General features: G+C 39.0%; 59 protein-coding genes (2 of these 59 cut by a window edge). 23 read left to right on the forward strand and 36 right to left on the reverse strand.

Annotated features, from left to right (window positions below; translation table 11 throughout):
- From BVH02_RS15095 to BVH02_RS15120, 6 genes are all read right to left on the reverse strand, one after another.
- A protein-coding gene (locus BVH02_RS15095; RefSeq protein ID WP_086502389.1) for a helix-turn-helix domain-containing protein crosses the window boundary here: on the reverse strand, positions 1-282 show its 5' portion. Its footprint begins 45 nt before the window's first position; the window shows 282 of its 327 coding nt (coding positions 1-282); the start codon lies at positions 280-282; its stop codon lies off the left edge, out of view.
- A gap of 16 nt (positions 283-298) precedes the next feature.
- Positions 299-637 carry a type II toxin-antitoxin system RelE/ParE family toxin gene (locus BVH02_RS15100; RefSeq protein WP_086502302.1) on the reverse strand — a complete coding sequence of 113 codons (339 nt, stop codon included), beginning with the start codon at positions 635-637 and terminating at the stop codon, positions 299-301.
- Between the two features lie 90 nt (positions 638-727).
- Positions 728-1780: a serine hydrolase domain-containing protein gene (locus BVH02_RS15105; RefSeq protein ID WP_086502303.1), complete on the reverse strand. Its 1053-nt coding sequence runs from the start codon at positions 1778-1780 to the stop codon at positions 728-730.
- 114 nt (positions 1781-1894) lie between these two features.
- Positions 1895-2347, reverse strand: coding sequence for a hypothetical protein (locus BVH02_RS15110; RefSeq protein WP_086502304.1), 453 nt, complete (start codon positions 2345-2347; stop codon positions 1895-1897).
- 222 nt (positions 2348-2569) lie between these two features.
- A complete protein-coding gene (locus BVH02_RS15115; RefSeq protein ID WP_086502305.1) occupies positions 2570-3598 on the reverse strand; it encodes a hypothetical protein in 1029 nt (342 codons plus the stop codon).
- A gap of 135 nt (positions 3599-3733) precedes the next feature.
- Entirely contained in the window at positions 3734-4939 is a 1206-nt protein-coding gene (locus tag BVH02_RS15120) for an acyl-CoA dehydrogenase family protein (RefSeq protein ID WP_086502306.1), read from the reverse strand.
- Positions 4940-5057: 118 nt separating this feature from the next.
- Here BVH02_RS15120 and BVH02_RS15125 point away from each other — a divergent pair, with 118 nt between their 5' ends.
- On the forward strand, positions 5058-6017 hold the full coding sequence (locus BVH02_RS15125) for a tryptophan 2,3-dioxygenase family protein (protein WP_086502307.1): 960 nt from the start codon (positions 5058-5060) through the stop codon (positions 6015-6017).
- 668 nt (positions 6018-6685) lie between these two features.
- Here the strand turns inward: BVH02_RS15125 and BVH02_RS15130 are convergent.
- Complete coding sequence (locus BVH02_RS15130; RefSeq protein ID WP_143244223.1) at positions 6686-8296, reverse strand: amidohydrolase family protein; 1611 nt, start codon at positions 8294-8296, stop codon at positions 6686-6688.
- Positions 8297-8504: 208 nt separating this feature from the next.
- Here BVH02_RS15130 and BVH02_RS15135 point away from each other — a divergent pair, with 208 nt between their 5' ends.
- The 5 genes from BVH02_RS15135 to BVH02_RS21985 all read left to right on the forward strand — a co-directional run bounded on the left by BVH02_RS15135 (position 8505) and on the right by BVH02_RS21985 (position 13143).
- Positions 8505-9893 carry an MATE family efflux transporter gene (locus BVH02_RS15135; protein ID WP_086502309.1) on the forward strand — a complete coding sequence of 463 codons (1389 nt, stop codon included), beginning with the start codon at positions 8505-8507 and terminating at the stop codon, positions 9891-9893.
- 156 nt (positions 9894-10049) lie between these two features.
- On the forward strand, positions 10050-10760 hold the full coding sequence (locus BVH02_RS15140) for a 6-phosphogluconolactonase (RefSeq protein ID WP_086502310.1): 711 nt from the start codon (positions 10050-10052) through the stop codon (positions 10758-10760).
- 140 nt (positions 10761-10900) lie between these two features.
- Positions 10901-12280, forward strand: coding sequence for an MATE family efflux transporter (locus BVH02_RS15145; RefSeq protein ID WP_086502311.1), 1380 nt, complete (start codon positions 10901-10903; stop codon positions 12278-12280).
- Between the two features lie 61 nt (positions 12281-12341).
- Positions 12342-12632: a hypothetical protein gene (locus tag BVH02_RS15150; protein ID WP_086502312.1), complete on the forward strand. Its 291-nt coding sequence runs from the start codon at positions 12342-12344 to the stop codon at positions 12630-12632.
- Positions 12633-12867: 235 nt separating this feature from the next.
- A complete protein-coding gene (locus BVH02_RS21985) occupies positions 12868-13143 on the forward strand; it encodes a VOC family protein (RefSeq protein WP_317045438.1) in 276 nt (91 codons plus the stop codon).
- 63 nt (positions 13144-13206) lie between these two features.
- On the opposite strand, the gene BVH02_RS15160 is transcribed toward BVH02_RS21985, so the two are convergent.
- A complete protein-coding gene (locus BVH02_RS15160; RefSeq protein ID WP_086502313.1) occupies positions 13207-13752 on the reverse strand; it encodes a fasciclin domain-containing protein in 546 nt (181 codons plus the stop codon).
- 173 nt (positions 13753-13925) lie between these two features.
- Here BVH02_RS15160 and BVH02_RS15165 point away from each other — a divergent pair, with 173 nt between their 5' ends.
- A complete protein-coding gene (locus BVH02_RS15165) occupies positions 13926-14408 on the forward strand; it encodes a YehS family protein (RefSeq protein WP_086502314.1) in 483 nt (160 codons plus the stop codon).
- Here the strand turns inward: BVH02_RS15165 and BVH02_RS15170 are convergent.
- The 6 genes from BVH02_RS15170 to BVH02_RS21285 form a co-directional block, all read right to left on the reverse strand.
- Positions 14398-15096, reverse strand: a complete 699-nt coding sequence (locus tag BVH02_RS15170) for an SCO family protein (RefSeq protein ID WP_086502315.1) — start codon at positions 15094-15096, stop codon at positions 14398-14400. The two genes, BVH02_RS15165 and BVH02_RS15170, sit on opposite strands and share 11 nt — an antisense overlap.
- 4 nt (positions 15097-15100) lie before the next feature.
- Positions 15101-15865, reverse strand: coding sequence for a formylglycine-generating enzyme family protein (locus BVH02_RS15175; protein ID WP_223271874.1), 765 nt, complete (start codon positions 15863-15865; stop codon positions 15101-15103).
- 14 nt (positions 15866-15879) lie between these two features.
- Positions 15880-17334, reverse strand: coding sequence for a copper-containing nitrite reductase (gene nirK / locus BVH02_RS15180; protein WP_086502316.1), 1455 nt, complete (start codon positions 17332-17334; stop codon positions 15880-15882).
- A 220-nt stretch (positions 17335-17554) separates the two neighbouring features.
- A complete protein-coding gene (locus BVH02_RS15185) occupies positions 17555-17767 on the reverse strand; it encodes a YwbE family protein (RefSeq protein ID WP_086502317.1) in 213 nt (70 codons plus the stop codon).
- Between the two features lie 228 nt (positions 17768-17995).
- Complete coding sequence (locus tag BVH02_RS15190) at positions 17996-18244, reverse strand: acyl carrier protein (RefSeq protein ID WP_086502318.1); 249 nt, start codon at positions 18242-18244, stop codon at positions 17996-17998.
- Between the two features lie 484 nt (positions 18245-18728).
- The gene (locus BVH02_RS21285; protein ID WP_143244224.1) at positions 18729-18935 is read right to left on the reverse strand and encodes a hypothetical protein; all 207 of its coding nucleotides are present in this window, start codon (positions 18933-18935) and stop codon (positions 18729-18731) included.
- Between the two features lie 605 nt (positions 18936-19540).
- Between BVH02_RS21285 and BVH02_RS15195 the strand changes: the two genes are divergently transcribed.
- On the forward strand, positions 19541-20104 hold the full coding sequence (locus BVH02_RS15195; protein ID WP_086502319.1) for a hypothetical protein: 564 nt from the start codon (positions 19541-19543) through the stop codon (positions 20102-20104).
- A 767-nt stretch (positions 20105-20871) separates the two neighbouring features.
- Positions 20872-21165 (forward strand): DUF6992 family protein, encoded by a 294-nt coding sequence (locus BVH02_RS15205; RefSeq protein WP_086502321.1) that lies wholly within the window; start codon positions 20872-20874, stop codon positions 21163-21165.
- A gap of 397 nt (positions 21166-21562) precedes the next feature.
- Here the strand turns inward: BVH02_RS15205 and BVH02_RS15210 are convergent, their stop codons facing one another.
- The 4 genes from BVH02_RS15210 to BVH02_RS15225 all read right to left on the reverse strand — a co-directional run bounded on the left by BVH02_RS15210 (position 21563) and on the right by BVH02_RS15225 (position 25284).
- Positions 21563-22057, reverse strand: coding sequence for a hypothetical protein (locus tag BVH02_RS15210; protein ID WP_086502322.1), 495 nt, complete (start codon positions 22055-22057; stop codon positions 21563-21565).
- A gap of 67 nt (positions 22058-22124) precedes the next feature.
- On the reverse strand, positions 22125-22463 hold the full coding sequence (locus BVH02_RS15215) for a hypothetical protein (RefSeq protein WP_086502323.1): 339 nt from the start codon (positions 22461-22463) through the stop codon (positions 22125-22127).
- A gap of 63 nt (positions 22464-22526) precedes the next feature.
- Positions 22527-24014 (reverse strand): glycoside hydrolase family 32 protein, encoded by a 1488-nt coding sequence (locus tag BVH02_RS15220; protein ID WP_086502324.1) that lies wholly within the window; start codon positions 24012-24014, stop codon positions 22527-22529.
- 1 nt (position 24015) lies between these two features.
- Complete coding sequence (locus BVH02_RS15225) at positions 24016-25284, reverse strand: glycosyltransferase (protein WP_086502325.1); 1269 nt, start codon at positions 25282-25284, stop codon at positions 24016-24018.
- 284 nt (positions 25285-25568) lie between these two features.
- On the opposite strand from BVH02_RS15225, the gene rfbA reads away from it, so the two are divergent.
- Positions 25569-26429 (forward strand): glucose-1-phosphate thymidylyltransferase RfbA, encoded by an 861-nt coding sequence (gene rfbA / locus BVH02_RS15230; RefSeq protein WP_086502326.1) that lies wholly within the window; start codon positions 25569-25571, stop codon positions 26427-26429.
- Positions 26430-26435: 6 nt separating this feature from the next.
- Here rfbA and BVH02_RS15235 read toward each other — a convergent pair whose 3' ends face one another.
- From BVH02_RS15235 to BVH02_RS15255, 5 genes are all read right to left on the reverse strand, one after another.
- Positions 26436-27458, reverse strand: a complete 1023-nt coding sequence (locus BVH02_RS15235; protein WP_086502327.1) for a hypothetical protein — start codon at positions 27456-27458, stop codon at positions 26436-26438.
- A gap of 2 nt (positions 27459-27460) precedes the next feature.
- The gene (locus BVH02_RS15240; RefSeq protein WP_086502328.1) at positions 27461-27778 is read right to left on the reverse strand and encodes a DUF3817 domain-containing protein; all 318 of its coding nucleotides are present in this window, start codon (positions 27776-27778) and stop codon (positions 27461-27463) included.
- Positions 27779-27780: 2 nt separating this feature from the next.
- Positions 27781-28344 carry a hypothetical protein gene (locus BVH02_RS15245; RefSeq protein ID WP_143244225.1) on the reverse strand — a complete coding sequence of 188 codons (564 nt, stop codon included), beginning with the start codon at positions 28342-28344 and terminating at the stop codon, positions 27781-27783.
- Positions 28345-28590: 246 nt separating this feature from the next.
- Complete coding sequence (locus tag BVH02_RS15250; protein ID WP_086502330.1) at positions 28591-29109, reverse strand: acyl-CoA thioesterase; 519 nt, start codon at positions 29107-29109, stop codon at positions 28591-28593.
- Positions 29110-29227: 118 nt separating this feature from the next.
- Positions 29228-29890 (reverse strand): protein-L-isoaspartate(D-aspartate) O-methyltransferase, encoded by a 663-nt coding sequence (locus BVH02_RS15255; protein ID WP_086502331.1) that lies wholly within the window; start codon positions 29888-29890, stop codon positions 29228-29230.
- A 111-nt stretch (positions 29891-30001) separates the two neighbouring features.
- On the opposite strand from BVH02_RS15255, the gene BVH02_RS15260 reads away from it, so the two are divergent.
- The gene (locus tag BVH02_RS15260; protein WP_086502332.1) at positions 30002-30598 is read left to right on the forward strand and encodes a riboflavin synthase; all 597 of its coding nucleotides are present in this window, start codon (positions 30002-30004) and stop codon (positions 30596-30598) included.
- Between the two features lie 266 nt (positions 30599-30864).
- On the opposite strand, the gene BVH02_RS15265 is transcribed toward BVH02_RS15260, so the two are convergent.
- The 4 genes from BVH02_RS15265 to BVH02_RS15280 form a co-directional block, all read right to left on the reverse strand.
- A complete protein-coding gene (locus BVH02_RS15265; protein ID WP_086502333.1) occupies positions 30865-31962 on the reverse strand; it encodes a formylglycine-generating enzyme family protein in 1098 nt (365 codons plus the stop codon).
- Between the two features lie 73 nt (positions 31963-32035).
- Entirely contained in the window at positions 32036-33046 is a 1011-nt protein-coding gene (locus tag BVH02_RS15270) for a hypothetical protein (RefSeq protein WP_086502334.1), read from the reverse strand.
- Between the two features lie 202 nt (positions 33047-33248).
- Complete coding sequence (locus BVH02_RS15275) at positions 33249-33791, reverse strand: ferritin (RefSeq protein ID WP_086502335.1); 543 nt, start codon at positions 33789-33791, stop codon at positions 33249-33251.
- A 99-nt stretch (positions 33792-33890) separates the two neighbouring features.
- The gene (locus BVH02_RS15280; RefSeq protein WP_086502336.1) at positions 33891-35237 is read right to left on the reverse strand and encodes a M20/M25/M40 family metallo-hydrolase; all 1347 of its coding nucleotides are present in this window, start codon (positions 35235-35237) and stop codon (positions 33891-33893) included.
- Between the two features lie 68 nt (positions 35238-35305).
- Here BVH02_RS15280 and BVH02_RS15285 point away from each other — a divergent pair, with 68 nt between their 5' ends.
- The 3 genes from BVH02_RS15285 to BVH02_RS15295 all read left to right on the forward strand — a co-directional run bounded on the left by BVH02_RS15285 (position 35306) and on the right by BVH02_RS15295 (position 38222).
- Positions 35306-35821, forward strand: coding sequence for a DinB family protein (locus BVH02_RS15285; protein ID WP_086502337.1), 516 nt, complete (start codon positions 35306-35308; stop codon positions 35819-35821).
- Positions 35822-35953: 132 nt separating this feature from the next.
- A complete protein-coding gene (locus tag BVH02_RS15290) occupies positions 35954-36655 on the forward strand; it encodes a potassium channel family protein (RefSeq protein ID WP_086502338.1) in 702 nt (233 codons plus the stop codon).
- Positions 36656-36740: 85 nt separating this feature from the next.
- Positions 36741-38222, forward strand: coding sequence for a S10 family peptidase (locus BVH02_RS15295; RefSeq protein WP_086502339.1), 1482 nt, complete (start codon positions 36741-36743; stop codon positions 38220-38222).
- 174 nt (positions 38223-38396) lie between these two features.
- On the opposite strand, the gene BVH02_RS15300 is transcribed toward BVH02_RS15295, so the two are convergent.
- Complete coding sequence (locus BVH02_RS15300) at positions 38397-39275, reverse strand: glutamate--tRNA ligase family protein (protein WP_086502340.1); 879 nt, start codon at positions 39273-39275, stop codon at positions 38397-38399.
- 36 nt (positions 39276-39311) lie between these two features.
- Here BVH02_RS15300 and BVH02_RS15305 point away from each other — a divergent pair, with 36 nt between their 5' ends.
- The 3 genes from BVH02_RS15305 (at position 39312) to BVH02_RS15315 (ending at position 43376) form a co-directional block, all read left to right on the forward strand.
- On the forward strand, positions 39312-39989 hold the full coding sequence (locus BVH02_RS15305) for a DUF6503 family protein (protein WP_143244226.1): 678 nt from the start codon (positions 39312-39314) through the stop codon (positions 39987-39989).
- A gap of 79 nt (positions 39990-40068) precedes the next feature.
- On the forward strand, positions 40069-40806 hold the full coding sequence (locus BVH02_RS15310; protein ID WP_111357156.1) for a carboxypeptidase-like regulatory domain-containing protein: 738 nt from the start codon (positions 40069-40071) through the stop codon (positions 40804-40806).
- 164 nt (positions 40807-40970) lie between these two features.
- Positions 40971-43376 carry an outer membrane beta-barrel family protein gene (locus BVH02_RS15315; RefSeq protein WP_086502343.1) on the forward strand — a complete coding sequence of 802 codons (2406 nt, stop codon included), beginning with the start codon at positions 40971-40973 and terminating at the stop codon, positions 43374-43376.
- A 6-nt stretch (positions 43377-43382) separates the two neighbouring features.
- Here the strand turns inward: BVH02_RS15315 and BVH02_RS15320 are convergent, their stop codons facing one another.
- Positions 43383-43889 (reverse strand): DUF4442 domain-containing protein, encoded by a 507-nt coding sequence (locus BVH02_RS15320; protein ID WP_086502344.1) that lies wholly within the window; start codon positions 43887-43889, stop codon positions 43383-43385.
- An 80-nt stretch (positions 43890-43969) separates the two neighbouring features.
- Here BVH02_RS15320 and BVH02_RS15325 point away from each other — a divergent pair, with 80 nt between their 5' ends.
- Positions 43970-44764: a M48 family metallopeptidase gene (locus tag BVH02_RS15325; RefSeq protein WP_086502345.1), complete on the forward strand. Its 795-nt coding sequence runs from the start codon at positions 43970-43972 to the stop codon at positions 44762-44764.
- 162 nt (positions 44765-44926) lie between these two features.
- Here the strand turns inward: BVH02_RS15325 and BVH02_RS15330 are convergent, their stop codons facing one another.
- The 4 genes from BVH02_RS15330 to BVH02_RS15345 form a co-directional block, all read right to left on the reverse strand.
- On the reverse strand, positions 44927-45802 hold the full coding sequence (locus BVH02_RS15330) for a glycerophosphodiester phosphodiesterase family protein (protein WP_086502346.1): 876 nt from the start codon (positions 45800-45802) through the stop codon (positions 44927-44929).
- Entirely contained in the window at positions 45799-47112 is a 1314-nt protein-coding gene (locus BVH02_RS15335; RefSeq protein ID WP_158093900.1) for a purple acid phosphatase family protein, read from the reverse strand. The genes BVH02_RS15330 and BVH02_RS15335 overlap by 4 nt, the downstream gene beginning before the upstream one ends.
- A gap of 321 nt (positions 47113-47433) precedes the next feature.
- Positions 47434-48237 carry a 3'-5' exonuclease gene (locus tag BVH02_RS15340; protein ID WP_086502348.1) on the reverse strand — a complete coding sequence of 268 codons (804 nt, stop codon included), beginning with the start codon at positions 48235-48237 and terminating at the stop codon, positions 47434-47436.
- Between the two features lie 2 nt (positions 48238-48239).
- Positions 48240-49595, reverse strand: coding sequence for a UDP-N-acetylmuramate--L-alanine ligase (locus BVH02_RS15345; protein ID WP_086502349.1), 1356 nt, complete (start codon positions 49593-49595; stop codon positions 48240-48242).
- A gap of 335 nt (positions 49596-49930) precedes the next feature.
- On the opposite strand from BVH02_RS15345, the gene dnaB reads away from it, so the two are divergent.
- Positions 49931-51511: a replicative DNA helicase gene (dnaB, locus tag BVH02_RS15350; RefSeq protein WP_086502350.1), complete on the forward strand. Its 1581-nt coding sequence runs from the start codon at positions 49931-49933 to the stop codon at positions 51509-51511.
- Between the two features lie 233 nt (positions 51512-51744).
- Positions 51745-52743: a zinc-binding dehydrogenase gene (locus tag BVH02_RS15355; protein ID WP_086502351.1), complete on the forward strand. Its 999-nt coding sequence runs from the start codon at positions 51745-51747 to the stop codon at positions 52741-52743.
- Here the strand turns inward: BVH02_RS15355 and BVH02_RS15360 are convergent.
- The 3 genes from BVH02_RS15360 to BVH02_RS15370 form a co-directional block, all read right to left on the reverse strand.
- Positions 52740-53225, reverse strand: coding sequence for a hypothetical protein (locus BVH02_RS15360; RefSeq protein ID WP_086502352.1), 486 nt, complete (start codon positions 53223-53225; stop codon positions 52740-52742). The genes BVH02_RS15355 and BVH02_RS15360 overlap by 4 nt on opposite strands.
- Positions 53226-53353: 128 nt before the next feature.
- Positions 53354-54487 carry a hypothetical protein gene (locus BVH02_RS15365; protein ID WP_086502353.1) on the reverse strand — a complete coding sequence of 378 codons (1134 nt, stop codon included), beginning with the start codon at positions 54485-54487 and terminating at the stop codon, positions 53354-53356.
- Positions 54488-54671: 184 nt separating this feature from the next.
- On the reverse strand, positions 54672-55004 hold the full coding sequence (locus tag BVH02_RS15370; protein WP_086502354.1) for a tetratricopeptide repeat protein: 333 nt from the start codon (positions 55002-55004) through the stop codon (positions 54672-54674).
- Between the two features lie 74 nt (positions 55005-55078).
- Here BVH02_RS15370 and BVH02_RS15375 point away from each other — a divergent pair, with 74 nt between their 5' ends.
- The 3 genes in view from BVH02_RS15375 to BVH02_RS15385 are tightly spaced (at most 34 nt apart) and all read left to right on the forward strand, a layout consistent with a single transcriptional unit that may run on beyond the window.
- The gene (locus tag BVH02_RS15375) at positions 55079-55816 is read left to right on the forward strand and encodes an electron transfer flavoprotein subunit beta/FixA family protein (protein WP_086502355.1); all 738 of its coding nucleotides are present in this window, start codon (positions 55079-55081) and stop codon (positions 55814-55816) included.
- 34 nt (positions 55817-55850) lie between these two features.
- On the forward strand, positions 55851-56819 hold the full coding sequence (locus BVH02_RS15380) for an electron transfer flavoprotein subunit alpha/FixB family protein (protein ID WP_086502356.1): 969 nt from the start codon (positions 55851-55853) through the stop codon (positions 56817-56819).
- A gap of 6 nt (positions 56820-56825) precedes the next feature.
- Positions 56826-57268: the 5' portion of a bifunctional nuclease family protein gene (locus tag BVH02_RS15385; protein WP_086502357.1), read on the forward strand. The gene runs 154 nt beyond the window's last position; only the first 443 of its 597 coding nucleotides appear in the window; its start codon is at positions 56826-56828; the stop codon falls past the right edge of the window.

A 57268-nucleotide genomic window follows, 5' to 3' on the forward strand; every position in this document is an offset into this window, starting at 1 on the left:
GATATCTGCTTTAAGAGCTTTAAACACTTTCAAAATTGTGTCAATAGTTGCGCTATTAGCACTGCTTTCGAGTTTAGATATTTGGGCTTTCTGAACACCAACTAGCCTCCCTAGTTCTTCTTGCGTCAACTTTCTTTCCTGTCTTGCAGATTTAATCATCTTGCCCAGAACGTCCATACTTAATTCATATTCGTATTCATCACGAACTGTTGTTCCATCTTTTCCAATATACTTGTCTTTCATTTCGGAAAGTGAATATGTCTTTACTTCTTTAGTTTTCATCTGCATACTTATTTTATTAATTATTGAACTCTGCCAGATAATTCTCTCTAAGTCTTACTGCTCGGTTTATTTCATTTGATGGGATTTTGTCAACTTTCTTAATGAAACCGTGGGTAGCAATAACCAAGGTTTTTTTATTGTCTCTCTTATCCCAAAAAGCTAGAAGTCGGATCTGAAGTCCAGCGAATTTTGTTCGGAACTCCCAAATGTCATGTTGAAGTTTCTTAAATAGTTTTGGGTCATTAGTTTGCTCAGCGAGGTCAATATTATATATGATTTTCTTAACGGTTTTAGGATCGAGTTTCGAAATGAATTCGTCTGCTTCTTCCAGAAATTTAGTTTCAAAATATCTCATATAATATTGTCATACCAAACGTTGCAACAATATGAAAGTTTCTAAATATAGAAACTATATTCTTAACCTCAAAAAATATACTTTGCTTTCTTATTCCTCTCTACCACGCTTTACAATTTTCACTACACGACTATAAATGATTTCCGCCAAACTCCAGTCATACCCATCAAAATTGGTGGTATTATTAAACTGAATAATGACGGTATCGATGTCTTTGTGATATTTGGCAATACTCTGATAGCCTGGAAGCAAACCTGTGTGTTCGTACACGTAAATGGCCGAATAGATTTCCTGTTCGCCTTCCTTGAATACAGAGCCATCGTTTAAGGCCCTCAGGAAAATGCCCACATCTTCTGCCGAAGCCACCATGGATCCGGCTGGGTTGATGAAATCATTATTCTTCATGTCCTCGTCATAACCCACGTAATACCCGCTCATCACTGCATCTATATCCACTTCACTTAGCAAACTGTAGGTATTGTTCAGCTTAAGTGGGATCAAAATCTCATCCTTGATATAACGGTGATGACTATATCCCAGCGTTTTATCAAGGATCTCGCCGATCAATAGGTAATTCGTGTTGGAATAACCATAGCTTTCATCAGGTGCAAAGTCAGCAAGCATGTCGAGTACCAAGTCAAGGTTATCCCTAGAGGCTTGTGGTGGATTCACCCAGTAGCTAGGTGTGCGGGTGAAATCGGGAATACCAGATCTATGCTGCACCAGCATTCTTAGGGTGATTTTATCCGCATTTTCTATTCTCCCAGCCAATTCAGGCAAGTACTCAGCTACTTTACTGTCCAAAGACAAGCGTCCTTCTTTAACCAATTTAGCAACTGCAACAGCGACATATAATTTACTGATACTGGCAATCTTAAATAAGGCTTGTGGGTAAGCAGGTATTTTCTTTATTCTGTCATGCCAGCCAGCAGTATAAAACTCCGGAGCCTTCCCGCCTTTATCCACGTAAACAATCATTCCATCAAACCCATCTGCAATGCCTTCTTCCAACTGTTCCTGAACCGTATTTGGAAGCGGTAAAATCCAAGCCTTCACCAATATCCAGGGAACAAAATACAGCGAACCTATGCTTGCAAGAATAAATAGGATTCGGAGAGTTTGTTTAGTTTTGGGGTTGGGCATGGGGTTTTAGAGATATGCGTGTCAGTAACCGTTTACTAGATCAGCCAGGTGGTGCGAGAAGTGCACCGTGGGCTTATGGCTCACGACCGTCTATTTGATTGGGAGCTGGCCATTTTACTCTGTCTTCATTCCTCGTCCCAATTGAAATGTTTCAAAGTGTGCAATATAAATAATCCAGTCCCAAGTCTCATTAATTACAATCAGGTCGTCCAATGACGGATAAAAGAAATCGTCCCAATTGTCTGTAAATGTTTTCCAGTCGGTTATAAGGGTATGTTGTGCTGAAAACCAAGTCAACACAATGTTATCGTTTGAATTGGGCAATTCTTTCAATCTGTTTGTCACAGAGTCATAATTATCTGCAAACTCTATTGTTTCAAAAATCTCAAACTTGTCCTTGTTAAGTTCATAGCCCGCTAAGAAATTATCGGCCTTAAGTCTTTCCCAAATAAAATTCTCAGTCTGTTTGTCAACAACTTTGAGTTTTTTCAAAACTTCGTCGTCATCAAAACGCCAATGAATGTCCGGCTTGTCTAGGGTTATATGTTTCTCTAAATCTTTAATCATTGTCTGTCCCAAATAGCTTGCGCCGAACGTTTAGTATATGGCAATTAGGGCAGCAGAAAGTAATATACTTGCAAGTTTTCTCTGAGCCAAATCGTTGTATTTTGTTTTTAATTTATGCATTCTTAGAAGCCAAATCAACGATTTGGCGGTGTTTGTAAATAGCACTGAACTAACGCAAACCACCTAAGGCTCTATTTGCTATATACAGTGGTAATATCTTTTTCAGTTAAAGTATTTTATTACGTCATTATTCCATACAAAAAAATTAACAGCTAAATCGCAGAATTCACTTTGTCCGGGTTCAATATCATTATTGTCTTTACTGTCAAACTGAAATATTTTAACTCTTTTTCCTACTTTTCTTGCTTCTGGGTCTTTCACCTGGAATTGAACACGATTTGCCAATTCATCATCTGTGTAAAATCTAATTGCTCCATCACAATGATTTATTTTTCCTGAGTTTTTATTAAATATTGCGTGAAAATACCTGCTGGATTGAATGCCATTATATTCAAGTTTAGGTACTTCTTCACATGTAAAGTGTATAGTATTATCTTTTTTAGGTGACCACACATAGTCGGTAAACCCAGCTTTCTCGTAATCTTTTTCGTTGAACCATTGTCCGAAATCGTCAAACCTTAGATTTTTAAGTTTCTCCCAATTCAATGGTTTTCCAAGTACGTGCATTTTGTACATCATTGGATTGTATTGGTCTTTATGAATTTCTTTTAAAGGATCTAAACGAATTTTAAAATTTATGTTCTTCTCGATTTGCTGTTTAAAGATGGCTTGTGATAACCAATAGCTAGAGTTTGATCCTTCAGTTACAGGACATATCATATAAACCATTTCATTTAACATAAGATTGTGATGAGATAGGTTAAACATGTCCATTTTTACCAATTGATTATCGTTTATTTCGACTTCAATCAAGTTGGAAGAATCGTAAGGAGCTTGCCTTTTGGTTATTTCAGTAAGCTTGCTTCTGCGTAGTTTATTTATTTCATTTTTTAGTAAATGGACTAAAAAATGAGCTCTCTCAGCAATTTCTTTATCTTCTTGCGAGTTAATCATTTCATTTATGAGGTACTTGTCTACAAATTCCTCTAAAGCATCAGGTTCAATTGATTTAATATCACTTAATACATTTTGATATTCTTGATGAGCATTATTGTCTAAAATCTCAAAAACCTCATAAAAAGGATCTATTAATGCACCACAGAAAAATTTTAATGATTTAAGGTCTCTCATATATTAGACTGGTAAAATGTTATTTCCACAATTATTGTTATTGCTCATTTTTCATTTTGATTCTATCTTTAATCCTTCCCACTTCGCGCCCTTCGCGTTTCCCTCCGTGTCCTCTGCTGTTAAAAAACCAACAACTCACTTAAAAGCCGGAATCCCAGTAATCTCCTGACCTAAAATCAGCAGGTGAATATCATGTGTTCCTTCATAGGTAATTACTGATTCCAAGTTCATCATATGACGCATAATTGGATATTCTCCTGTGATGCCCATTCCCCCATGGATTTGTCTTGCTTCGCGGGCGATGTTTAGCGCCATTTCCACGTTGTTTCGTTTTGCCATGGAGATATGGACAGTTTTGGCTTTTCCCTCATTCATCATCTTGCCGACTTTCCAGGCTAGAAGTTGGGCTTTGGTGATTTCGGTAAGCATTTCAGAAAGTTTCTTTTGGGTCAGCTGAAATCCTGCTATGGGTTTACCGAATTGGATGCGCTCAGCGGCATACTTTCTGGCAGACTCGTAACAGTCCATGGCCGCGCCGATCACGCCCCAGGCGATTCCAAATCGTGCTGAATCCAGACACATCAACGGAGCACCCAAACCAGATTTATTAGGAAGAAGATTTTCCTTTGGGACTTTCACATTATCAAAAACCAGTTCTCCGGTGCAGGAAGCTCGAAGCGACCACTTGCCGTGAGTTTCTGGTGTGGTGAAACCTTCCATGCCCCGCTCTACGATCAAGCCATGAATTCTACCAGATTCATCCTTTGCCCAGACCACTGCAATATCAGCCTGAGGGGAATTTGAAATCCACATCTTGGCACCATTCAGCAAGTAATGGTCGCCCATATCTTTGAAATTGGTGACCATACCACTTGGGTTAGAACCGTGATCTGGTTCAGTGAGACCGAAGCAGCCCAGCATTTCTCCTGAAGCCAGTTTTGGCAAGTATTTGTTTCGCTGTTCTTCGGAACCGAATTTATAGATGGGATACATCACCAGCGAGCCTTGCACAGATGCAGTAGATCTCATTCCCGAGTCACCCCGCTCGATCTCCTGCATGATCAATCCGTAAGAAATATAGTCCATACCGCCTCCGCCGTACTGTTCGGGAATTTGTGGTCCAAAAGCTCCCACATCCCCGAATTTCTTAACGATTTCTGTTGGGAAATAAGCCTTCTGGCTCCAATCTTCTATATAGGGAGATATCTCTTTTTTGACGAAGTCACGAATGGATGTTCTGATTAATTTATGCTCATCGGTGAGCAAATCATCCAGGTCTAAAAAATCAACTCCTTCAAAGGTATCTTGCTTCAATGACTTTCGGATTTCAACTGACTCCATGTTATTCTTGGTTTATAAATATGAATCTGTGATTTTTGCTGAGAATTTAATCTTACTCTTGGGTTCTAAATAACCAGAAAAGGGGGTAAAAAACTATCAATTCCATTAAAATAATCTCATGGAAGAATCTCGATTTGATCCGAAGATATTGGACAAAATTGAACAGCTACAGCTGAAATTTAAAGCTTCAGGTCAGGATATGCTTTCTTACTTGGAAGGTTTGCAATATGCCGATTATCTGACCTATTGGGATTACATCAATCTCGATGTATTGCTTTCTTTGCAGCAACCAAAAACATCTTTCAAGGATGAGAAAATCTTTATTATTTATCATCAGATCACCGAGTTATATTTTAAGTTGATTATTTCTGAGATGGAGCAAATTGCTGATAAGCAAGATATTAAAGAGGAGTTTTTTATCAACAGATTAGAACGAATCAACATGTATTTCGATCAGTTGATCAGTTCCTTTGCTGTAATGTGGAAAGGGATGGAGCAGGAGCAATTCCTCAAATTCCGTATGTCCTTGCTTCCTGCTAGTGGTTTCCAAAGTGCTCAATATCGCGAGATAGAGTTGATGGCTGCGGATGCTTTTAATATAGTAGCGCTGAATAAACGTATAGGTCCGGATTATCATACGCCAACGGATGAGATTTTTGAAAATCTGTACTGGCAGCAAGGGGCGATTGAATTGGCGACCGGAGAAAAAACACTTTCTCTTAAAAATTTCGAATCCAAATACCGTAAGAAATTGATGGATTTGATCGATGCCTATAGACGTAAAAATATCTGGCAGAAATACCTGGATGTAGAAAATCCATCCAAAGAGCTGACCGAATTGATGAAGCAATTTGACTTAAAGGCAAATGTTTTTTGGCCTTTGGCGCATTATAAATCTGCTGTGCGATTTTTGCAAAGAGATCCTGTGGATATCGCGGCTACTGGCGGAACCAACTGGCAGAAATACTTGCCTCCGCGCTTCCAGAAAGTGATTTTCTACCCAGAACTTTGGACTGAGTATGAGCGTGAGGAGTGGGGAAAAGGTTGGGTTGTTAAGGAGATTTTTGGGGAAGAGTAGTTTTTACTAAGTTTCAAGATTTTAGTAGCAAGACATAAAGCGTTAGAATTCAAGTAGCAGGTAGAGACATAAGTAGTAAGACGAAAGTAGTTAGATATTGGGATTGGTAGGTTATTCTGCTGTTATCTACTATTTGTAAAGTTGGGTCAGCCTGACACCGTCATCTCTCTTTTGTAAATTCTATATTTTTATTACTCAGACTGACAGCATTAGGTCATTTTTGGCTTCATTGCCCCGTTAGGGGCTGACTATGGGTAGCATATAATTTATCTGTTTTTTTGCTGTGCCTTTAGGTAAAGACCTATAATTTTGAAGATTATAGAGCCGTACCTAAAGGCACAGCAAGATTTCATTTTAATTTTCTTTCTACCCATAGCTTGTCCCTAACGGGACAGGTTTTGATCACAAACTAGATCCAATGGCTTCGATTTTGCGACCAATGAAGGGTTATATTTTAACCGTAAATCGTGTCAGTCCAAGTAATCAGGTGGGTGCTCAGTCTGACACCGTCATCACTCTTTTGTAAATTCTATATTTTTATTACTCGGACTACCTAATGGTATTGTTGTTTGGACTTATAGACAATCCAAAATGTCAGTATAATAAAGTGACATCAACTCTTCAGGAATCTCGTAAATCGTAAATCGTATTTCGGAAATACCATCACATTACCTAGGATAATTCGCTCTCACAAATGCCTCGGCATTGTTGTAGCAAAAGTCATCCACCAATGCTTCGGTGTCTTCGCGTGATTTGAGATGAGCAAGATGTTTAGCCTCTGGATCTTTACGTGCCTGCTCTATTTTGAAAACAAGGTTATTCGAAAAAATCTCAAATTCCAACACAGTAGGATAGTGGTCAATAGGATCGATTAGTCCTTCGAAATCTGTACCCAAAGTCATGCATTTCCAGATTTTGGACTTTTCTTCTTCGCTCAAATCCGGATTTGCATAGGCAGACTTGGCTATTCCTTCGATATTGTCCCAAAGCAATTCGATCCCATTACGCTTGGATTTTTTATTCTCTTTTGTGATCCCAAGAATTCTTTGATCAAAGGAAAGTCCAAACAAACCGTCAGTTTTCACGATCATTTCTATATCCTCTTCACAGACATTGATATTCCAGGCATTGAATTTTTTGCTCACATCAGAATAGTCATCTTTTTCTTTATGAAAGAAATCTATATGATTCTGCAAGGTTTTGATACCTGAAAAACCACAATGGGAAGCGATCACAGGAATTTTGTCACCTTTTGCAAGGCATGGCTTAATTATTTGATCGTAGTACTCCTGCCGTCCACATGCACTCATATGCTTGACATCAATGAGAATTCTGTATCCTAATTTTGGATCTTTTTGCAGGTTTTTATCCAGTCCCAATAATTCCAAAACCACCCGGGTTCCGTGGTCAGTAAAGCCTTTATTCATATTATTGCCTTGATTCAATAAAATTTTGCCTTTGTCAGGGATCGAATGCGCATGTCCGCATAGATTGTTGTTGAAGTGATGTGAAAAAGTGATGAAGAAAACAGGGACTGTCCAATCATTTTTAATTATCTGAATTCTACTTGATATTTCATCGATTGAGATCTTTCCTTTTTCCAAAAGGTCTGTACCTAAAGCATGTGATCCTTCGATGGTAAGAATCATGGTAATCTCATCCTCTTTTTGTAAGGATTTTTCAAGCGTATTTTTTGAGTCAGGTATTAAATACCTAGCATTTTCCACCCATAGTTCATTACTGAACTTGGATGCTCTTTTTTTTTCGCTTTCAAAAAGCCTTCGTAAAACTCCTGTCGTATGAATCTTATTTGATTCAATCATTTTGCCAGAGTCCATTAGCACAAACTCAAATTCTCGGTTCAAAGAATTCCAATAATCATAATTTTTGGATTGTACATAATCGACAGTTTGCTTGGGAATCCGCATGTAAAACATCTGAATCAGATCACGAAGTGGCAATTTGTCATGCGTGCAGACCCCAATCGAAATATTCAGTAAATCACTGGTATTGAGCTTGTCCAAGCCCAATACGAACTGTCGCTCAAGAGGATATAATGAATTGAATGTGAGTCGAACATTACCATTCCAGGTTTTCACAAGATCACACTGACTGTAAGAAGCTCCCATTTTGCCTTTTACGTAACCAGCTCTATTAGATGAAATCACAGTCCAAGGACTAAACTCATCCTTTTTTTCATACACCTCTTTTCTTTGCTGCATATGGAGATGTGCTCTCATGTGATTGTGACAATGTAAATCCGAAAACTTCCTTTTCATAGCTAAGTGATGTTAGGGAAATGTGAAAAAAATCTAATTGAACTTTAACTTAATTTCCTGATAATTAGGCTTAAATGCAAAGTGAATTCAGATTTTGTCAATTAAACCTTACGTGTAGGAATGAATTTTTTACTTGAAGTGAAGGTTAGGATAAACTATTTCACATAATTTGGTAACTGTGGTTTCTTAAAAGGAACTATTCAATACTATGCAAAAAGGAAATGCCTTAAAGGAAGGCAACTTAATCAACACACTTTTTTCTATTGCTTGGCCTATCATTATGGCCAACATATTACAGACTGCTTATCAGCTAATTGATACATTTTGGCTTGGAAGGTTAGGCGCTAATGCGGTAGCGGCTGTGAGTATAAGTTTTCCGATCCTATTTCTAGTTCTTTCTCTTGGAGCGGGTTTGACACTTGCGGGTACAGTGATAGTGTCACAGTACAAAGGGGCCAAAGATCAGAAAATGATTGATTTCAGTGCTTCTCAGACGGTTTTAATTGTTTTTTTAGTTTCAATTCTACTCGCTGTTTTAGGTTATTTCTCAGCCTCCCCGCTGATGAATTTGGTAGGAGCAGGGCCTGAGATTTTGGATGATTCGGTTACCTATTTTAAAGTTTCCTCCTGGGGTTTTGTGTTTCTCTTCATGTTTTTTGTCTTCCAGTCATTAATGCGAGGTATAGGAAACGTGTTGCTTCCAATGTATATCGTATTTGGTACAGTAATTTTGAATTTGATATTGGATCCTCTTTTCATTTTTGGATACGGAAGCATCGAAGGATACGGAATAGCTGGAGCGGCAATAGCCAGTGTCATCACACAAGGGATTTCTGCGCTGGTAGGAATTCTAATTCTTTTCCGCGGAAAACACGGCATAAAAATACGATTAAAGCACATGTGGCCTCAGTTCATATGGGTTAAGCGCATGGTTGAGCTTGGAATTCCTGCAAGTTTGGAACAGTCTTCCCGCGCAGCTGCTATGACCGTTATGGTTATGTTAGTTACCAGTTTTGGATCGGAGGTAGTGGCCGCTTATGGTATAGGAGCTAGAATTCTTAGTTTGGTGATCGTTCCAGCTTTAGGGATGGCTATTGCTACTACCACCTTGGTAGGCCAGCAAGTGGGGGCTGGAAATATAAAAGGCGCTGAGAAAATTGGTGATTTGAGTGTGAAAATTGCATTCTTTGGACTAACAGGAATTGGGCTTTTACTCTTTGTATTTGCGGAGCATTTGACGGCTTTTTTCGTGCCAAATGATCCTCAGGTAATCAAGGATGGCGCTCGATTTATTCGGATTATGGCTCCAAGTTTTGGATTACTTGGCGTGCAGCAAGTGCTGAATGGATTGTTTAACGGAACAAGATTTACTCAGGCTTCCATGTTGATTTCTGTTTTTAGTCTATGGATGGTTCGGTTTCCTTTGGCTTTTGTGCTTTCGCAGCGAACAGATTTAGCCTTTGAAGGAATATGGTGGGCATTTCCACTTTCCAATTTTGTGGCAGCTTTAGTTGCTTATATTTATTATAAAACGGGGCATTGGAAGCTTAGAACCCTAAGGCATCGAGGTGATTGGATGAGCACAGGAATCGGGTAGGCTTTTAGTAGAGAAAAATAACCGCAAACGACACAGAGATTTTCGCTGAGGCCTCAGGTGAAACTATTTAATGAAGGAACAAGCAAAGCACATGATCTTTGGGTTCAACTTTGAAACGAGTATACATTTAAAAATCTACCATTTTTTCCCAACCCTATGAAAATACATTATTGCAAGGACTACAATGAAATGTCAGCATTGGGTGCCAGCTTGGTTCATTCGAAAGTTGAGAGCACTCCGGACTTACTTTTTTGTGCTGCAAGCGGAAATTCACCTACGGGATTGTATGAATTGATGGTGGAAAAGAATGAAACGGCTCCGGGTTTTTTTGATAGCATGCAAGTTGTCAAATTAGATGAATGGGTTGGGTTAAACAATGAGTCAACGTTTACATCAGAATATGACATTCAGCAAAAGCTGCTCAAAAAACTGGGAATTGAAGGGGATAGATATATTTCTTTTGAGGTGGAAGCCAAAGATCCAGTTTTGGAATGCGAGAGAATTCAAGATGAACTAGATAAATCAAATGGAATTGATATTTGCATTCTTGGCATCGGGATCAACGGACATATCGCTTTGAATGAGCCAGCCGAAGTTCTTCAACTAAATTGCCATGTCGCCAACCTTCATCCAGTAACCTTGGCAAGTGGAATGATTGAAAAAGTTGGAATTGCGCTGACGCAGGGAATGACAATGGGAGTAAAGAATATTTTGGATTCGAAAATGGTAATTCTCTTTATCACTGGAAAAGGGAAAAAACCAGCTTTGGATCTACTTTTGGAACGGAAGATCAGGACGGACTTGCCTGCTTCATTTCTGTGGCTTCACCCGAATGCACATTTGATTATTAATGAAGAATCCATCTGAGGGGATCTTACAGTCTAGCAATAGGATGGAAAAGTGATAATTATCCTCTTTAAACATGGGCATACTTTAATATATCTCTTCATTTTTGGATCAGCAGAAAATTTGTTTTCTTTCGAACTTCATAATTTTTCGATTCATCAATGACTTGGCAACTAATCAAAGATGCTCTGAGAGGCAAAGAGCAGGATTTCACCAGTCTTCCGCTTAAGACCGCCATTTTCGTACTAGCCATTCCCATGATCCTTGAGATGATGATGGAGTCGGCGTTTGCAGTGGTAGATATCTTTTTTGTAGCAAAACTAGGTGAGCATGCCATCGCCACTGTTGGCTTGACAGAATCTGTGGTTGTGCTGGTTTACGCCATGGGTTTTGGGATCAGCATGGCTGCTACGGCTTTGATCTCCAGGAGATTTGGGGAAAAAGAATATGCAGAAGCTGGAGCGGCTGCTTTTCAACTGCTTATTGTCGGAGGAGCGATATCAATTGTACTCGGTATTCTTGGATGGACCTTCGCACCGGATATTTTGGGATTGATGGGAGCGGAGGCTACAGTAATCGAGACTGGTGTCAATTACACTCGGATTATTTTCGCAGGCAATACAGCAATCATGCTTTTATTTCTGTTGAATGGAGCCTTTCGCGGAGCGGGTCAAGCGCATCACGCGATGCGATCACTTTGGATTGCAAATGGATTAAATATTATTTTAGATTCAATTCTGATTTTCGGGATTGGAAATTGGGCAGGTTATGGACTGGAAGGAGCTGCAATCGCGACCACCTTTGGTAGAGGAATTGGCGTAATGTACCAGCTTTATCATCTTTTCAACGGAAAACATAAGTTGAAAATCCTGAAAGAAAATATTGTGATCTCTTGGGTAATAATCAAGAAAATCATGCAAATCGCAATCGGAGGGATGGGGCAATTTTTGATTGACTCTGTGTCCTGGATTGCACTTACCCGAATGAACGCTGAGTTTGGGTCAGCATCCTTGGCAGGATTTACGATAGCTTTTAGAATACTGATTTTCACACTTTTACCAGCTTGGGGTTTATCTGGAGCAGCGTCAACCTTAGTGGGGCAGAACCTAGGAGCCAAGCAGCCACATCGTGCAGAAAAGGCTGTTTGGTTGACTGCCAGATATACGGTGATTTTCATGGCTTCGGTTACAGGCATTTATTTGCTTTTCAACAAGCAATTAGCAGGTTTCTTCACAGATATTCCAGAAGTTCAGTCTGTGGCTGCTCAGGGACTTTGGGTGGTGGCGCTTGGTTATATTTTCTTCGCTGTTGGGATGGTGCTGACTCAGGCATTCAATGGGGCTGGAGACACCAAAACACCCGCTTGGATTAATATTGGCGTTCTTTGGTTTATTGAGATTCCGCTTGCTTATGTATTAGCTTTTCCTTTGGGTATGGCTCATTTAGGGATATTCATTTCCATTGCGTTTAGCCATAGTTTCCATTCCTTAATCTCTCTATATTTCTTCAAAAAAGGCAAGTGGAAATTAATGGAACTGTAGCTATGAGGCCTGAAGTCCCTATATTTTCTTATATTAAGTAATCGCAACAAATGAATATCTGGTGAAGGAGAATGAAAATCAACTGCTGGAAAAGTTATTAGCAGGTCTAGAAGATGCAGGCGTTTCTCCGATACCAGACAGGAGATTTTTGCTCCAAAGAATATGTGATAAAATAGAGAAAAGGGAGCTGGCTGCAGGACAGTCAGATAAGAAAATTATTGATGCTATACCTGATAATTATTCTCCAGTATGCTTTGCAAAAGGGGATGAAGTTCAAGCGGACTACCTAAGCGAAGAGGAAATCCTGCGGAAAATTGAAGGATATATTGACCGATTGATTTCGAGTAAATAGCTTTTTTTTTATTTTCATCATTCGATATTTTCAAGAATTACTCGAATGCCATTCATAATTAACCCAAAATCCTATGACTACTTTAAATACTTACCTGTTCTTTGATGGAAACTGTGAAAACGCCTTCAATTTTTATCGCTCATTTTTTTGAGGAGAGTTTGCCCATGTCGGTAGATTTTCGGATATGCCTGATGATCCGAATTACCCGGTAGGGGATGAATTTAAAAACCAGATCATGCACATAAGTTTACCAATCAGCAACGAATGTGTATTGATGGGATCTGACACTGTTGGGCATGGCGAGCCACTTACTGTCGGCAATAATTTTTCAATTTCTATTAGCACAGATTCTAGAGAAAAAGCTGATACTTTTTTCAGCCAACTCTCTGAAAAGGGGAAAGTGACCATGCCTATGGCACAGACTTTTTGGGGAGACTATTTCGGTATGCTTACCGATCGATTTGGGATCAACTGGATGATCGGCTTTGCTGAGGAAGCACCGAAAAAGTAAGATAGACTAAAAATGAAAATGCCGAGAAATTTCATTCTCGGCTTTTTCATTTTAAGAAATTAATTAGGGTAGCAACACCTGATCTATCACGTGTACCACACCATTTGATCCAGCAAGGTCAGCCGTTGTTACGGTAGCATTCCCGATCATTACTTTTCCATCTTTGATGCTTACTTTCAATTGCTTTCCGTTCAATGTGGTGACCATTTGGCCATCTGAAAGATCTCCAGACATCACATTACCAGCTACTACATGGAGTGTCAAAATTGATGTCAAATCTGCTTTTGCCTCAGGCTTGAGTAAACCTTCTACCGTGCCAGCAGGAAGCGCTTCGAAAGCTGCATTAGTTGGTGCAAATACCGTAAAAGGTCCTTCTCCCTGTAAAGTCTCCACCAAACCTGCTGCTTGCAAAGCTGATACTAAGGTGGTATGGTCAGGAGATTCGATTGCAATATCAACAACCGTATTGGGTGCTTGCATAGCTGGAGCTTCTTCTACTACTTCCACAACTACTTCTTCTTTAGCGGTAGTTGATTTTGTGTCACAACTCATTGAATATGTGGCTACTGTTGCAGCAACCACAAAAGATAAAATTCTAGACTTTCTCATTTTTAATTGGTTAGGTATTGTTCGAGTCTAACAAACAACTGTTCAAAAAGTTTTGGGTGTAATTTACTTTTGGTGTACAAATGAAATTCCTATTGTTTTTTTCATTCTTCAATTCCCATTCTCAATTCCCAATTGATGCTTATCTTTGAGGGTAAACAGCTCTATGTGCATCTATGATCAATTCAGATATTTTAAGGACTATCCGGTACATTTTTAATTTTAAAGACCCAGAAATGGTCAGTCTTTTCAAAGCAGGTGGTTTAGAAATCAAGAGGGAGGAAGTGGCCAATTTTTTGAAAAATGAGGAAGAGCCGTTTTTTCAAGCTATTGTAGATAAAGATCTTGCAGCTTTTCTCAATGGATTTATTATTGAGAAAAGAGGCAAAAAAGAGGGGGAGGAGCCCAAGCCTGAGAAGACTTTGACTAATAATATTATATTCAAAAAACTGCGGATCGCATTGAATTTGAAAGAAGATGACGTGTTAGAAATTCTTTCTTCAGTGGGCATGCACATTAGCCCACATGAACTTAGCGCCTTTTTCAGAAAGCCTTCACAATCGCAATATAGACTGTGCAAGGATCAAATTCTCCGAAATTTCCTCAATGGATTAAAAAAGAAATATCGTCCTAGCGAAACCCCTCCTGTCAATTACTAAGCTTCTTTACTTCCTCTACCAGTTTATCATTACTCACTCCCAGGCCTTCCTGCTGGTAGTGTAGCACGCCATTTTTGTCGAAAACAGAAATGATATTAGTGTGAGAAAAATCGATAGGTGAGATCTTCTTGTATTTCATTGAAAGCACATTCGAAAATTCGCGAACATCGTCCATTCCACCTTGCAGCAAGATCCACTGTTCTCCTACCAAATGCTCTTCTCTAGCATATGCTTTCAATTTTTCCGGTGTGTCCTTCTCAGGGTCTATACTTACCAATAAGAAGTCTACATCTGGATTGTCTACTTTGGCGTAGATATTTCGCATGTCAGCCACTAGGCGAGGGCAAGCGGCTTCACAGGAGGTATAGATCATCACCACAACCATCACTTTACCTTTGAGATCATTCAGATGAATGGTCTCGTTATTCTGCGTTTTCCATTCAGATGTGAGATTAAAAATTGACTTATCTGAAATACCGTCTTCGTCCACAACTGGTTCTTCGATGGAGCTAACTTTCACCAAATCCATCTTACAAACAGGACAAGTACCGGGCTGATCATAGGTCTTATGCTCTTCGCACCTCATAGGGCAGATATAATGCTCTTTAGTATCTGTCTGTTTTTGGCAGGCAAAAAGAATTACCAATAGAACTAAACTAACGAGCTGGATTATATACTTGAATTTCATGGTGTTATTTTGATTTAGCACATCTAAAACCTAAGTTCCTAATGTTGTAATCTGCTTTAATACTGCCTCTGAAGGCATAGCGCATGAAGGCTGCGTAATCTCGGAGATTACTTGCGGTAATGGCTGCTCCCGCACAGAAAAGATTTCTATCTGCATCGCCATCTTGTCGGGATTCGCCAGATATCAATACGCTGTTGAAATCGCTTGTCCATTCCCAAACCAATCCATGCATATCTGACACTCCCCAAAAGTTTTTGTATGTGCTACCGACAGTTTTGGCATAGGTGTTTGGAGTTTCGTAGGATTCTATAATCCGCTGATTGAATAAGCTGTCATATTCAGCGTTTGGATTACTTTCACTTGCTTTTGCTGCCAGTTCCCATTCATCTACGGAAGGCAAGCGTTTGTCTTGACATGCACAATAGGCTTTGGCAGCAAACCAAGACACATTGGTGATAGGAGAGTTGGAATTCATACCTTTTCCTAATTGTAAGTCCCCTTGCCAATCAACGAGGTAGTTTCCATCAGCAAAAATTGACTTAACCTTAGATTTCTGCCATTCTGGATATTTTTCGACGAAGTCCAAGTACTGTTGATTGGTGACAGCAAATTCATCCAGTTGGAAATCGTCCACCCATACTTTACCCGAATCTAAACCATAAAGGGGGGCCAATGTCCCCCCTTTAATTTGTTTCAGAGCTGTCGGGGTTTGGCTAATTCCAGTAAGGGATAAGCTAAATAGAAAAAGACAAGCGATGATGTATTTCAATTGAATATTCTAATTTAATGTGAACTTTTCACTTTAGTTACCATAATAGGAGTGACTTCAGTTCCGTTATTTCCCCAGCTATTATATACGTAAGTCAATACATTAGCTACCTGCTCATCTGTAAGCGTTTGTGCAGTCATCACAGAATTGTAATTGTTGCCGTTAACTGTAATTTCTCCTGTGAGACCATGAAGAACAATTCCTATTGCTCGCTCTACATCAGCATTCAAATAATCAGCTTTGGCAAGAGGAGGGAAGGCATTTGGAATACCTTGACCTTCTTCTTGGTGGCAAGCCAGACAAGTTCTGGCGTAGATTCTCTTACCCATTTCAATTCTTTCAGAAACCGATCCTGCAACAGGGGCTTCTGGAGCACCTTGATCGCCAGGCATAGTTTGGATTGATCCACCTTCAGGTTGGTAGATTCCTTCTTGAATAGTTCCAGAATATACGGTTGGATTTTCTTCACCTGTTACTTTTAGCATCCCCAAAGCACCTTTGTTGAATGCTCTGAAAATCGCGTGATCCACTAATACTAAGGTGCCCGGAGCTTCTACTTTAAACTCAACTATAGCTGCTCCACCTGCCGGAATCATCGTAGTCTGTACATTATGATTGATAAGGGATCCTCCTTCTACGTATACTTTATCGAATATTTCACCAATCACGTGGAATGCGGAAGATAGATTTGGACCACCATTACCTACATATAGTCTGATCGTTTCTCCAACTTCAGCAGTGATGGCATTGTCTCCTGTTAATGCATTTGTACTTCCATTGAACACCACATAATCGGCATGTTCATCTATTGCTTTTTGCATATCAAATGGCTGCAATCCTGGATCTCCATTTTTCCCTTTGGTGTAGAAATCGCCCTGCATGATGTAGAATTCCTTGTCCACCTTAGACAATCCACCTGCTGGCTCTACTAAGATAAGTCCATACATACCATTCGCAATGTGCATTCCCACTGGTGCGGTAGCACAATGATACACGTAAAGGCCTGGATTAAGTGTCTTGAATGAGAAAGTAATCTCATGTCCTGGTGCCACAAAGGAAGAAGAAGCTCCTCCGCCTGGACCTGTCACAGCATGAAGGTCAATATTGTGTGGAAGTTTGTTGTTTGGGTGATTTTTAAGAGTAAACTCTACTTCATCACCAACTCTAGTTCGGATGAAACTTCCAGGAACTGTTCCTCCAAATGTCCAATACATATAACTCACGCCATTTGCCATTTGACCTTCCTCTTCCACGATCTCCATATCCACAATTAGTTGCTTGGCTGGGCGACTACCGATTGGTTCAGGAACATAGGGAGGGCTCGTTAGTTGAGCAGTCATTGAACCCTGAGTCTTAATGTCCATGGAGTTTTCTCTATTCTCATGTCCGCTTCCACTGCATCCTGCCAGCGAAATAACCGTGCCTAGAGTCAGGATTTTCACAATTTTACTCACTATTTGATAGTTCATATTTAATCATTTTAATTGGACATTTCATTAGAAATCACTCTGATAATTAAGGAATTTTAAGTAATAGTTTGCTACAGTAAAATCTCCCTGAAAACTCATGTAACTGATTAGTTTACCGCTCTTATTAAAGGACAAAAATATCCTCTATTTAAAGAACAAAAACAGACCAATGCTGCCTCATGATATGATTTTAATCATAAATACAGTTCTATTTTTGACATTAATTTTCTTCGATGATTACGTCTACAACTCTTCCTACTTCCCCGGTGTCTAGCATTACTTTTATGCCATGAGGGTGAGTAGGTGATGAGGTAAGAATTTTTTTCACAAAGCCTTCTGTAAGTTCTCCAGTGCGTTGATGATGTTTCTGTATAATTGTGACTTCACTATCAATTTGTATGTTTTTTCGAATTGTTCCTGTAAGTGTTTTCACTTCCTTTTAGATTTAGATGATATCACAACTTACTAGTTATTCTCGCAATATTTAAAAATAATGATTATCCGCAATCTGATAATTACTGTGAGAACTTTGCAACTTCCATCGTTGAGTTACCTAAACTTTCGTGGCTTTGATTACTTATTGGCAAAAAAGTGGAGATATATAAAAAAAGAAGCCATTTCACAATTGAAATGGCTTTTGGTACTTGGTTTAATACTCAAATTAATTATCCTGAGGTATATTGAAAAGAAGCGTAATCAAATCCTTTGGCGTATGTACGGCGCCAAGTTTCTCTTCTTGAAAAATTACCTGCAGTTGATATTCCAATTCGAAAATCAGTCCGTTGATGAAAACTGGGTCCATACGCAGTTGCTGAATAAAATCAGCATTCTTATGCTGGCCAATTAGCGTGATACCATAGGAGTGAAAAACTTCAATGGCCTTTTTTAGTAGAGTAAATTGTTGGTTCATAGCAGAATAGTAAAGTTTTATAAATTCAGATTCCTAATTTTTTTAAGCTGATAATCTTTGAAAACACAAATAATGCTTCTTTGTTTTCAATATTTGAGATAACGTGAATAGTAGGAGGTTTGCTACAATAATTTAAAAACTTAACATTTAATAAGATTGTTAAATTCTCTTTCTATCCTGTTGGTAAGTAGTAGTTTACAACTGTTACGAGTTACATACGTTTTGTATTGCCTCTTCGGATTAGGTGATTTTTTCAACTGTTATCCATTTGGCTCCTTAGGTAATGCAGGGATTAAATTTTATCAGTGGGAAATGGCAAACCCATAATGGAAAGAATTACACATCCAATAAATCAGAAAGGTTAGGATTCGTTCAATATTCTTCATGTTCATACAGATGGTGATTTGAATCCATTATTCCCATGGGTGCTGATAGCTAGCGTGCACACCCATGAATTGACTTCAGTAAAAACGAGGTTTTGAAATTAATGATGGAATACGACAACAACAGAAAAAGGCAATAAGCGACTTAACACATGGTAATCACCTTCATTTTCACTAGTTCTGTCGCCCGTCACTTGAAAGCTATCGATAGGTCTTCTTGCCGGATAAGCAAAGAAAAAGAGGTTGTCATAATCATTAAGTATAAACATGGTATTCTTATATAATTTATGATGCCGAATATTACTCACATTTTTTTACTCATTTTGAGGCCATAAATTCTCAAAATCTTTAATTCAATATAAAAAAATGCATCAATTTGACTTCTGGTCTACTGGCATGATCTTTTGTATAAGTAATTCATTGCTTGATATGGCTGCGATTTAATTTGCGAAATTTAGTGTAATATGTTTCTATTTGAATTTTTAATATTTAACGATTAATTGCTATTATTTCTGAATAAAATTAATTAAATAAATAAAGATTAGGTGTAAAATCAACACTTTATGAATACATTATTGAAGCGCGAATAGTAGGCAATTCATTTAATAAAAGTAGCTATATGGTCTTTTATGGAGGTAAATCTGTTTGTTGATAATTATATATTATCTTTTAATTAATTGCAACTAATCAAAAATAAAATAATTTTTCATTCATAAATTAATTTATAATTCTAAAAAAAATGTAATTGACTTTGATCTATATTTACATCTTAATAAACTATATTTTGTTGTTATATTACCTTTTTTCTTAAGCTATATAAGACTATTAATTATGAATTATTTGAATATTACCATTAGCACTTAATCAATTTTATTTAATATTACCTTTATAAACTAATCTAACAAAATTTAACATGGAAAATTCAAGAAATGAGCATCAGGAAGGACTAGGCGGAACTTCAGAAAGAAGAGTATTAACAGGAATGTTTCGTGACCGTGAAAGTACAGAAGGTGCCTATAACGCACTTCATGAGAGAGGATATGCTAAAGATGATATTAACCTTTTAATGTCAGATGAAACACGAAAAACACATTATAGCAGTGACGAAGTTAAAGATACGGAGATTGGAACCAAAGCTGCAGAACATGCTGGAAAAGGATCAGCTATCGGTGGTACTATCGGAGCTATTGTAGGTGTAGTGGCAGCCATTGGTACTAGCGTTGTTATTCCTGGACTAGGAATTTTGATTGCAGGTCCATTAGCAGCTGGTTTAGCTGGAGCAGGAGCTGGAGGCATAACAGGAGGACTAATTGGCGCTTTAGTAGGTTCTGGTATTCCTGAAGCAAGAGCAAAACTGTATGAATCAGGAATCAAAGAAGGTAATGTGGTTATTTCGGTAACTCCAAAGAATGAAGACGATGCCAAATACATTGAAGACAAATGGAGAACAAACCGTGGTGAAGAAATTCATTACTAAGATTAAGCGTTGAAACATTTTTGCAAGGGACTTATTTGAGTCCCTTGCTTTTCTAAACTAATGTTATTGCCAACAGAATAAAGGCTAAAAAAAGTACTTAATACACAGATCCTTCCTAATTAGGGGAGTTTATCTTTGACAGTTTATAAAGTACTAAATCTTGCCACATCTTAAAAAGTAGTTTAATCAACTAAAAGCCGGGGCGAAAGTCTCGGCTTTTTTATTATCATTCCCCAAGATAGCCTGTTGGCTAGTGAGGAGAACACTCATTAAGAGCTCAAAGACTTTAGGTAATATATTTAACAAATTAATTAAGGTATGAGTCACCTTTGGCAGTGTGTTCAATACATTGAATTTGTTCGACTCTTTAAGGGTCGTGGGTATGGTCATGGCTTCATCTTTTTCCATGGGTTGCACCCATGGCTATTCATGGTTTGACCCCGTTCGGGGTCAGGTATCATTAGCATATTATATTTTCACGTCTTATTCACGATTCGATAGTTAAGTTTAGCGGAGCGATTTTGCGGATGGTCCAACCTTTCAATTACCGCGATTGTATCCCGTGGAAAAGCGATATGATGCTAGGATATGTCAACCCTAAAGGGGTGGAACATTCAGGAGATAGGAATTACAAAGTCCAAAAAACAGAAAAGCGCTGATACAATCTACGCTTAGTCAAAGACTCGTTCTACACCTAGAGGGGAATTAAAAAAGCTTGATGCCGCCCAATAGTATCAATGAGATTATCACTCAATGGGATAAGCTGAATGAGCTTGACGAATACCGTCCGAAGTAATTCCGATTCTCGGAAGCTGTGCGTAGGAAATACAATTTGGCGTGCGAGAGGTGCAGGACAGACCAGTGGAGACGAAAGTGTTTCATCAGATAATCTGTATTGCAATTCTGTAAATCTAGTCAACGCTGGATTTATCTATTCGCAATTTACCAAGGAAACTCACGGGATTAATTTTTGTATCAGGATTGAAGCGCAGCATGGAATAGAAAGAATAATTCTATTCAGTGGAGCATTGGATTTGGCCTACATTGCAGGTGGACTTTAAATGAAACAAAGAGGCCTCCGAAAAGGGAAAGAACTCTTAATTAGATTTGGTAAATCAGTAATTCTTTAAGGGGCTTTTTAATTGGTTTTTGATGGGAGAAGTATGATTTTCACCAAGCATATTTCCAGGAATTAATGGAATTGATGCAGAATATCAGCCTTGGACCAAAGAACTTTTAGGTTAGGATATTCTTGTAATATTTTCTTTATCAAATTTAATTCTGCTATGCTTGATCTTTTTCTATTGCATCTTAATATCTATGCGATAATCTAAGTTGCTCACGGATTTACAAGGTAGGTTCAAAAAAAGACCCAGTTACAGAACCGGGCCTTTTACAACCAATTTAACCAAAATAATAAGTTTACCTTGGGGTAAAGAAATGCTGTGAATTGCCTTGTCAGTCTTTGAGATTGTTCTCAAGAATTCTTTGCCACTTTTCAGCAATGCCTTTTTCACCTGCCAAACTAGTGAATAACTCACCATCGTAAATCTCAATCGTCTTAGGGGAATGAGATCTGTCTTTGAAATGGAATTGCAATGCTAGGAAGTCCAAAATATAGCGTTTCTCCTTGCCGACTTGCACATGTCTCATTTTCTCTTGAATACTTACTTTATTTACCTCATTTAGATCTATAATACTTTGCTCAGGATAGGTGCCAAAACGGTGATATATCAATTTTTTATATTGACTATCTAATCCTAAATGGTAATGATTTCTCCAACGTTCCTCCTGGTTGGGAACAACTTTGTGGGTTTTGGAGAACTCTTCAAAAGTAGCGAGGTTTAAACTGCTGATTTTTTTCAGTTTTAAACTGTAATAAACAAATGGTGAAGCCGAGGCCATCATTGCAAATGAAGACACAGCTAGGGTAATAGGATCGATCGAAATCATAGGAATATGGTTAGAATGAAGAGATTTTTAGGCGATTATAAATCGCATTTTATTAATCTATTCTAAACTACCAAGTGTAGAAAAAATGAATGAAGGTGTCCTTGACATCGAAAAGTGGAGTCGATTTTTTAAAAAATGAAGGAGATAAATAAACTTCATTAAGAAAATGTAAGTCAACATACCAAGCTGGGTTTAGCTTAGCATTAAGGCTCCAATCCACTTTAAAATTTGGAATTTCTAGTAATTCTGGACTACAATTATATTGAATTAGTTTATGCGTGGGAAGAGCAGAGACAGAATCGTGGGAGAAGTGATGTGCGCCGCTATCTACTGGAAAAGCAATAACAGCCGCGAACCATAAGACCCAACTCAGGGAAATCATTACGGTTGATAGCTGTTTTTTCATTTTTTAAGAGTATGTGAATAAATGTAGAATAAAATTGTATTAGAATTCACTATCTAAGGCTGCTTATTTTTTCAAATTATAGATTTTTAAGGAGTTGACCTGATCAGAAACCTCTACAGTTTTCCAAGGACTAGATGGAAATAGGATGGAAGTCATCACCAATTCACCATCATTCACAAATAGTTCGACGGAGGAAGCGTCCAGAAATATCCGAATCTCAGTAGCTTCCCAACTCATAGGAGCAGAATGAATCGCTGCGAAATCTCGCTGAAAAGTACTTTTACCAGCATTTCTGCGATCTATATTCACTAAGCCAAGTTCTTTGCTGATTACTAATTTTTCATTCAGCTCATTAGAAAAAGTTACCATAAAGGAATCAGAATTGACCTCCGAGATCAGTTCTACAGCCTCTGATGGCAATGAGGAAGATTTCTTGGTTACTTTGTATTCTTTATCCCGTAGTTTCTCAAGTTCTTTTGCGGGAGCAGATTTTAAAAGAAGGGTGCCATCTACATCGAATAAACTTAATTCTCGCGGAAGGGTCATAGCTGATCTCCATGCCTTGGTAGGCACTTCATTCGCATACAGCCAATTACTCATCCAGCCTATAAAAAGCGTTCTGTCGTGATCGGAAGGAAGATTGCTCCAAGTTACTCCAGCGTAATTATCTGGCCCATAATCTAGCCATCGAATCATGGTGTCGTCAGGTGTGAATTGTCCATTTTTGAAGTCGCCAATAAAGTATTGAGTTGCTGAGCCATTTTGTGGGCCTCCAGGATTTATGCTGACAAGAAGTACCCATTTTCCTTCTCCTGATGGGGTTTTGAACGGAAGTAGGTCTGGACATTCCCACACCCCTCCATGTGCGCCTATTGTCTTCCCAAATTCACTGAGTAAAGTCCAGCTTTTAAGATCTGGAGAACTATAGAAATTGATTTGATCGAGCACGGCCAAGGTCATTATCCAGGATTTGGTGCCATTTTCGTTTGTGATTTGTGAGACTTTCGGGTCTCGGAAATCACGAATTCCAGGATTTGGTAGGACAGGATTTCCTTCATATTTCTGCCATGTTCTTCCTTTGTCAAGAGAGAAAGCAATGGCTTGAGACTGAAAAGTTTGTGATTTAGTATTCGCTTCCTCAGCATTGTGATAGGTAAATATTGCTACTATTGGAGGAGTTTCGGCAGTGCCTAAGCCAGAAGTGTTTTCGGTATCCAGTACGGCACTTCCTGAGAAAATATAACCTAAACTATCTGGGAATAGCGCAATCGGTAAATGCTCCCAGTTGACCAAATCACTTGAAACGGCATGCCCCCAGTGCATAGGTCCCCAAACAGTACTATCTGGATAGTGCTGGTAAAAAAGGTGATATTCTCCATCTAAGTAAATCAATCCATTGGGGTCATTCATCCAGCCTGATTCTGGAGTGAAATGGTAAGTAGGTCTAAACTCTTCTGTCACTTCTGAAGTAAAAGTGATATCAGAATTCGATTGACAGCCAGTAATTAAAAGAACTGTAAGGATGGAGAGGATAAGTATAATTCTATTCATATTATTTTTTTATCACGTGGTTCAGAACTGCGGTCCGAATTACTTCAGTTTGGATAGTTTCAGAGAGTTTAAGAGCATTTTTCGCATATACAGGATTTCTCCAAAAGTCTATTAAAGCTATTTCAAATTTTTCTGCATCCAACCCATGAATGCTTGTTCCAAGAGGACCGAGTTGTCTTTCTGCTATTATTCGATTCCAAAAATACTGATCAATTATATGCGGAACTATCATTTGGACACAACCGTGAGTGGTTCCTTGATGTGTGGTTCCTGAGCCTCCATGGTGAATGATGCCGTAAAGCTTGGGTAAAATCCAGTCGTAAGGAATTTGATTTATATAGAAAATAGACTCATCACTGTTATCTGATTGCTCCAAACCTCCCCAAGAAAAGTTTACGATTGTTGGTATCTGATGCTTTTGGAGTAAATCTATAATCGTTTTTGAATGCTCCTTTGGCTTGGTATTGCTCATAGATCCGAAGGTGATCAAGATCGCTTTGGGATACTTTGTGAGCCAAGAAACTAGTGCTGCTGAGGGTTGGTATTCCTTCAGTTGATTTCTGAAATAGTACCCAACGATCTTTGCAGATTCTGGCCAATTATCCGGTCTTGGAAATAGGGATGGGGAAATAGCATAGATTGTTTGCAGTCGGTTCTGCTCAAATTCCTTAATACTCTTTAAGTTGATCTTTGTAGAGGGAAAATCCGCATAGAATTTTCCAAGGAATTTTTTCATAGCTAAGCGTCTTATGCCATTTATCAAACCATAACTGTGTAAATTCCATGTGGAGCTAAATTTCCACTTACCGAAACCTATGTGTGGAAATTCACTGGTAGGATGCGTCATGCACGGTATCGGAGTAAGAAAAGTAAAGCGGTCTGGATCTGCCATAGCAGCTAAATGGTAGAATAGACATTTTGCATGAAAGACTATTCTATCTGGTTTATGAGTCCTGAGAGCATCTCGTTGCTGTGTGATTAGCGTATGCTGTATATTCAAGGAATCTTTTGCCAGCTTAAAATAATTTTTAAGTTGATTCCAGGCATTTCCGCCTCCGCCCATGATGGTTTTTCCACTTTGCGTGTCTAGCAATTCTAAAAAGCCTTTATCAAAACCGATGAACTCATACCCAAGCTGGGTCACAGTTTCTCTGAATTGCTCTGGAAAAAGACAAATAACTTCATGTCCTGCCTCTGCAAAAATCTCTGCTTGCGCTAAAAATGGTTCGATATCACCACGAGATCCCAAAGAAGCAAATAGTGTTTTCATCACTTATTTTTTTAATTTTCACTCTTTGAGTAACTTTGAGCTATAAGCTACCCCAAATTCCAATCATTATAGTTTTTCATCCCGAAAGTTATTGTGAGGCTAGTAACTGAAGTGCCAGCAATCTTAAAGTTTGTTTAGAAATAAGGCTACTGGCATATTAGTATAGTTATTGGATGCGGATAATCATATTATTTAGATAAGATTTTCTAATATTCTAGTGATTTGAGAATTGGATTCATTTTTGAGTTTGGGGAGGGAAATAAAAAAATAAACTATAGACACATATGAAGGGAATTATTTTGGCCGGAGGGTCTGGAACGCGATTATATCCGCTGACAATTTCAGTTAGTAAGCAGTTGATGCCAGTATATGACAAGCCGATGATCTATTATCCGCTTTCTGTATTGATGATGGCAGGGATCACAGAGGTATTAATTATCACTACTCCTGAAGATAACGAGGCTTTTGAGCGTTTGCTTGGTGATGGATCTCAAGTAGGGTGCAAATTCGAATATGCTGTGCAGCCTAGTCCTGATGGTTTAGCGCAAGCTTTCATTATAGGGGAGAAATTTATAGGCAATGAAAAAGTAGCACTTATTCTTGGGGATAATATTTTCTACGGATCGGGATTACATACGACCTTACAGACCTACACTGAAACAGAAGGCGGAGTTGTTTTTGCATATCATGTGAACGATCCAGAAAGATACGGTGTAGTCGAATTTGATGAGAATCATAAGGCGATCAGCATCGAGGAAAAACCTGAAAATCCTAAATCAAATTTTGCGGTTCCAGGACTTTATTTTTATGATAACAGAGTAGTGGAAATAGCTAAGAAGATCAAGCCAAGTCCACGTGGAGAACTTGAAATCACGGATATCAATAACGAATATTTGAAGATGGGTGAACTTCAGGTAGCGATCTTGAACAGAGGAACTGCTTGGCTAGATACAGGTACACATCAGTCACTTTTGCAAGCCGCTCAATTCGTAGAAGTAATCGAGGAACGTCAAGGTTTGAAAATCGGATGTATTGAGGAAATTGCTTATAGAGCAGGTTTTATCGGAGAGGATAAATTGCTACAAGCTGCTGAGAAATTAGGTAAAAGTGGCTACGGTGTCTACCTGAGAAGACTGATAAAATAGCAGTACTTATTTCTTGATAAGCTCTTCGAGGCTTGTTCTCATGATGCTCCCCATGTTTTTGCATGCTAGGAATTTATCATTTCCATAGTGCTTAGCGAGATCTTCTTTCAGCGAAGTTATATTTTGCGGTAGGGAGATGACATCATGCTCCATGCATCGTAAGATATCAAGTATGCCTTGCCGAGCAGTCTTTAATCTTCTAGAGATTAATGCCCGCTCTTCTTTCTGGTATTGAAGCATAGATTCTGGCGTGATATATTTCATGCCCAGCTGAATCAGAGCATTGTTTTCCTTAAAATATTGGGGTAGGTAAATAGATTTTTTGCCCTCATAGGATTGTTGATCAAAATCAATTGCTCGGATTCTGTAATGAGTTTCTTCAAAGTCGGGAGTCACATCAATCACGAAGTTGGAAGAGTGCATGTCGCCAAGAAGTCTCACAAAACAGCGCTCATTGAATTTGACAAATTCCTTAGCTAATCTAATGGGATTCAAATGCGGGTCCTCCATGTGGGCACGCATAAATTTATCACCTGGAATCCCTGCGATGTGTTCTTCAATTAACGTGTTTTGATGGACTAGATAAGAGATTCTATTTGGAGAAAGTAAGTGCTCAAACTCTAAACCGTAAACTCTAGAGGCATCGGCATTTTTGACATAGAAATAATCAAAATTATCATTGATTCTATTTACTATTCGCACCCGAAAAGGCTGTGTATTTCCATACACGCACAGGTCAATCCTATCCACGAATAAGTGCTCCATGACTGTCATATCTCCACCTGATTTCAGCAAGGCGTAAATCATTTTGACATTTAAATGAATCTCCTCACGGTCAGATTGCTCGTAGAATACTGTTTCCCAAAGTGTGTCTTGATCCTTAGAATCATATAATGCTATGGAACTGGAAAAGCGCAGCAACTCAAAGTAATGAATAGGAATATCCACTTCCCGACCGTATTTAATCAGGTAACGTCTCAGTCCATTGCTGATCGGGTAAATGAGCTTCTTTTTACTGATTAGTGCCATTTTTACAATTCCACGTGCTGACTTTTCTTTAAGTTTCTATCAAAGATAAATGGGCCAAATGGAAGAATTGATGCGACTATCGCAAAGAAAGTTCTAGTGAAAGTCCAGTTTAGATATTTGGCTGTTGGGAAAACCATTCCTATGTAAAGGATGAAAAGCGCTCCGTGAGCCGAACCGACATAAGTTACAGCCAATGGGTAGTCGAACATATATTTGAGTGGCATGGCTATTCCAAATAAAACTAGTGTTGAAATACCTTCGATAAGAGAGATCCAGCGAAAACGCTTTGCCCAAGTGTGCTGTTGAGGGGTAAGGCTCATTATTATTTTGCTATGTTAAAGAGAATTTTTAATGTGTTCCAAAGCTTGCCTTTCAAGGCTCTGTCTTCCGAGATTGTACTCAGGGAGTCTGCAAATAGGTATTCAGTTTCATCTTCAGTATGAATATGGTAATCAGAAGCTGGAAGTGCATTGATAGGGTGTTTGACACGACCAAATTTCAGTACAATATGTGCATTTAAATCGTAGAGCTCTGATAGGGTTCTACCCTCCAGTTCGTCTGACGAAAGTAGCCCCATTTCATTCATAGAATGGCCTACCGCATTGATCATATTGCCAAGCATCTCCAGTACTTCAGGCTTGAGTACTTTTTCTTCATGCAATACCAATATTCCCTTCTCAAAATTCCCGCGAACTGTCAATGGCTCAGGTTTGATTTCATCTTTACGAGATAAGGATTCTTCGATATGCACTGTCTTCGGAAGAGTCTTTGGCTTTTCTGATTCTAAAGAAACTAATGTTTCTTCCTTTACCTGTTCTGACTGAGGATCTTTTTCAAAGAAAAAAAGTTCTTCGGTAATGATATGTTGGAGCTCCTGAATGCTCATATTTTCCATGGTGGGAAATTGCTCATAATTAACCTTAACACAAAAGAAGCGAAGTGATATATCTATCAACCTTTGCTTATTTTTGTTTTTTAAACCACAAATGAAATGAATTTTGACCTGGCCAACATGGACAAATTAAATTGCCAGCTACAAAATTCATCTCCCAGTCATTCCTAATAAAGAATTTGAAAACGATCTTTAGTCTGAAGGCTTCATTTCCTGAGGTTAATATCTATTTCCAATATCCTATTGAAGGTTGAAAATAGACTTCAGCTCCACCGCGTCTTCAGGTTTCATTCGTTTTGCAAGTACCAGTCTTAGTTGTCTTCTTCTCAGCGCACCTTCAAAATTTTCGATTTCTTCAGGTGTTTCAGGTACTAAATCTGGGATTCTAGAAGGTTTGTTATCCTGATTCACTGCTACAAAAGTAAAAAATGCACGATTGGTCATCACTTTTTTATTGGCAGGGATATCTTCTGCTGTCACCTCTATAAATACCTCCATAGAGGAATTAAATGCACGGGTAACCTGAGCTTTCAGTGTTACTACATTCCCTAATGCAATTGGTTCTTGGAAAGAAATATTATCTGCAGAGGCTGTGACGACTATGCTATTGGAATGCTTCTGTGCCGCAATTGCAGCGACTACATCCATCCAATGCATGAGTTTGCCACCCATAAGATTATTAAGTGTGTTAGTATCATTGGGAAGGACCATTTCGGTCATGATCACTGCGGACTCTCTGGCGAATTTCTTGCTACTCATAAATCTAAATTTTAACAAAAATAGAAATAATATTTGGCTGAAAAATGTATAGAGTGTTTAATTCAAAACAATATTCTGAAATGCTATCAATTATCAATTCAGCCAATTTTAAATTATTTCAGCCCCAACCGTCTTTTCCCAACAATGGTACAAAAGCAAATCCCTCGTACTCTTCCTGAACCACTTTTGTTGTAGACTTCTTAGTGATTTTCAGCATGGCTTGTTTACGCTTGTCGCCCACGGGGATCACTAGTATACCGCCGATTTTCAACTGCTGAATCAAAGCCTCCGGCACCACAGGAGCACCTGCGGTAACAATTATTTTATCGTATTGCGCATATTCCGGCAATCCACCGGTACCATCTCCGTAGAAAAGGTGCATTTCTATTCCCAATCTTGCTAAAAATCGTTTGGTTCCTTCAAAAAGTTTCTTCTGATATTCTATCGTAAATACTTCTGCACCAAGAAGATGTAAAATACTTCCTTGATAGCCAGAACCTGTCCCGATCTCTAGGACTCGATCTCCTTCCTTGAGTTCTAAAAGCTCTGTTTGGAAGGCAACTGTGTAGGGTTGAGAGATTGTCTGACCTTCGCCGATCGGAAAGGCTTTGTCTTCATAAGCATGGGAAATCAATGCTGAATCAAAGAAAAAATGTCTAGGTAAGGTGTTGATAGCCTGAAGTACACGTTCATTTTTTATTCCTTTTTCCCGAAGTAACGTTACCAGTGCTCTCCGTTTTCCTTTATGTAAATAAGTGTCTTCGAGTTTGAGTAGGGGCATGTTTTATTTGTGGTTCTACGGTCGAAGATAAAAGAATATTTGGCTTAATTTGAACTTGAATTGGGCATTTGTTGCTTAGTCATTGAATCTTTGAAAGTTAACTTCACCACCATGTTCACAGGAATTATAGAAGCTTTTGGTACAATCCGAACAATCACCCAAGATGGTAGCAACGTACATTTTGATTTGGAATCTTCACTTGCTTCAGAATTGAAAATCGACCAGTCTTTGGCTCATGATGGCATATGTTTGACTGTAGTGCAAACTACACCAGATACTTACCGAGTGACCGCGATCGATGAGACGATTCAGAAGACTAATTTGGCCCAATGGAAAGTTGGCAAGAATGTGAATTTAGAGCGTTGTATGCCAGCCAATGGTCGCTTTGATGGTCATATAGTTCAAGGTCATGTGGATCAAGTGGGAACTGTAAAAAGTATCACTGATCAAAATGGCTCTTGGGTGTTTGATCTTGAGTTTGAGCATGGACTGGGGAACGTGACCGTAGAAAAAGGTTCGATCACGATCAACGGCACTAGCTTGACTTGTTTCAATTCTGGGCCAGGTAGATTTTCCGTTGCGATTATCCCGTACACCTTTGAACACACCAATTTTCATCAGCTATCGCCTGGTGACTTTGTCAATTTGGAGTTTGATATTCTTGGGAAATACATTCAGAGAATTACCAAAGGCTACGATTTGCAATAATCTTTTTTAGCAACAGATAGCAAAAATAAAATTCAAAGAGAAGGGTATTTTAGAAGTTGTCCGGTTTTCCAGAAGTTGGACTTTTAAGTGTTATTTGTTTCAAACCGCAGATTACGTATTGGGAGGAAGAATAAGCTTTTTTTTCTGTCCGAAAGACCGCAGATTTCCAGATGGATAGAGTAGGTAGGGAGAGTTGGAGATAAGTATTAAGTAAAAAAGGACGCTTCTTGATGAGAAACGTCCTTTTTTATTTTCTATTGAGTTTTTTACTTCAAGCTAATCGTCTTGTCCACAGCATCTTTTACCAATCTGAACCCTACATTGGAAGTTCCGCTGTCGAATGCCTGACCTTGACGGGCAGATGGTCGGTAGTTTACACAGTAATTATCTGCACATAAGTATGAACCACCTTTGATTACTCGCTCCATGGCATATGGATTGTCGGGGTTGTAGCATTGGTTCATGTTAGCATCTAATTTTGGGGCCTGTCCTGCTATTCTTGCATATTTCAATGCATCATACCAGTCGTCAGTCAATTCCCAAACGTTTCCTATCATATCATAGAGTCCAAATGTATTGGGAGCAAAAGATTTGACTGGAGAGGTTCCTATAAATCCATCTAAGCTTTCATTGTCATTTGGGAAATTACCTTGAAAGGTGTTTGCCAAATATTGACCGTTAGGAGCTAATTCATCTCCCCATGCAAAACGTTTGCCTTTAGCACCACCTCTAGCCGCAAATTCCCATTCATTCTCAGTTGGAAGCCTTTTGCCTGCCCATTCAGCATAAGCCTTAGCATCGTCGTAAGCGATATGCACCACTGGGTGATTTTCTTTTCCTTTCAAATCCGACCCTGGTCCTTCTGGGTTTTTCCAACTTGCTCCATCTACCCATTCCCACCATAGTGAAATATCCTGAGTAGGAACTGGGTAGGAGGGTGGGCTGAAAACCATGGATCCTGCTACTAATTTGGAGTCATCTAGCTTTGGCGTATTCGGGGGTAATTGCACTTTTAGTTCTTCCCAATCCAAGTCCTGCTCAGCTACGGTAATGAAGCCAGTTGCATCTACAAACTTAATGAACTGCGCATTGGTGACCTCATGTGTATCCATCCAAAAACCGTTAACTTTAAGGTCTACAGCTGGTTTTTCAGCAGAATAAGCATCCACTTCATTGGTTCCCATAACAAAATCACCTCCTGGAATCCAAGCCATACCTTCCACCTTTTCAGCAGGTTCAGGCATATTGGCTATGATCATTTTGTCTTCATCAATCACCTTGTCTTTAGTTTTTTCTTGACAGGAGAAAAACGAAAAACTTGCTATGACTACAGTGGCTAGACTGTATTGAATTTTATTATGCATAATTATATTCCTTGAGTTTCAAAATTAGAAGATTCTTTTCATCTAGAACAGAGATTGGAGGTAAATGAATTGGCTACTCTTCCTTTTCAACGGTTGCATTTAGCTGATTTGTTACTTTTTTACGGAGTTTATTAAAAAATTGCTTACGCTCTTTTTCGGCCACGAGACTGATTTGATTCGATTTTTTAATTAAGTTTTCCAAATTCCGGAACATGGCATCGTTGAACTTTGGGTCTGAAGTGCCATGAAAATAAATCACGCTATGATTGAGGTAAGTAACCTTACGTTCATCCATAGTAGCAAAAAATGTGTTGTCTCCTATGATAAATTCATTCACGAAGAACGTGTAATCTGCTCCTTCTATATCTGGATGTGAAGGCAAAATCTTTTTTCCTTTTTCTGCCATTTTTTCTAAGTTATCGATCACTTCTAGCATGCAGTTGTACAGAAAAACAGTGTCTTCTACGGCAGTCATTATCCCCATTTCATGATACAACTCAATTTGCCGAAGCGTAATGTTGATGCTTTCTATATTCCATATTTCCGTGGTTGGAATTTTATGGTAGACTTTGAGGATTTTCTGAGTTACCTCTGCATACTGGTCATAAGAATTATCATGGATGGAGTATTTGCAGTTTTTAAGACTATCCGTGAAAAGGATTGATTTTCTCCAGAAAAAAAATTTAAAAGCCGCTAATTCTTTGTGATAATAATGATGGAAAGGGGGCATGTCCTTCACCAGCCAGTAGATGTGTTTTTTAGAAAAACTGTTTACTAGATTAAGTTGAGCAAGTACATCTTCCATCCATTTCGTGAAACTGTTTTCCTGATAGTCATTCTGATTGCCCTGAAAGAGGATAGCATTGGAGTTAAGATTTAAAAATGAATCGACAGATATATTGAATCGATTACAAAGAATTTCCAGTTCGGAGAAATCCAAAAGTTTTTCTCCACGAATCCTCCTGTATGCACTATCAATACTGATTTCTAAAATTTCAGCGATCTCATCGACCAAGGAAGTATAGCTTGGCAATGACAATTTGAGCGCCTGAAAAAATGCCGCTTGGCTCTTATTGAAACTCATAACAAAAAAGGTTTTATGAAGTTTGTAGGAGAATATTCTTCATTAAGATATAGGAAAGTTGTCTAAGAAAAAATGAATTGAAAAAGAAAAGGTGCCTTTGTAAAAGCTTATAAATCACCTATATAATTAAATGTGGTGACTTTCAGTTTTTTTGTTTTAAAATTAAGCGCAAAAAAAAAGCGGCTGAAAAGCCGCTTTTGAGTTATACCTGGGGATGAGCTGCAGCATGCAGCTTTCCAAGCTCCTGATCAATAGTCCAGAGTCCAACCCCTTCTTCTCCGATGATATCGAAGAGCTCCAATGCTCTTCTGGACATAGTCTCTTCCTCTCTTTGTTCCGTAACATACCATTGCATGAAACTGAACGTTGCAAAATCCTTCTTGGAAAATGCATGATCCACGATATTATTGATTGATTTAGTCACGGCAATCTCGTGTTCTAATATCAATTCAAAAATCTCTCGAAGTGAATTGAAGTTATGCCTAATACCTGTGATCTCAGGCTGAAATGCGTGCCCTCCAGCTTCATTGATGTATTGGAAAATTTTCATCATATGCATCCTCTCTTCATCTGAATGTGTATAGAGGTATTTGGCAGCATTCTCATAGCCCATCATGTGACACCACGATGCCATTGACAGATAATAAGCGGAAGAAGTACCTTCCATTTCTACCTGAGTATTTAGTAATTTCTCTGTATCGACAAGTAATGAACGCTGTAGCGTTACGATTTCTTTAGCTTTCATAGTTATAGTGTTTCCATTAGTAAACCGAATATAACCACTGTGGTTCCATAAGCTTCAGCTTTTCATTGAATTTGGAATTGATTTAATTAAGAACTGCGCTTATCTGGAAAGTGGAGATGGGATTACGGGCAAACTTTCTGCTCCAGATTCTGAAACTGATTGCACTGCAAAGAAGTAATTGTCTTTTGAATAAGGGAGAGTTAGTGTTGTATCTGTTGTCCAGAACTTGCGTTCCCACACTGCTGAAGATGTTTCTCTCATCAATACGTAGTATCCTTTTGTTTTTCCGATCACCGAAGCTTTCCATAGCAAGGTGGATTTATTGCTTAATCCGCGCACATCAATTTTAACTTCTTGGGGCTGATCAGGTGAGTTAGCTAATGAAGCTAGGGACGCGAGATTTACAGCAGCTACTTTTCTCAAGTATTCAAAATCCATGAATTCAGGTAAGTCGCCATATTGTACACCATCTTCCACGCGTACATTTTCGTGCTGATGTAGGAAGTTTTCATTCATTTCAGACATTCTTACAGCTGTGAAAGCATTTCTTGCAAAGGCAGTTTGGTCTCCACCTCTCAGGAATCTATCTGATCTATAGATGAGTTTCACTTCAAACTGATCTACATAACGCTCACCAAGCTCTTTGATGTATCGCGCAAGTTGCCTGGATTCACTATCATTGTCAGCATTGATCGAGCGTCTGATAGTAGCTTGCTGCTCCGTTTCCGCCATAGGAATTGTTTCCGAGAAAACTCGCATTTTCAAGTTGTCTTTGATCAGTGTCTCGGACGAATTACTATTTCCCACAATATCATTATTCAGAACTGCAGCGATGTTCCAATCTTCGGCTTTTGCTTTATCAGACATATAAGTAGCTCCCTTGAGTCCCTGTTCTTCCCCAGTAAATGCTACAAAAAGGATAGTGGCTGAGAACTTATGAGAAGCCATGACTCTTGCTAATTCTATTACAGCGGCTGTTCCGCTGCCATCATCATTGGCTCCTGGCGAACTGCCTTCTACATCCATGATATCCTTATTTCGGGAATCCATGTGCCCAGAAATAACGAAAATCCTGTCATCTGCCGGGTCTGTTCCCTTAAGTGTAGCAAATACATTTGCACCGGGAGAATCTACCAAAACCCTCCTTTTATCACCTGGAATAGTGAATTTTTCTATTTCAGCAGTCATTCTTCCATTTGATTGCTTCGCAAAATTGTTGAATTTAGAAAGCACGTACTGCTGAGCTGCAGGCATGCCATTTTCAGCATTGGTATTTAAGGTGTGGCGGGAGTTGAAAGAAGCTAATCTTCGTACGTGATGTTCTAAAGAATCTGAAGAAATTTCAGATACCATCTGAGCTATCTCTGGATTTCTGATGACAGTGGTTTGCGACATGGTCACTTGACTACCAAGTACCAGAAAGAGAATAAGTAAACTTTTATGCATGATATGAGAGTGTTTTATACTTATGACTTAAATTTATGGCATAAATATTTTAGCCAACGCATTATTACATGAAAATACTTGACCAACCGAAAGAAGGGGATTATTCAACGTTTTTCTCCACCTATCTCAATCTAGTCTCCGGAAATAAATATGAAGAGCAGATTTTAAAACAGGCAGATTCACTTTTAGGTTTATTTCATAAAAAAGGACTGGAATGGGCTAGTACTGCCTACGAAGAAGGGAAATGGACTCCCAAAGAAGTGCTTGGTCACGTGATCGACACTGAGCGAATTATGACTTTCAGGGCACTTTGTTTTGCCAGAGGAGAGAAATCTGCCTTACCGGGTTTTGATCAGGATCCTTATGTATTGAATGCGAGATTTGGTGAGATGCAATTACACTATTTACTTGATGATCTGATGGCTCAGCGCATAGCTTTATTATCGATGATCCGAACATTACCTGAAGACACGCTGGACTTAGTGGGTACTGCGAGTGGCAATCCTATTACGCCAAGAGCTTTATTTTGGATTATACCAGGCCATTTTGCCCATCATATGAAAATACTTGAAGAGCGTTATTAGCTTTAAAGTACCTGTGGAGAAGTGATTAAGTTCAGGTAGTTGAGCAAATAATTTGATGCATTTGATTCCCTACTTTTAGAAAAGCTGATATTCTTACTATACACTAATAGCAAGATCAAAACTGAAAATTAGATGAACCAATTTGTATACAACAGAAGTAAGCAAGTAAAGCGCGCATTCCATTCGTTTACAGAATATTGGCTAACTGATGCAAGCTTCGCGGTATTACTTCTCATATTATTATTCACAGTTTTTGTGCTGCCTATTTTGATAGAATATGGACATGTCCATGCATTTTTTGTCAATGCTGTATTTTTGTTTCTGTTTTTCACTGGTATTTGGTCTTCTACTAATAGACTTTTAATTGGCATAACCTCCATACTTTTTGTAACACATTTGGGGCTGAGAATCATACGGTTTTCCAATTATGATTTTGAATTTTATCTGGCTGAGCGGATAGTAGGCATATTGAATATGATGATTTTTATATTTCTGAACACCAGACTGTTATTTAGGAATCATGAAGTGAATGTTTATAGAGTTATTGGAGCGATCAATGTTTATTTACTCGTTGCGATTCTTGGTGCATTCCTATTTGAAATTATTTACCTCACCACTGGATCAGGAATTGGAGGGGATTTTACCATGGTAGGATTGGACAAGGATTTTCCCCTCTATATATATTTTAGCTTGGTATCTCTTACCACTGTTGGATTTGGAGATTTATATCCTATCCAAGTGATGTCAAAGATGTTATCTGTTTTTCTTTCTACAATAGGGATCTTATATCCTGCCGTAGTGATCGCTAGACTAGTATCTTCCTCAAAAGGCTAGTAAATTGTCTCCACTTATGTAATTTTTCCTCCTCTTTTACTAAGTATTTGTAGCTTCAAAATCGAATAATTATAACCCATACTTTATGAGAAAATTAAGTTTAACACTACTCTTTTCTGTTTGTCTCTCTATTGTGATGGCACAAACGGAAAGACAAATCGAAGTGGAATCTGCTGTGGTCACTACACATACTACGACTATCAAGGGCAAAAAAGTCCCTTATACAGCTACTGCAGGTACGCAACCAGTTTGGAATGAAAAAGGCAAGCCAATCGCTTCCTTATTTTACACTTTCTATCAGCGAACGGATATCTCTGACAAGAACACCAGGCCTTTGGTGATTTCATTCAATGGAGGACCAGGTTCTGCGTCTATTTGGATGCACATAGCATACACAGGACCAGTAGTATTGAATATCGATGATGAAGGCTATCCGCTTCAGCCTTATGGCACTAAGTCAAATCCTTATTCTATCCTTGACGTAGCTGACATTATCTATGTAGATCCTGTGAATACTGGCTTTTCTAGAATAGTAGATGAAGAAGTCGATCGTTCTACATTCTTCGGAATCAATTCTGATATAAAATATCTGGCTGATTGGGTGAATACCTTTGTTACTCGTCAGGGAAGATGGGCTTCGCCAAAATATTTGATAGGTGAAAGTTATGGCACTACTCGTGTAGCTGGCCTAGTAGCACAACTTCAAAATTCCCATTGGATGTATTTCAACGGAGTAGTATTGGTTTCTCCAACTGAAATGGGAATTGAACGTGGCGAACCAATCCATACTTCTAATTACCTGCCTTATTATGCAGCTACTGCATGGTATCACAATGCCTTAGATGCTTCTTTGCAAAGCAAGGACTTGGATGCAATTTTACCTGAGGTGGAAGCATTTACAATAAATGAACTGATTCCAGCCGTCGTGAAGGGCGGTATGCTTACAGCTGCAGAGCGAGATGCCATCGCTACTAAATATGCGCTTTATTCTGGCTTGAGCAAAAAGGTAGTCTTGGAGCATAACCTGATGATTCCTACCAATTTCTTTTGGAAAGAGCTCCTTAGAGATAAAGGAATGACCGTGGGTAGATTGGATAGCAGATACAAAGGTTTTGATAATGCAGGTACAGGTTCTAGACCTGATTTTGATCCGGCTTTATCTTCATGGAATCATGCTTTTGCACCTTCGTTTCAAACGTATGTGAGAGAGCATCTTAAATTTAAAACTGACTTGACCTACAATCTTTTTGGTCCAGTACATCCTTGGAATCGCACTAATGAGACCACAGGTTATGATCTAGCTAGTGCAATGCGCCAAAATCCTTATTTGCATGTTATGACTCAGTCTGGCTATTTTGATGGTGGTACAGATTATTTTAATGCGAAATACAACCATTGGCAAATGGATCCATCTGGAAGAATGGCAGATAGACTTACTTGGAAAGGCTACAGAAGTGGTCACATGATGTATTTGAGAGCTGAGGATTTACAGACTTCCAATGAAGACATTCGTGAGTTCATCAAAAAATCTATGGTAGCTCCTGATATGCCGGCTAAGTATAATTGAGTATTCAGTAGCAAGTATTAAGTATCAAGAGAACAGAATGGAGAAGGTGATGGACTAAAATTGACTTGAAATCTGATCCAAAAAGTTAGAAAGCCGGAGATAATTCTTCGGCTTTTTTTATGAAAAAGATTTATTCGCAGTAAGAAAGCGGATTTCACTGCGGACGATTTAGCTTTAAAGAGATAACTCGCTTTTGAAGGATTCAAAATTCTGAATTGGCTCTTTTGCTCCCATTAGTTCGCCTAAAATCTGATATACATCTGACGGTTTCTTCCCTTCATTTCTATGGTATTGAATAGAATTAGCACCTTCAGTCTTCGAGAGCTTTTTGTTTTTGGGACCTTTCAATAGCGCATGATGATGAAAAGTAGCTTTCTGGAAGGAGGTAAGATCGAGTCCATTTGCTACGATTTGCTGATCCAAAGTCGATCCCAGCAAATCAAGGCCTCTCACCACCAAATCAACTCCATAGTGTACATCGTCTATAACTGAGGTGAGTTGATATGCTGGAAGCTTGTCTTTCTTTCTGACAATGAAAAAAGCCGAGTCTTCAGGAAGAGTATAGGATTTCAGACCTTGTAAATAGGTTTTGATCTTGATGAAATCAGTGTCGAAGGTATCCATTCGCCAGCACGTGTCAATTCTTTCCAATGGGATATTTCTGACTTGGCAATGTCCGAGATAATAGCCAGAGGAATCTAATTGCTGAATTTTCTTACGCGTGCAATCACAGGCAAACACTAATTTACGCTCTCGAATTTGCTCTAATGCTTCCAGATAACTGTTCATTCTATGAATTTGAGACCATTCTTGGTCGAACTCCTGCATATTTTTTGGCCCCTGGTCATAGCCGATCTCCATGAAGTCTAACATATCAAAAATATCCTGCACATATTCTGGTCTGTACCGATCCCGGTCCAGGTCATCGATTCTCAATAATATTTTAGCTCCAGTCTTCTCTGCCAAAGCTTTTGTCACTAAAAAAGAGTAAAGATTCCCCAAGTGTAAAAAGCCGCTGGGTGTAGGGGCAAATCGTGTAAGCTTAAATTCCATGTGGTAAAATTAGTCAGTTTAAGCTAACTTATCGAGATGAAATACTCCTTGACCTTATTGACAGTGCTTTTAATGTTCAGTTCATGTGCAACTGAAAAACTCCCAATTGATCTCACAGGGGAGGAAATGATCGAGAAATCAATCGCATTTCATGATCCTAATGGAAACTGGAAACACCTCAAAGCTACTTTTGTGCTAGAAGATAGTTTGCCTGCGCCTAGATCTTCCAGAAGCTATAGTTTTTCACTGGATAATTCTCAATCAAGGATGGCTTATAAAATTGACGGAATTAGCTACGTAGTCCAGAATGATTCACTAGATGTGGAAATGGGAGATATGTCCTTGGAGCGTGCGTTGCGGAGTAGGAATTATTACACCTTTCTTTGGGGTCTACCGATGAAATTACATGATTCCGGAACTACCATTGATGCTTTAACCACTATGGAGGAGTTAGATGGCGTTGCCTATCACGTGGTGCGAGTTCCTTATGAGAAAGACATTTGGTATTTCTACATGGAGCCTGAAAGCTATAGAATGGCCGCATATAAATTCTATCAAGATGAGCCAAATCAAAAAGGTGAAATTATTTATTTAGAAGGTATTACTGAATTTGAAGGAATGAAAATCCCAGCAAATCGTACGTGGTACAGAACTGAAACACCAGAATTTTTGGGTACCGATAAGCTTATTAGAATTGAATCATTGGGTAATTAGGCATTTTTCAGCTTAGGTTAAGTTTCTTTAACTCCATAAAATTCAAAAACCGAGGAATCCCTACCTACTTTTGAGCTGCATGAGATTCAGACTCCTAATACTACTTTGTTTTGCTTTTCTCCCGTCTTTAATGGCTCAAAGCACTTATTCGGGCAATGTGCTCGATGCAAATGATAAGATGTATCTCGAAGGGGTGTCTGTGGAAGTAATAGGAACTGATCAATTGCAAATTACCAATGCCAGAGGCTATTTTTCTGTGAAAGGAGTAATTGGAGACACCTTGCGTTTGTCCTATCCTGGTTTCTTGGAGCAAAAAATTGTTTTGGCTGAAGAGACATTTTTATTACTTCAAATTCAGGATAGAGCTAGGTTGCTACCCACTTTTGAAGTCAAATCTGAACCGTATTCTTTTCGATTCAAAGACGGAAAACTAACCCTAATTGATCCAGATGAAGAAGTAGCAACATCGATTAAAAGTGGAATTACTGCGGGGTATTTAAATTCGCCAAATTTGACTGGGGGAGTAGCTATTGCAGGAGTATTGTCTTCTCTCACTAAACGAGCTAGACAAGAACGAGAATACCAGAAGAAACTGGAGTGGCTCAGTAGAAGGGCTGGATATTATGCAGTAGTTGACTCAGACACCATCCGTCAGAACCTAATGGTGAAATATCAATTGCAGCGATCGGAATGGGATAAATTAATCATTCGCTTCAATGAAGGGAATGCATATCACGAGTTTTTGGATTGGTCAAAGGACCGAGTCTATTCCACACTTAGCGAGTTTATTAAGCGCGAAAGTGACTGGATAAATTAGACTTTTCCCGCCTAAATCATTCACTTTTTTGAATAATAGGTGAAAAATATAATTCCCAATCAAGCTACCTAGTTTATTAGGATGAAGAATATTCTGGTCGTAGAAGACAATGTGGAACTTGCAAATGATATTGTGCACTATCTTTCAGGCGAAAACTATCAACTATGAAGTTTAAAACCTTTTTTCTGATTACTTTCTTCGCTTCTCATGCTGTTTTCGGCCAAGAAACTAATGTAAAGCTGTCAGGGAAAATTACGAACAAAGCTTCTCAGGAAGCTTTGTCTTATGTTAACATAGTACTAAGAACATCAGTAGATTCGACTTTCGTTACTGGTGCAATTTCTGATGAAGCTGGACTTTTTACGCTTTCGGATGTCCCACCTGGAAATTATGAATTGGAAGCAAGCTTTATAGGATTTGAAACTGTTCGGAAAGAGGTGTACGTAGGTTCAAGTTCTCCGTTTTTAAATATTGGCGAGGTCGCATTGTCTGCCTCATTCCAAGAGTTAGGTACAGTAGAAGTAATAGGACAATTGGAGGAGGTCAGTGCCAAAATGGACAAGAAAACCTACGATTTGGGACAAAACATAAGCCAAAGCGGGGGCTCAGTTCTTCAAGCCATGTCCAACTTGCCGGGCGTGACTGTCCAAGAGGGGAAAGTGCAGATTCGTGGAAATGATCGCATAGCCGTGTTGATCGACGGAAAGCAGACTGCTTTGACTGGATTTGGGAATCAAACGGGCCTTGACAATTTACCGTCTTCAGCAGTGGAGCGAATCGAAATCATCAATAATCCCTCAGCAAAATTCGATGCCAACGGTAATGGCGGCATCATCAATATTATTCTCAAGAAAGAAAAGCAGGAAGGATTTAATGGAAAAGTGGGTCTGGCAATAGGTGTGGGAGCTCTTTGGGAAAAGCAGGCAAATCTTCCAGGAATCAGAACTCAATACCAAGGCACACCGAAAATCAATCCTTCCCTTTCTCTTAATTACCGGAAGAAGGATGTGAATTTTTTCTTTTCGGCTGATAATCTCTATACAGAGACTTTGAACAAAAATGAGTATATCACCCGTAATTATGATGACGGAACTGTCATTCATCAGCAGTTAAAACGAAACAGAAACACAAACTTCCTAACCACCAGAGCAGGAATGGATTGGACGATAGATTCTCAAAATACCTTGACAATATCTGGGCTTTTCGGAAGTGAAAAAATTATAGATAGGGGTGACCAGCCATTTTATAATGGAGATTTTTCTGAACGGTTGAGACTTTGGCAGTTTCTGGAAGACGAGTTAAAAACTACCGTGATGGCGACTGTAGCTATAAAGCATAATTTTATAGATCCGGGTCGCAGCCTTTCCGCCGGTTTGAATTACACTTTTCACAGAGAAGATGAGCAGTATTTTTTCACCAATACACTTCCAGAATATACTGGTGAAGAAGCTTTCAAATTGCTCTCGGATGAAAATGTAGTGGATGTAACCCTTGACTATGTACAGCCTTTGAAAAATGGCAGACTGGAAACTGGAATGAAATTCCGAAGTCGTTGGATTCCTACCAACATGCAATTTTTTCCAAGTGAGAACTCGCCAATTGATTCACTGGCTGGAGGAGCTGCGACATACAAAGAAATAATTCCGGCAGTTTATGGCAATTATGTTTTTGAGTCCAAAAAATGGGATGCTGAAATAGGACTAAGATTAGAATACTTTAAACTCAATTATGATGTAAATCCAAATCACCCAACTTATAAAAGTGATGGTAATACCTATTTCCAGCCATTTCCGAATACCAGAGTTTCTTATAAACTCAATGAGCTGAATAAGCTGACGGTATCCTATAACCGAAGGGTGGATCGGCCAAACGAAGTGGATATACGAATTTTTCCAAAGTACGATGATGCCGAGATTATCAAGGTGGGAAATCCCGCATTGAAACCCCAATTTACAAATTCGTTTGAACTAGGTTGGAAGACGACTTGGTCCAGCGGATCGCTGTATTTGGCAATTTATCACCGCAGTGTAGATGGAACTATTACTCGGATATCCACCACATTTGGGGACAATAAATTGATCTATGCCATTTTTCAAAATGCCGGAAAAAGCTACAATTCTGGCTTCGAGATAATTTGGGATCAGGATGTGAATGATTGGTACTCTTTTGATCTTAATCTGAATGGATATCATAATCAGATCGACGCCTTCACCGTGGAGAATCTCTATCCTGAGGCGCACACACTCACAATAGACAAGCAGGAAATTTTCTCAGGAAATGCAAAATGGAACTCCAAATTCAGGTTTTCAGAGAATTTCACGGGGCAATTGTCGGCCATTTATTTAGCAAAGGATATTATCCCCCAAGGCGTAATCCAAGCTAGATTCACGCTGGATATGGGAATTAAGAAAGTGATCCAAAATGGCAACGGAGAGCTTTACTTCAATGCTACTGACTTGCTAAATACCATGGTAATCAAGAAAAACATTGATGGAAGTGACTTCAGCTACACAAGCGCTGATTACTATGAAACGCAGGTGTTTCGGTTAGGATATAATTATAAATTTTAATACTATTTAAGCTTTCCTCTTGAAAGACCAAGTTACATAGAATCGTGCTACCTCTTCTCCCTGTGGGTTTTTACCACTGGAAACCATCGTCAATTTCCCGGTATCATTTGGCCGTAAGGATTCAATCAGTGTAAACAGTTCCTGCCCTTGTTCGCAGGTGAATGTGATGGTTTGATTAGCTTTTTTAAAGTATTCCGCCCTGAAATCCACCACGAGCATGGAGTATTTTCCTTGACCGCTAATAGCTAATTGACAAAGTGCACCAGTGCTCAATTCTGCTGCGCCAGCCATTGCGGCGAAATATATTGATTTGAAAGGATTCTGAGTTCTCCAAGAATATGGGATAGTCACCACACATTTCTCAGCATCTAATATTTTTATTCTAAACTTCCAAAAGATTGCTGAGGGAAGCTTAATTAACATTCCAAACCAAAAATATAGCGGATTGCTCATTTTTTTTTGATAAGCTAATGCATCCGGATTTAAAGCGATTTGGGATTCTTTAGTTTTCATGTTTTTCAGAATGAAATCTTAAAGTAGTGAAAATTGCATTCTGGTATCCAATTTGAAACTACTGAAGAAAAAAAACCACCATGAAAAAAATAGCAATTTTGTTTTGTACAGGATTATTTATGTATTCCTGTGCTACAGTGCCGCTAACAGGTAGAAATCAATTATCACTTGTGTCATCTTCAGAGATTCAACCTATGGTAGATGACCAATATAATCAGGTTCTTAAGGAAGATAAGGTAGTAACTAGCTCGGCTGATGGGCAAAAGGTGCTCAGAGTGGGGAATCGCATGGCTAAGGCTGTGGAAAGTTATTTGATCTCTCAGGGATTTCAAGAGCTAGCAGATTCTTTTGAATGGGAATTCAATCTGTTGGAAAGTGATCAAGTGAATGCTTGGTGTATGCCAGGAGGAAAAGTAGCATTCTATACTGGTATTATGCCCCTTACCCAAACAGAAACTGGTATAGCAGTAGTAATGGGTCATGAGATAGCACATGCAGTGGCTTCTCATTCTGCAGAAAGAATGTCAACTGGAATGCTTACTAACCTAGGAGTAAGTGCATTGTCATCTGCATTGGGACAAAATCCATCTATGACTCAGCAGATTTTATTACAATCCGTGGGTATTGGAAGTCAACTAGGAACGCTGAAATTCTCAAGGCAGCATGAGTTGGAAGCTGATGAAATGGGATTAATTTTTATGGCAATTGCTGGTTACGATCCTAGAGAAGCACCGATTTTCTGGACAAGGATGCTTGAAAAAGAAAATGGAGCGGCTCCACCAGAGTTTCTTTCAACTCACCCTGCATCTCAGACGAGAATAAGTAAGTTGAATAGCAACATGCCTAAAGCCTTAACTTTTTACAAAGGGAAATAAGCATTATAATACTGATTTTAAAAAGTTATCATAATAAGACTTGGCTCAAAATCGTGGGAGGTTAAAGAGTTAGTCGCATTGGAGAAAGAGCTCGGTATAAAGCCGGGCTCTTTCTATTTAGTCTAGTGCCACATTCGGGAATTATTCCACTCTGTCGAATAATTATTTAGCAATTTGGAGGTTAGGTGAATGAGCCTTGATTCCTATCCAGAATTTAGGTAAATCAGTTTGGACAACGCTAGCACCATGTTGCAATAGATCAAAAGCCAGCTCAGGTTTAGGATTTTTGCTTAATTCCCTATCCAAATCTCCAAGAGAATTGATCCATGTTCGAACGCCAAATTTCTTTGCAAGAGCATAGGTTTTTTTAGAATTGAAACTAGGGTCTATGTGCACAATCACTGGATCTAGTTGCTTGTAAGCTTTTTTTATCTGCTTCGTTTTGTATGTTCGAGGCATCAAATAAGCACTTGGCATTTTTGCTTTTATTGCTTTTAGAATTTCCCAATCTGAGTCAAAGAAGATCACTTCATCAAGTACGTTCAATTCTTGAACAACAGCCATCACTTCATCTATTTTGGAGGTTTTGAGATCCAGATCCACCATGATTTTCCCTTTGGAAAGTGCCAATGCTTCGTTCAATGTGGGGATAGCTATTCCAGAATCTTTGCCATCAAATAAGAGTGTATACTGTTTCAAATCAGCGCTACTCATTTTTTCTATATCGCCATTTCCTGTAGTTGTGCGATCAATAGTTTGATCATGCATTAGATAGACTTTTCCATCCGTGGTCACACGCACATCTATTTCAATAATATCTACTCCCAGATCTATCGCTTCCTGTATTGCCTCAAGACTGTTTTCAGGATAATGTTGATGTGCAGCTCTGTGTGCTGCGACCAATAATTCATTAGAATTCAGAAGCTTTTCTCTGATCTGATCTACTTGGGCAAAAGATGATAGGTAAAAGAAAAATGTTAGTGCAAAAACTACGACACGTTTTGAAAATGAAGTAAGGAAAAGAGGTTGATTTTTCATTTGGATTGAAGTCTTTCTGGCGTATTGGGAATTTTATTTATAATTGAGTTTGATCCGTCAGCATCCTTTTGGATTTCAAAAGAATCATAGAGTTTGCCAAGTGTTGTGTAGGTTTTAAAAGTCAACAGGTCATCTTTAACATTGATCCATTGGTAAGTCTGAGTGCTATACCCTTTCCGTGTCATCCACTCATCAGGTTTCAAATCATACATTTTTGGCCCGGCCACAGAGACGACATAGACAGTGCCTTTGTCGTAGTTAAGTTTACCATTTTCATCGAAGGCCTGACCCCTTGCATAGGCATGATCGTGACCTTGGATAGCTAAATCAACTTTGAACTCCTGCAAAATAGGCCGTATATAATCTATCATTTTATCATGATAACGAGTAGGGTGGGTTGCATAAACAGGATAGTGAAAAGTGATCACCGTCCATTTTCTAGGGTTATTGGTCAAAATATTTCTTAACCAATCAATCTGAGCTTTTCTATAAGTAGGGGATTCATCGATCTGCTCACCATCAAGAGAAATTACCTTTAACTCTGGATAATTTACTTCATAGCTGGTTTCTTCCAATCCTTTAGGACCATTTTTAGGAAGATTAAATTGAGCATTCCAGTGAGGAGTTAGCGTCGCGGGATTTTTAGAAAATTCATGGTTGCCTGGAGTCATCATAGAAGGAATCGTCGCATGAATCCAATCTCCAGCTTCAAACCATCCTCCCCATTCAAAATCAGCATGCTCGTTGTCTATTAAATCTCCAGCATATACTGTGAAATCCATTTTAGGTAAGTTGATCATCGCTTCTCGAATAACTCGACTAAACATAGAAACAACCTCATTTTGTACATCACCGAGGTAGAGAAAATTCACCTCCTTGTCATCTTCGGGAATAGAAAATTGAAACCATTCAGACCAGTTTTCCTCCGTTCCGACGCGATACACATACTGTTCGCCAGCCTTCAATCCTGTCAAATTCACCTGGTGATAATTGGCATGGATGACGGGTTCGCCTTCATGCTGAGACACAAGTGTTTCTGTCTCAGCTTCCAGTAAAGATACCGCTTCTCTATATTCTGGACCCGCGGTGGCAACAGCAAATTCTAATTGAGAAAAATTCCTAGAAGTGTCGGTTCTCCAGTTAATCCCTATGCCTTCCAGTGGATTTTCAGATAGATTTAGTATAATCCGATCTGGTTTTGAGCTTGGAAGTAAATAATCATTGGAAGAATTTTCTTGGGCAAATGAAAGAAATGGTGATGCAAGAATTAGGATTAAAAATAATCGCTTTAGCCTATTTAAATTACTCATTGTCATATTTTTATGGGTATTTCTAAGCGCTTTTTTAGCTTATGAGTAGATGAGTTAAATATGGTTATCATAGTATATACCCTGATAGTGCTTATTCAGGCTATTGAATCTGCTAAACATTAAGTGAAGCTGATACCTACTATCTAAACTACTAAAACAAAACCCGAAGTCGCCTCCGGGTTTTTGTTTTTGATAAGGTAAGCCAAAAGCATTCTAAAATAAGCTTCAAAATTGAATTGAGAGTACTTCGGTCTTCTGTCTTCCAGCTTATAAAACAATGAGAAGATTACTAAAGACATCAATAAAGCTAAGTTCAAATACTTACATATTAAATCCTCTTAGTTTGATCTGAGTAAGTTTCCTTTTGGTGTCTAGCGGGAAATCTCCTCGCATCATCCAGTCATAATATCCTGGCTCGTCTTTGAGCACTTGAGTGACTGGAGTTCCTTTTTGCTTCCCGAAGTTGAAAACTTCAACACCTTCGTTATTGAATACAAACCTGCCGGCTAGATCTACCATTTTCTCATTGAGCAGGTCATGTAGTTTCTTCATGTCGTTTTCGAAGACTCCCACTTTATTACCCTGCAAATCTTCCATTTCTTCTCCCAAATAACGCTCTATTTGTGCTGTGAATACATCCAATGTTGCAAGCGTATCAGCTTCGGCAGAGTGAGCATTTTCTAGATTTTTGCCACAGTAAAACTTGTAGGCAGATGTCAGGTTACGTTTTTCCATCATGAAAAAGATCTTCTGCGCATCCAGTAAGTTTCTCTTCTCCACATCAAACTCGATACCTGCCCTGAGAAATTCTTCTACCAGAAGCGGAATGTCATATTTCAGTATATTGAATCCAGCAAGATCAGACTGACCGATAAACTGAACAATCTCTTTTGCCAAATCTTTAAAGGTGCTCTCCTCTTTCACATCCTTGTCGTAGATGCCATGAATTAGCGAAGCTTCAAGAGGAATAGGAATAGTAGGGTTGATCTTTTTGGTATAGATTTCCTGTCCGCCGTCAGGCTTTACTTTCACGATGGAAATCTCGACAATACGGTCTGTGGAAATATTAATTCCGGTTGCCTCTAGGTCAAAAAAAGCGATTGAATTCTTTAAGTTTAATTGCATGATTAGTTGAATTTAGCTTTAATCGGTTCTAGGTCCATTTTGTCATAGGATCCCGAACTCATTAAAAGTAGGTTGGAATTTGTATAGTCTTGCGCTAGAAGGTATTCTTTTAGACTGTTGCTATCAGTAAATAATTTTAAATCAGGTCGTTGGAAACCATCTCTTAGCGTTTCCTCGTCCATCAATTCTAGTTTTTTCAATGCTACTGCATGAGGATCAAGGTACACAATTGCTACATCTGCAGCTTCCATCGTCTTAGCGTAGTTAGGCAAAAACTCCTTATTAAGTGAAGAATAGGTGTGAAGTTCCTGCACGGCAATTAGCTTCCTGTTTGGGAATTGGTTCTTCACTGCCGACACAGTTGCTTTCAATTTGGATGGAGCGTGGGCAAAGTCGCGGAATAAGCTAGAGTTTTCTGTTTCCATCAAAAGCTCTTGACGCTTTGCTGCACCTTTAAAAGTTTGTATGCTTTTGTAAAACTGTTCTTTCGTAAGTCCCAAAGCTAGGCAAATGTCCATTGCACCCTGAAGATTCTGTAAGTTATGCTCTCCAAAAATGTAAATCGAAACTAATCCCTTCCCCGTTTCCAAAAATGTTTTTCCATCCTTAATAATCGCTGGATGAGCTTTATAAGCAGTTTTCTTTGCTGCAATATCACTTTTCTCCGCAGCTTCTTTCACCAGTGGATCCGCTTCGCAATAGATCAACTCACCAGCATCAGGCGTCAAATCCATCAATTTGCTAAACTGCTCTTTGTATTCGTCGAAGTCAGGAAATACATTGTAATGATCCCAAGCAATTCCGCTTACCAAAGCAATGTCATGCTTATAATGAAAGAACTTTGGCGTTCTGTCGAGCGGAGAAGTGAGGTATTCGTCACCTTCGATGATGATCACAGGCGCATCAGAAAGTTTTACCATCAGGTCGAAACCTTCAATCTGCGCCCCAACAAGATAATCGAAATCTACATTTTGATCCTTCAACACATGGAGAATCACAGAAGTAATAGATGTCTTGCCGTGTGAGCCAGCCACTATCACGCGCTTTTTGTTTTGACTTTGATTGAAGATAAATTCAGGGAATGAATAAACCGGAATTCCCAATTCCTGAGCTTTCACAAGCTCCGGATTGTCAATTCTAGCATGCATGCCTAGGATTATACCATCGAGGTCAGACGTAATTTTCTCAGGATACCAGCCGTATTCAGCAGGTAAAATTCCTGCTTTTTCTAATCTCGTTCGGGAAGGTTCGTAGATTTCATCGTCAGAGCCAGTTACCCGATAGCCTTTTTCTACAAGTGCCAGAGCTAGGTTGTGCATCACAGCTCCACCTACGGCTATAAAGTGATAGTTTTTCATTTGGAAAAATAATAGGTTGGAATTCTACTGTAAACTTAAAAATAATAATTGGCTGCTCGGAAGACTAGCAATTCTAATTCGAAAGTTTTTCTCTGAGTGGTATGATTCTTCTACTATGGAGTATGTCATTTTCATTGTAAAATCTGGAAATCTAAGCTCAATAAGCTTCAGTGTGGTTTCGGACGATTATATTTTAGCTTGTGTTTTGTGATTAAGAAAAGGCATTTATTAAAAATAATTATCGCTTTGAGGCTTGATTATTGAGTCTTTCAAATGTTGATAACTTGGGTAGAAGTTGTTCAAAACTCTTGCCTTTTTCCCAATACATTTGTTCTATGAACGAGAAAAGTAGCAATCCACGTATCACCCGTACTAAGCCAACTCACACAAATACGAACCAACTTGGTAAAGTTCCTCCGCAAGCCATTGAGCTTGAGGAAGCTGTGCTTGGAGCCTTGATGCTGGAGAAGGATGCGCTTACTAACGTGATAGATATTTTGAAGGTGGAGAGCTTTTACAAGGATGCTCATCAGGTAATTTTTCAGGCGATTTTGGATTTATTTACAGAAAGCCAGCCGATCGATTTGCTCACAGTTACTTCTCAGCTTCGCAAAAGTGGAACTTTGGAAATTGCTGGAGGAGCTTTCTACGTGACAGAATTGACATCTAAAGTTGCTTCTGCTGCCAATATTGAATACCACGCAAGGATTATCACCGAGCAATCCATTAAGCGTGAGATGATCAGAATTGCTTCCGATATTCAAAAAGATGCGTACGAGGAGACTACAGATGTTTTTGAATTGCTCGATAAAATGGAGCAGAACCTTTTTGAAATATCAGAAAAGAATATTAGAAAGAATTACTCAGACATGAAATCCATCATGCGAGAGGCGATCATAGAATTAGAAGCTAGAAAAGGCCAAAAGGATGGATTGACCGGCGTTCCATCTGGTTTGACTGCTTTGGATCGTGTGACGGCTGGTTGGCAAAAATCAGATTTGGTAATTATTGCAGCACGTCCTGCGATGGGGAAGACAGCATTCGTCCTCTCGGTATTGAGAAATGCGGCTGTAGATCATAATCGTCCTGTTGCGATTTTCTCTTTGGAGATGTCCTCCATTCAGTTAGTTAATCGTTTGATTTCATCCGAAGCTGAACTTGATTCAGAAAAAATTAAAAAGGGTTCTTTGGCCGAGCATGAGTGGGCTCAGTTGGTTCATAAGACGGCCAAACTCTCAAAAGCACCACTTTTCGTAGATGATACGCCTGCACTTTCAATCCTTGAGCTTCGTGCTAAATGTAGAAAGCTGAAGGCGCAGCACGATATTCAGATGATTGTAATTGATTATTTGCAGCTGATGTCAGGTGATTCTAAAGGTGGATTTGGAGGAAATAGAGAGCAGGAAATTGCAAGTATTTCCAGAGCGCTGAAGAAAATTGCAAAGGAACTGGAAGTTCCCGTGATAGCACTTTCTCAGCTTTCCAGAGCGGTGGAAACTAGAGGCGGAGATAAGCGACCTCAACTTTCAGATTTAAGGGAATCAGGAGCCATCGAGCAAGATGCAGATATGGTAATGTTCCTATATCGCCCAGAATATTATGGAATCACCGAGGATGAGGATGGTCATTCTACTCAAGGAGTTGGTGAAGTGATTATTGCCAAGCACAGAAATGGTTCATTGGACAATGTGAAACTTCGTTTCATTGGTAGATATACAAAGTTTCAGGATTTGGATGGCTTTGGAAATATGCAAGATCCACAAGGTGGAAACGCGGTTTACAGACCTACCTTCGCTGCACAATCAAGTGGGGTTTCTGAGTTTGATTCTGGAAATACTATCAAGCTTCAAAGTAAAGCCAATAGTGATGATGGAGAAGATTTATTAAATAGAAATAATTCAGAAGACGCATTTTAACCAATGCATTGCACCTAGAAGCCATTTAGCATATCTTTTCAGTTAACCTGACGGAAGGCTGGAGACCGGAGAAGGAAGATGGCGACTAATTTCAGATTAAATACTAAAATTCATGGTGCTTCGGTCACCATTCTACCGAAAGTTATAGTGAAGTATTGCCGGAGGCTAATCAAAGAATATGTGATTGGTGGCATAACTACAGATAATCTAATTTTTGACCAATAATTTTCCCCATGAAAGCAATTACTCTAGATAGTTCTCAGGATTCCAAATTACTTCTGACTGACGTTCAGTCACGAGCCTTGCTTCCGGGCGAGGTAAGAGTGCAGATTAAAGCGGCAGCTTTAAATCATCGCGATGAATGGTGCAGAAAGGGTTTGTACCCCAATCTGAAAGATGGAGTAGTTTTAGGTTCTGATGGAGCTGGAATAGTTGCTGAAATAGGAGAGGGAGTGGATTATGACTGGTTGCAAAAAGAAGTAATTATAAATCCAGCGTTGAATTGGGGAGCAAACCAAAAAGTTCAAAGCGAAGCATTTGAGATTTTAGGTATGCCGAGAAATGGCACGCTTGCTGAATCAGTCATTGTTCCGCTTGATAGATTGCATGAGAAACCAGCGCACTTAAGTTGGGAAGAAGCAGGTGCATTGCCGCTAGCAGGTTTGACAGCTTTCCGTGCACTTACTTTTCAAGGAGATCTTCAGGCCGGAGAAAACCTCTTAGTCACTGGTTTTGGTGGGGGTGTAGCTCAATTTGCAGTTCAGTTTGGATTGGCACTTGGGGCAAGAGTATCCACAAGTAGTAGCAGCCCTGAGAAATTGGAGAGGGCGAATGCGTTGGGCGTGGATTTCACGTTTAATTACATGGATCACAACTGGATTTCAAAAGCCTTTGAAGAGACAAATGGTTTTGATCTAATCGTAGATGGAGCTGTTGGTGACACACTAAATCATCTTATTGAAGTAGCTAAGCCTGGTGGGAAAATTGTTTTCTATGGAGCTACATTAGGTAATCCCAGCAAATTGATAGCTCGAAAAATATTTTGGAATCAGCTAAAAATCATGGGAACAACCATGGGTTCTGATCAGGACTTCATAAACATGCTTTCTTTGGTATGCGAAAAGAGAATTGTTCCGATTATCGATCAGGTTTTCAAATTTGATGAGGCAGAGGAAGCTTTTGATCGAATGCGTGATGGCAAGCAGACAGGGAAGATCGTATTGGTTCCTTAAATCTCCACGTAAGTTTCGCCAAATTCCTTCTTAGCTATTCGATAAATTTCATCTTTTTGAGTTGGAACAACTAGCATATCTCCAGATTTGAGTATCATACTATCTTTCCAAGGCGCTTGAAATTCCAATACTTTTGTGCTCCCCAAATCAGCCAAATGGCTGTCATCAACTCGAATTCCTAGTATTTCAACATTTGGCTGATAGCATCCCCAGCCTTGCTCCAGTGATTGGACCAAGGAATATTTCTTCTGGAAAGTTTCTGCTTTGACTAGATACAATTCATTGGTACTTGTTTGATTCTCAACCAGCCAATCGCCCGCTTCAGCTGTATTTTGTGTCTCATCACCATCAGAAGTTTTCGTAACCACCAACTGTCCAGGTTGGGCCTTCTTGGCACGAATCATACTTTTCTTTTTGTATCGCTTGCCACTTTTTTCCAAAAGAGGAAGAAAATGAGCTAACATTTCTTTTTGGGTGATCATTGCGTTGGAGGATTGGATTGAAAGGTCAAGATAAGAAAACGACTCAGAAACTTACTGCCTCAACTTCAAGTTTAGGATAGATTATATCATAGGTTAAACTGCCTGGTGGAGGCTAAATCAATGGGAGCTTAGTTACTGATTTTAAGTTTATAGATAGATGTTTTGTCTTCCGCTCCAAAGAAATTCTGATTTTTTAATGCAATAATTTCATCCTCAGAATTGTAAACACCATTAAACACCAGGCCTTTAGGTAGCTCTATATCTTTTTGCAAAAGAGAATCATTTCTATCAAATACAGCAGCAAATCTTGGAATACCATCAATAAAATTGCGCAATTCCTCGGCTTTCTCAGTGTCATATTGATTTAAGGTTTCATTCTTTTCACCTTTCGTATAGATCAAAATTGTGTAGTCAGACAAAGGATATAAGCTTTCTATTCTCCCAAAAAGATTAGGTGCTAGCTGTCGATTTAATAACCACGGTGTTTCGATTGGAACACCGACTACGTCCAATGCATCAGGTATCTCTAGGTCTACAGTTTTTACATAAATCACCTCATCCTCCTTTTCCTCATAAACATGATATTTTCGCTCTGCTCTCATATGGAGATACCATTTCCCATCTCTTTTAGCAATAGTGGGAAACATCCAACCATAATAGTTTCCATCCTCATAAATTGATCCAGGAGGAAATTCCATTGTATTGGAGACATCACCAGTCTTAGAGTCCAACACTTCCAAAAGTGGACTTTCATAGATTCGTTTGTAAAAAGCTGATTGGTCTTTATTTTCCGCCTCATCACGTTCTGGGCGGATATAGGAGTAATTCGTCCCCAGTTTGTAAGCAGAAAAACTTAACTCATTGAAATAATAATGTTCACGGGGTATTTCAATGCGATTAACCTCACCATCTGTATCGAATTGAAAAAGACCATTTCTTACATCCATTAAAGTTGCTTTACCATCCAAAAAACCTTTTCCAACTACCCAAGTGATAACGTTGGATTTGGCTGTTTGCACAGAAAATTGAGGTTGAGATTTGCCATCTTCATCAAAAAGAACAACATCATTAACATCAGAATCCAAGCCCAGATACAGACCAGATTCTGGATCAAAATCAAAAACATTCAGATTACCTAAATAATCCACCTGTATAGAATCTTGGATTTCAAGGTTAAATGACTTAGCTGAATTGTCAGCCGAATTTTCAGATGTACAACTGAAAACCGATGCAAGAATAATAATCAGGGCTAGATGTTTCATGATTTCAAGCTTAGTAACTAGTATTTCAATTTTTGTATTAAGATAGAAAGAAAATGAGTAAGCATTTCTAGCAGGAGAATCTTAATTACGAAGGATTAAAAAATTTGATCTAGATCATATAAGCACAAAAGGTTTTTCACGAACTTAAGCTGGTTTCAATCTTTTTTGACGCTAAAATTTCAACTTAATCTAGGTCGTTTTCAAAGAGAAAATTTTGATAGGCATTCTGTAATTCCTGTAGAGCTTTGGTGTTTTTTTCCACACGAGCTAGAACTATACCATTTTCAAAAATCACTTTTGATTGGGCTATTTCCCCCATTTCGGCATATAAATGAGCGGCGGGAAAGTAGGTGGCAAGGTAAGTTGGATGTTCAGCAAGCAATTTGGCAAAGAGTGAATATGCCTCATCTTGATCTGATTCTCGAAATTCTATTGCAAGTGCATACCAGTTAAAAGGGTTTTCTGGTTCCTCTTCGGTAAACTGTCGGAGTAGCTGTATCCTATCCAGATTGGTCATCAATAGTTTTTTTAATTAAGTCCTTACTGTTATTTTCACGAGAAATAAATCTAAAATAATCTAACACTAAACCAATGAAGATTCTTGTTTGTATCACCCACGTACCCGATACTACCTCCAAGATTCAGTTTACGGCCGACAATACCAAGTTCGATTCTACTGGAGTTCAATATATAATTGGCCCATACGATGACTATGCTTTGGCGCGCGCTGTGGAACTTAGAGATCAGGCAAGTGGAAAGTTAACAGTTTTAAATGTAGGAGAGGCGGATTCGGATCCGACTTTGAGAAAAGCATTGGCAATAGGTGCTGATGATGCAATCAGGGTTAATTCTGCTCCTAAGGATTCCTATTTCGTAGCTCAGCAGATAGCCCATTACGCCAAAGAAGGTGGATATGATTTGATTTTGATGGGTAGAGAATCTATTGACTTTAATGGAGGAATGGTTCATGGAATGGTGGGCGAATTGCTTGGCATACCTTCTTTTTCACCAGTTATGAAGTTAGATGTAGATGGATCATCTGTGAAAATGGCGAGAGAAATTGAAGGAGGGAAAGAAATGTTGGAAGCAACTCTTCCTCTAATTGCTGGCTGTCAGGAGCCGATTGCAGAATGGAAAATCCCAAATATGAGAGGAATCATGTCTGCTAGAACGAAGCCACTCACTGTGGTAGAGCCTGTTTCTCAGGACACGCAAGCTGAAGCGAGCAAGTATGAACTTCCTCCAGCTAAGGGCGCTGTTAAATTGGTCGATAAAGATAATGTGGCAGAACTAGTGAGGCTTTTGAAAAACGAAGCAAAAGTACTTTAGTATAAACCCATAACCTATTATAATTCAAGATATTATGTCAATTTTAGTATATATAGAACAAGCCGAGGGTAAGGTAAAAAAGACGAGCCTTGAGGCTGTTTCATTTGCAAATGCTCTAGCTGCACAGACTGGAGAGGGAGATGTGGTAGCCGTAGCACTCGGTACGATAAGTAAAGAAGAATTAGCTGCTGTAGGAAAAGCTGGCGCTTCCAAAGTACTACATGGAGCTGACAGTAAGTTGGATGCTGGAGTGATCCAAGCTCACGCTTCGGCTGTAGCTCAAGCATTTGGGCAAGTAGAAGCTAAAACTCTTGTGCTAGCCAAATCATCTTTAGGTGATGCGGTAGCAGCAAGACTAGCGATCAAATTGAAAGCTGGATTAGTTTCCAATGTCGTTGATTTGCCAAAAACTGATGGTGGATATATAGTCAAAAGAAGTATTTACACTGGAAAGGCTTTTGCCGAAACCACGGTGACTACCGAAAATAAAATTCTTGCAATCAAGAAGAATGCAATCGATTTAAAATTGGATGGAACTGATGCGCAAGTTGAAGAATTTGCAGTGTCCCTGAATGAGTCAGATTTTGCTTCTAAAATAACTTCCACAGAGCGCGCTACTGGAGACGTTCTTCTTCCAGAAGCTGATATCGTAGTTTCAGGCGGTAGAGGATTGAAAGGCCCTGAGAACTGGGGCATGGTGGAAGAAATGGCTAAAATACTTGGTGCGGCTACAGCGTGTTCAAAACCAGTTTCTGATCTAGGTTGGAGACCTCATCATGAGCACGTAGGTCAAACTGGTATAAAAGTCGCGCCTACTTTATACATAGCGATAGGAATTTCAGGAGCGATTCAACATCTTGCAGGGGTCAATTCCTCAAAGTGTATCGTCGTAATTAATAAAGATCCTGATGCGCCTTTTTTCAAAGCGGCAGATTACGGGATCGTAGGTGATGCATTTGAAATTGTACCAAAACTAAACGAAGCATTTAAAGCTGAATTATAAATTTTTGTGGAAAAACTCATAGAACTTGAGATTTTAGGACTTTCGTCTAATCACTCCCAATCGGGGTCATTTACCTTAGTACTTGGAGAGGTGAGTGGCGCTAGACGCTTGCCGATAGTAATCGGTATGTTTGAAGCTCAAGCAATTGCCTTGGAAATCGAAAAAATCGTTCCTAATCGTCCCATGACGCATGATTTGTTTAAATCTTTTGCGGCTGGATTCAATTTCGACATCGAAAGAATCGTGATCACTGATATGAAGGAGGGGGTTTATTATGCTAAAATTAAGTGTAAAAGCGACCAAATCGAATCTGATGTGGATGCACGCCCTTCTGATGCAATAGCGATAGCGATACGGTTTGGAAGTCCTGTTTATTGTACTGAAAAAGCTATGTCTGAAGGGGCCATTGAGCACTATGAGGTAGAACGAAAGGATGATGCTGATGAATC

This window comes from Algoriphagus ratkowskyi (assembly GCF_002150505.1).
Taxonomy (GTDB): domain Bacteria; phylum Bacteroidota; class Bacteroidia; order Cytophagales; family Cyclobacteriaceae; genus Algoriphagus; species Algoriphagus ratkowskyi.

Coding starts and splice junctions, on each gene's coding strand:
- BVH02_RS15330 (WP_086502346.1), bottom strand. CDS start 45,802: ATGAAAAATCAACCTCTTTTCCTTACTTCATTTTCAAAACGTGTCGTA.
- BVH02_RS15165 (WP_086502314.1), top strand. CDS start 13,926: ATGATCAATTCAGATATTTTAAGGACTATCCGGTACATTTTTAATTTT.
- BVH02_RS15370 (WP_086502354.1), bottom strand. CDS start 55,004: ATGACCAATCTGGATAGGATACAGCTACTCCGACAGTTTACCGAAGAG.
- BVH02_RS15340 (WP_086502348.1), bottom strand. CDS start 48,237: ATGCAATTAAACTTAAAGAATTCAATCGCTTTTTTTGACCTAGAGGCA.
- BVH02_RS15170 (WP_086502315.1), bottom strand. CDS start 15,096: ATGAAATTCAAGTATATAATCCAGCTCGTTAGTTTAGTTCTATTGGTA.
- BVH02_RS15375 (WP_086502355.1), top strand. CDS start 55,079: ATGAAGATTCTTGTTTGTATCACCCACGTACCCGATACTACCTCCAAG.
- BVH02_RS15120 (WP_086502306.1), bottom strand. CDS start 4,939: ATGGAGTCAGTTGAAATCCGAAAGTCATTGAAGCAAGATACCTTTGAA.
- BVH02_RS15105 (WP_086502303.1), bottom strand. CDS start 1,780: ATGCCCAACCCCAAAACTAAACAAACTCTCCGAATCCTATTTATTCTT.
- BVH02_RS15270 (WP_086502334.1), bottom strand. CDS start 33,046: ATGAGTTTCAATAAGAGCCAAGCGGCATTTTTTCAGGCGCTCAAATTG.
- BVH02_RS15205 (WP_086502321.1), top strand. CDS start 20,872: ATGAGCTTGACGAATACCGTCCGAAGTAATTCCGATTCTCGGAAGCTG.
- BVH02_RS15360 (WP_086502352.1), bottom strand. CDS start 53,225: ATGATCACCCAAAAAGAAATGTTAGCTCATTTTCTTCCTCTTTTGGAA.
- BVH02_RS15335 (WP_158093900.1), bottom strand. CDS start 47,112: ATGAGTAATTTAAATAGGCTAAAGCGATTATTTTTAATCCTAATTCTT.
- BVH02_RS15310 (WP_111357156.1), top strand. CDS start 40,069: ATGAGATTCAGACTCCTAATACTACTTTGTTTTGCTTTTCTCCCGTCT.
- BVH02_RS15160 (WP_086502313.1), bottom strand. CDS start 13,752: ATGAGAAAGTCTAGAATTTTATCTTTTGTGGTTGCTGCAACAGTAGCC.
- BVH02_RS15245 (WP_143244225.1), bottom strand. CDS start 28,344: ATGAGCATTCAGGAGCTCCAACATATCATTACCGAAGAACTTTTTTTC.
- BVH02_RS15115 (WP_086502305.1), bottom strand. CDS start 3,598: ATGAGAGACCTTAAATCATTAAAATTTTTCTGTGGTGCATTAATAGAT.
- BVH02_RS15210 (WP_086502322.1), bottom strand. CDS start 22,057: ATGATTTCGATCGATCCTATTACCCTAGCTGTGTCTTCATTTGCAATG.
- nirK (WP_086502316.1), bottom strand. CDS start 17,334: ATGAACTATCAAATAGTGAGTAAAATTGTGAAAATCCTGACTCTAGGC.
- BVH02_RS15225 (WP_086502325.1), bottom strand. CDS start 25,284: ATGAAAACACTATTTGCTTCTTTGGGATCTCGTGGTGATATCGAACCA.
- BVH02_RS21985 (WP_317045438.1), top strand. CDS start 12,868: ATGCACATAAGTTTACCAATCAGCAACGAATGTGTATTGATGGGATCT.
- BVH02_RS15260 (WP_086502332.1), top strand. CDS start 30,002: ATGTTCACAGGAATTATAGAAGCTTTTGGTACAATCCGAACAATCACC.
- BVH02_RS15295 (WP_086502339.1), top strand. CDS start 36,741: ATGAGAAAATTAAGTTTAACACTACTCTTTTCTGTTTGTCTCTCTATT.
- BVH02_RS15300 (WP_086502340.1), bottom strand. CDS start 39,275: ATGGAATTTAAGCTTACACGATTTGCCCCTACACCCAGCGGCTTTTTA.
- BVH02_RS15365 (WP_086502353.1), bottom strand. CDS start 54,487: ATGAAACATCTAGCCCTGATTATTATTCTTGCATCGGTTTTCAGTTGT.
- BVH02_RS15325 (WP_086502345.1), top strand. CDS start 43,970: ATGAAAAAAATAGCAATTTTGTTTTGTACAGGATTATTTATGTATTCC.
- BVH02_RS15355 (WP_086502351.1), top strand. CDS start 51,745: ATGAAAGCAATTACTCTAGATAGTTCTCAGGATTCCAAATTACTTCTG.
- BVH02_RS15110 (WP_086502304.1), bottom strand. CDS start 2,347: ATGATTAAAGATTTAGAGAAACATATAACCCTAGACAAGCCGGACATT.
- BVH02_RS15305 (WP_143244226.1), top strand. CDS start 39,312: ATGAAATACTCCTTGACCTTATTGACAGTGCTTTTAATGTTCAGTTCA.
- BVH02_RS15145 (WP_086502311.1), top strand. CDS start 10,901: ATGACTTGGCAACTAATCAAAGATGCTCTGAGAGGCAAAGAGCAGGAT.
- BVH02_RS15140 (WP_086502310.1), top strand. CDS start 10,050: ATGAAAATACATTATTGCAAGGACTACAATGAAATGTCAGCATTGGGT.
- BVH02_RS15100 (WP_086502302.1), bottom strand. CDS start 637: ATGAGATATTTTGAAACTAAATTTCTGGAAGAAGCAGACGAATTCATT.
- BVH02_RS15280 (WP_086502336.1), bottom strand. CDS start 35,237: ATGCATAAAAGTTTACTTATTCTCTTTCTGGTACTTGGTAGTCAAGTG.
- BVH02_RS15240 (WP_086502328.1), bottom strand. CDS start 27,778: ATGAGCCTTACCCCTCAACAGCACACTTGGGCAAAGCGTTTTCGCTGG.
- BVH02_RS15130 (WP_143244223.1), bottom strand. CDS start 8,296: ATGAAAAGGAAGTTTTCGGATTTACATTGTCACAATCACATGAGAGCA.
- BVH02_RS15135 (WP_086502309.1), top strand. CDS start 8,505: ATGCAAAAAGGAAATGCCTTAAAGGAAGGCAACTTAATCAACACACTT.
- BVH02_RS15195 (WP_086502319.1), top strand. CDS start 19,541: ATGGAAAATTCAAGAAATGAGCATCAGGAAGGACTAGGCGGAACTTCA.
- BVH02_RS15290 (WP_086502338.1), top strand. CDS start 35,954: ATGAACCAATTTGTATACAACAGAAGTAAGCAAGTAAAGCGCGCATTC.
- BVH02_RS15190 (WP_086502318.1), bottom strand. CDS start 18,244: ATGAACCAACAATTTACTCTACTAAAAAAGGCCATTGAAGTTTTTCAC.
- BVH02_RS15320 (WP_086502344.1), bottom strand. CDS start 43,889: ATGAAAACTAAAGAATCCCAAATCGCTTTAAATCCGGATGCATTAGCT.
- BVH02_RS15380 (WP_086502356.1), top strand. CDS start 55,851: ATGTCAATTTTAGTATATATAGAACAAGCCGAGGGTAAGGTAAAAAAG.
- BVH02_RS15285 (WP_086502337.1), top strand. CDS start 35,306: ATGAAAATACTTGACCAACCGAAAGAAGGGGATTATTCAACGTTTTTC.
- BVH02_RS15125 (WP_086502307.1), top strand. CDS start 5,058: ATGGAAGAATCTCGATTTGATCCGAAGATATTGGACAAAATTGAACAG.
- BVH02_RS15345 (WP_086502349.1), bottom strand. CDS start 49,595: ATGAAAAACTATCACTTTATAGCCGTAGGTGGAGCTGTGATGCACAAC.
- BVH02_RS15275 (WP_086502335.1), bottom strand. CDS start 33,791: ATGAAAGCTAAAGAAATCGTAACGCTACAGCGTTCATTACTTGTCGAT.
- BVH02_RS15250 (WP_086502330.1), bottom strand. CDS start 29,109: ATGAGTAGCAAGAAATTCGCCAGAGAGTCCGCAGTGATCATGACCGAA.
- rfbA (WP_086502326.1), top strand. CDS start 25,569: ATGAAGGGAATTATTTTGGCCGGAGGGTCTGGAACGCGATTATATCCG.
- dnaB (WP_086502350.1), top strand. CDS start 49,931: ATGAACGAGAAAAGTAGCAATCCACGTATCACCCGTACTAAGCCAACT.
- BVH02_RS15265 (WP_086502333.1), bottom strand. CDS start 31,962: ATGCATAATAAAATTCAATACAGTCTAGCCACTGTAGTCATAGCAAGT.
- BVH02_RS15315 (WP_086502343.1), top strand. CDS start 40,971: ATGAAGTTTAAAACCTTTTTTCTGATTACTTTCTTCGCTTCTCATGCT.
- BVH02_RS15215 (WP_086502323.1), bottom strand. CDS start 22,463: ATGAAAAAACAGCTATCAACCGTAATGATTTCCCTGAGTTGGGTCTTA.
- BVH02_RS15220 (WP_086502324.1), bottom strand. CDS start 24,014: ATGAATAGAATTATACTTATCCTCTCCATCCTTACAGTTCTTTTAATT.
- BVH02_RS15255 (WP_086502331.1), bottom strand. CDS start 29,890: ATGCCCCTACTCAAACTCGAAGACACTTATTTACATAAAGGAAAACGG.
- BVH02_RS15235 (WP_086502327.1), bottom strand. CDS start 27,458: ATGGCACTAATCAGTAAAAAGAAGCTCATTTACCCGATCAGCAATGGA.